Genomic DNA, 55641 nt, shown 5'->3' with positions numbered 1-55641 from the left:
GACCGATCCGGTGCTGGGCTGGTCGAGCCCGCCGATCAGGTTCAGCAGCGTGGTTTTGCCGGAGCCGGACGGCCCCATCAGCGCGACGAAATCGCCCTGTGCGATTTCCAGGTCGATACCGTGCAGCACTTCGACGGTCTGTTTGCCCCGCGTATAGCGCTTGGTGACGCCGCTCAGTGTAACGATTGCATTCATGATCCAGATCCCTCGTGGTTCTTAGCCCTTGTATCTGCGTAATCCGAGTAGGTTGGGGTGAGCGTAGCGAACCCCAACATTGCGCCAACGACCGTTGGGGTTCGCTGCGCTCACCCCAACCTACGGTTGTACTTGTACCTTGACTCCATCTTCGAATTTCGAGCTGTCGCCGATCGCGACACGCTCGCCGGCCGACAGGCCGGCCAATACGCTCAGCTGGTCGCCGTTCTTCGCGCCGAGTTTGACCCCGCGGCGCTCCAGCTTGTCGTCGCGGATCACCCAGGCCACGCCGGCATCGCCGTTGACCTGCACCGCATCGGCGGGCACCGTCACGCCGGGTTTCGCGGCGTTCCCGCTGCCTGGCGTTGGTGCTTCGCTGAGAAACGCCACGCGTGCGCCCATGTCGGGCAGCACGCGCGGATCGCCCTTCTGCTTGAAGCCGACGCGCACCTTGACTGTGGCCTTGGCGCGGTCGGCGGTGGGGATGATGGCGATCACTTCGGCCGGGATTTCCCAGTCCGGATACGCATTGAGCTTGATCGTCGCTGCCTGGCCGGCGCGCACGCGGTTGATGAAGTTTTCATTGACGTCGACTTCGACCTCCAGCGAATCCATGTCGACGATGGTGCCCATGCCGGTGCGGGTGAAGCCGCCGCCGGCCGACAGCGGCGACACGATCTCGCCGGTCTGCGCGGCCTTCACCGTGATCACGCCGGCGAACGGCGCGCGCACCACGGTGTCGTCGAGGCTTTTCTGCGAAACCTCGACGCCCTGTAACGACACGTCGACGCTGCGCGCCGCGGTGTTGAGCTGGGCTTTCAGATCGTCGAGCGCGGTCTGCGCATTGTCGACTTCGGACTGGCTGACGAAGTGCTGGGCCAGCAACTGCTGCTTGCGCTGGTAATCGCGCTGCGCATTGGCGAGCTGCACGCGCACCTGGTCATGAGCGGCACGCGCATAGGCCAGCTGCGCACTCGCCTGGCCGTAGCCGGCGCGGATGTTGGTGTCGTCTAGCCGGCCGACGATTTCGCCGGCGTCGACGTGCTGGCCTTCCTCGATCAGCACTTCGGTGACCTTGCCGGTGATCTTGGCCGACACCGTCGCGGTGCGCCGCGCTACCACGTAGCCGGAGGCGTCGAGCAGCGAGGCCGGGCCCGAGCTGCCGCCGCTGGCGGCCACGACCGAAGCGGCCTTGACCGGCAGGCCGCTGGGCTTCATCAGCCACCAGCCCAGGCCGCCAGCGATCAGCAGCAGGATGATCACGAGCAGGATCCATTTGCCTGTGCCGCCGCCGCCGTCAGAATGCTCGGGCTCGCGGTCGATCTTCAACTGGCCCAATAGCGCCGATTTGTCGTTCATTCCAGCCATATGCATCGAGCGCGGTCCCCGCCGCGAGGCGGCTAGCTTGGCAGGTTGGCGTTAGGCGTCAACTGCGCTGGTGGTTTCACCTCAGGCGATTGCGCCTGCAAGCTCACACGTCGGCAAGGGATTGCCGACGGTGATGCGCTAATTGAAGTCCTGGTCCTGCTCGTCGCCTTCGTCGAGGCTGACGTCGTGGGTGTCGTTGAGAAAGCCGATTTCGTCCTGGCTGGTCGAGGGGTTTTCCTGGTCGCCGTCGCAGGTCAGCGCCAGCGTGTAGTCGCCCGGCGGCAGCACGCCGATGTTGTATTGCCAGCTGCTGCTGCCGCTGCTGTGCACCGGCGTGCTGGCGACCGGGTCGGGCTCGCTGCCGTCGTAGTCGTCGGGTGCCACGCTGTCGCCGAGTTTCTTGAATGCGTAGATCGCGACACCGACTCCGGTGCTGCGGCCGTCCCGGCAGCTGCTGGTGCTGATCAGCGAGTCCTTGACGCTGCCGCTGACGCGCGCCGCCTTGGTGTCGCGCGCGGCGCGGAGCACCGGCGTCAGGCTGGGACTGCTGCTGTCGGCCGTCAGGGACAGGCGCAGGTCCAGACGTACCTGCACGGTGTAGGTCTTGCCTTTTTTCTTGACGGTCAGATTCAGCGGGGTGAACTCGTTGCTGGCGTTGATCGTCAGCGGCCGCCGCCCGTGGCTGGTATCGATCACGTAGTTGTCGCTGTCGTCGCTGCTGGAGTCGTGAAACTCCAGACGGATGCCGGTGTAGTCGCCCGCATCGAGGGCCTCGGCGTCCAGCAGCGGGAAGGTGACGTTGTCGAAGCGCATCAGGTTGACGCGCACGGTGTTATCGAAATCGATCCGGTCTTCGCTGCCGTCGTCGCGCTGCAGTGTGATGCCGTCGAGCGACACGTCGACTTCCTGGGTCGTGACCGCCGCCGGCGGATCGGCCGACAGCTCGACGCCGATGCGTCCGTCCTCGCAGGCGGCCAGCAGGCCGGCGAAGGCAAGGATCAGGCTGCAGCGTGCGAGTCTCGTCATGGCGTGCGCACCTCGGTTGTACTGAGAAGTCTAGCCGCGATCACGCGCCGAGGCGGCGTGTGCGTGCAGGCCTTCGGCGTCGGCGATGCGGCCGGCGATCGCCGCCAGCGGCCGGGCACCGTCGGCGCTGCATTCGATCAGGCTGCTGCGCTTCTGGAACTCGTAGACGCCGAGCGGATTGGAAAAGCGCGCGGCGCGCGAAGTCGGCAGCACGTGGTTCGGGCCGGCGCAGTAGTCGCCGAAGGCTTCCGGTGCGTGACGGCCGAGAAACACCGCACCGGCATGACGGATGTTCTCGAGCAGCGCACGCGGGTCGGCGACCGACAGTTCGAGGTGTTCGGGTGCGATGCGGTTGCTGATTTCGGCGGCCTGCTGCAGATCGCGGACCGCGATCAGCGCGCCGCGGCCGCGTAGCGCGGCGCGCACGATCTCGGCACGCGGCAGCTCGGCGATGCGCTGTTCCATCGCATCGGCAACGCGCTCGAGGTAGACGATGCTAGGGGCGATCAGGATCGCCTGCGCGTCCTCGTCGTGCTCGGCCTGGCTGAACAGGTCCATCGCGATCCAGCGCGGATCGGTCTCGCCGTCGCAGATCACGACGATCTCGGACGGCCCGGCGATCGAGTCGATGCCGACGCGGCCGAACACGGCGCGCTTGGCGGCGGCCACATAGGCGTTGCCGGGGCCGACGATCTTGTCGACCGCCGGGATCGTGGCCGTGCCCCAGGCCAGCGCGGCGATCGCCTGGGCGCCGCCGACCGTGAACACCCGATCGGCGCCCGCCAGGTACGCGGCGCCGAGCACCGCGTCGTTGGGCGCATCGCCGCCGGCGCCGCCCGGCGTCGGCACTGCCATGATCACTTCCGGCACGCCGGCGACCTTGGCCGGGATCACGTTCATCAGCACGCTGGACGGATACGCCGCCTTGCCGCCAGGGACGTAGACGCCGACCCGGTCCATGGCGGTGACGCGCTGGCCGAGGCGGTTGCCGAGCGCATCAGCGAACTCCCAGCTTTCTAGCTTCTGATGCAGCGCATAGGCGCGGATGCGCTCCGCGGCCTGTTCCAGCGCCGCTTGCAGATCGGCCGGCAGGCGATGCCAGGCCGCCTTCTGTTCGGGCTTGGAGACCTCCAGCGCGGCGGCGTCGGTCACCGTGCGCCGATCGTAGCGGTTGGTGTACTCGAGCAGCGCGACATCGCCGCGTTTGCGAATGTCGGCGACGATGGCGTCGACGGTCTGGGTCACCCGCGCGTTCTGCTCCGGCGCGCGGTCCAGCAGCTGTTCGAGCTGTGCGTCGAAGTCCGGTGCGGCGGCATCCAGGCGCAGGATCTCGATGCTCACGAGCGGTTCCTGCTCGCGTCGGCGGCGCGGAACGCATCGATCAGTGCCTGGATCGCGGCGTGCTTCATCTTCATCGACGCCTTGTTCACGACCAGGCGCGAGCTGATGTCGCAGATCTTCTCGATCTCGACCAGGCCGTTGGCGCGCAGCGTATTGCCGGTGGCGACCAGATCGACGATCTGGTCGGCGAGCCCGACCAGCGGCGCCAGTTCCATCGAGCCGTAGAGCTTGATGATCTCGACCTGCTCGCCGCGCGCGGCATAGAACCGTCGCGCGATCTCCGGGTACTTGGTGGCGATGCGCAGCCGCCGGCCCCTGGGCGCGACGTATCCGCGCACCGCGGCGACCGACATGCGGCACTGGGCGATGCCGATGTCCAGCGGTTCGTACAGCTCGCTGCCGCCCTGGTCGAACTGATGTTCCATCAGCACGTCCTTGCCGACGATGCCCAGGTCCGCGGCGCCGTGTTCGACATAGGTCGGCACGTCGGCCGGCCGGATCATCACCAGCGACACGTCGGCGCGCTGCGAGGGCACGCGCAGCAGCCGGTCGATGTCGCCGGCCGGCGCGATGCCGATGGCTTCGAGCATCGGCAGGCTTTCTTCAAGGATTCGGCCCTTGGACAGGGCGAGGGTGAGGCCGTTCATCAGGGGCATCGGTGATGCGAAAGGGCCGGGATTTTAACCGACAGGCGTTACCGGCATATTCCGGGGGCATCAGGCCAGCCCGGTCGCGGAACTGTAGGAGCGGCTCTTAGCCGCGATTGAGGCCTCACCGGCACAATCGCGGCTAAGAGCCGCTCCTACAGGCAGCGGATTGACTTTAGGCTCCGGACTGAACCCTGGTCCGTCCCTTGCTGCCCAAATCCCATGAGCTACCAGCACTCCATCGGCATCCGGTCCCATCGCTTCGACACGCTGCGCGAGCTGATGGCCAAGGCGACCCCGGCGCGCTCCGGCGACTACCTGGCCGGCGTCGCCGCCGCCACCGCCGAGGAGCGTATGGCGGCCAAGCTGGCGCTGGCCGAGGTGCCGCTGGCGCACTTCCTCGAGGACCTGCTGATCCCCTACGAGGCCGACGACGTGACCCGGCTGATCGTCGACGGCTTCGACCGCGCCGCTTTCGCCCCGGTCTCGGGCCTCAGCGTCGGCGGCTTCCGAGACTGGCTGCTGTCGGATGACGCCACCCCAGCGATGCTCACCGCGCTGGCCCCCGGCCTGATGCCCGAGATGGTCGCCGCGGTTTCCAAGCTGATGCGCAACCAGGATTTGATTTTGGCCGCGCGCAAATGCCGGGTGACGACGCGCTTCCGCAACACCATCGGCCTGCCGGGCCGGCTCGCGGTACGGCTGCAGCCCAATCACCCGACCGACGACCCCAAGGGCATCGCCGCCTCGACGCTGGACGGCCTGCTGTACGGCTCCGGCGACGCGGTGATCGGCATCAACCCGGTCAGCGACGAGCCCGGCAAGCTGATGGCGATGTGGCGGCTGCTGGACGAGTTGATCGCGCGCTTCGACATCCCCACGCAGAGCTGCGTGCTGACCCATGTGACGCGGCAGATCGAGGCGATCGAGCGCGGCGCGCCGATCGATCTGGTGTTCCAGTCGATCGCCGGCACCGAGGCTGCGAACAAGAGTTTCGGCATCAACCTGGCGATGCTGCAGGAGGCCTACGAAGCGGGCCTGTCGCTGAAGCGCGGCACCGTCGGCGACAACCTGATGTATTTCGAAACCGGGCAGGGCAGCGCGCTGTCGGCCAACGCGCATCACGGCGTCGACCAGCAGACCTGCGAGGTGCGCGCGTATGCCGTGGCAAGAAAATTCAAGCCGCTGCTGGTCAACACCGTGGTCGGCTTCATCGGTCCCGAATATCTGTACGACGGCAAGCAGATCATCCGCGCCGGCCTCGAGGATCATTTCTGCGGCAAGCTGCTCGGCCTGCCGATGGGCGTCGACGTCTGCTACACCAACCATGCCGAAGCCGATCAGGACGACATGGATAATCTGCTGATCCTGCTCGGCGCGGCCGGCGTCAGCTACATCATGGGCATCCCCGGCGCCGACGACATCATGCTCAATTACCAGAGCACCAGCTTTCACGATTCGCTGTTCGTGCGTGAAGCACTGGGCTTGAAACACGCACCGGAATTCGAAGCCTGGCTGGAACGCATGAAGCTGATCGACGCGCACGGCCGTCTGCAGGATGCGCGTCAGTCCGGCGCGCTGCCGGCGCTGACCGCGTTCACCGAGGCCGCTCAATGAGCGACGGCAAAATCGACACGCTGGCGGCAAACACGACGGACAGCGTGCTGCCGAATCCGTGGACGGCGCTGCGTCGTCACACGGCCGCGCGCATCGCGTTGGGCCGTACCGGCAGCAGCCTGCCCACCCGCGAAGTGCTGGCCTTCGGCCTCGCTCATGCGCAGGCACGCGACGCCGTGCATCTGCCGCTCGATGTGCCGGCCCTGCGCGCGCAGCTCGAAGCCGAGCAGTGGTCGGTGGTTGAAGTAGCGAGCCGCGCTGCTGATCGCGCGGCCTATCTGGCACGGCCCGACTGGGGCCGTCGTCTGCGGCCGGAAGCCGCGGAACATTTGAAGCAGCTGCCGCGCGACGCGGACCTGGTTTTCGTGATCAGCGACGGCCTATCGTCGACTGCGGTGCAGAGCAATGCGCTGCCCTTGTTGCAGGCGCTGAAGCCGTTGCTGGATGGCGTCAGTATCGCGCCGGTCGTTATCGCGACGCAGGCGCGCGTGGCGCTCGCCGATGAAGTCGGCGAGCTGCTGGGCGCGCGCATGGCGATCAGCCTGATCGGCGAGCGCCCGGGGCTGTCCTCACCCGACAGCCTCGGCGCCTATCTCACCTACGCGCCCAAGGTCGGCAACACCGACGAGGCGCGCAACTGCATCAGCAACATCCGGCCCGAAGGCTTCGCGATCGGTGCCGCCGCGCTGCTGATCGCCGCCAACATCCGCGCCGCGCTGCACGCACAGCTGTCCGGCGTCGCGCTGCGCTTCGATCCCTCAAAAGCGCTGACGTAGGTTGGGGGTAGGTTGGGGTGAGCGCAGCGAACCCCAACGATCACCGTCGCAATGTTGGGGTTCGCTGCGCTCACCCCAACCTACACGGCTCGCCTCGTAAATTGCGCGTGTCGAACCCGGGTGAAACCCGGGGTTTTCCCGGCCACGCTCAGAAGTCGTAACGCAGCGTCGCCATCGCACTGGCCGGCTCGCCGTAGTACAGATTCCCGTACTCGTCGACCACGTAGTACTTCTTGTCGAGCAGGTTGTTGCCGTTGAGCTGTGCCGACAGATGCGGCGTGATCTGGTACCGCGCCATCAGGCTGGCCTGGATGAACGAGCCCTGCTTGACTTGCGCGGTGTCGCCGGCCAGCGAACTTTCCACGGTCACGTAATTGTCCGACTGCCAGTTGAGGCCGCCGCCGATGCTCAGCTCGTGCAGCGCGCCGGGCAAAGTCCAGGTGGTGAACGCGCGTACCATCGTGCGCGGGATGTAGCCTTTCACGGTCGCGCCGTCGGTATCCTGCATCGTGTAGTGCGACCAGCCCAGTGACAGGTTCCAGTCCTTCAGCACTTCGCCGTTGGCTTCGAGCTCGAAGCCGCGCGTGCGCGTGCCGTCGGCTTCGAGATAGGCCTGGCGCATTGGATCGTCGTTGACGTCTTCGCCGAAGTCGGTCACCGCGACATTGTCCTGGCGCGTATCGAACAGGGTCAGCGCGGTGTTCAGTCGGCCGCCGAAGTGTTCGCCCTTGATGCCGATTTCGGTGCTGTATCCGTCCAGAGGATCGAGGTAGCTGCCATCCTGCCTCTGGTACTTCTGCGGATTGAAGATCTTGGTATAGCTGGCGAAGGCCGAATAGGTCTTGTTCAGATCGTAGATCAGACCGGCGTAGGGCGTGACGCGTCTGTAATCCTGCTCGGCCGCATCGGGGCCATCGTAGACGTAGTAGTCGCTGCTTTTCCACGTGCTGTAGCGCGCACCGGCGATCAGCTTCAGCGGGTCGGCCAGCGACAGCCGCAGCGCGGTGTACGCGGCGCTCTGACGGGTACGGACGCGCGCGATGTAGTCGCCTTCGCTTGCGAACTCGGGCTCGGGATACGAGCCGTCCCATTCGTAGAAGTTGCCGACATCGGCCAGGTCGCCGGGCTGGTACTCGTAGGAATCCACGTGCAGCCAGGACCCCATGCCGCCGACCACCAGTTCGTGCTTGCGGCCGAACAGCTCGAACGGCCCGCTCAGATACGCGTCAACCGAATTCTGGCGGCCGTGATCGTCGCTGCGATACGCATACGGATACAGCCCTTCACCGGTTTGCTTGTCCGGAAAACCGAAGACGTAGAACAGGTTCGCGTTGCCGTCGGTTGCACGCCTCGACACGGTCGAGCGCAGCGACCAGCCGTTGCCGAACTGGTGATTGAGTTCGGCGAACGCGGTCTGTGTTTTATTGTTCCAGTAGCTCCAGTCGGTGGCCGTGGTCACCGAGCGCGGCCAGTCGGTGCGAGTGCCGTCGCTGAAGAACAGCGGGAACGAGCCCCAGGTGTTGCCTTGCGGCAAGGTCTGCTGGTAGTCGTAGCCGACGCTGAGCCGCGTGTTCGGCGACAGGTCGGCGTCGACGATGCCATAGAACACCTGCTTTTCGTTTTTGTACAGATCCATGTACGAATCGCGGTTCTGATAAACGCCGACGACGCGTGCGCGGATCTTGCCGTCGCTGCTCAGCGGCGTGCTGATGTCGGCGGTGCTGCGAAAATCGTCCCAGGAGCCGTAGCTCAGCGAGGCCGAGCCGATGAAGATCTCGCTGTCGGCATGCTTGCGCACCAGGTTCACCGCGGCCGAGGGATTGCCGGCGCCGGTCATCAGGCCGGTAGCGCCGCGCACGATTTCGATGCGCTCATACAGCGCGGTGTCCAGCGTGGCGTCGGTGGAGCCGGCATTGAGTCCAGGCGCGACCGGCACGCCGTCGTACAGCGTGTTGTCGATGATGAAACCGCGCGAGGTGAACACCACGCGCTCGCTGTCGTAGGCGTAGGAATAGACGCCGGTGGTGTTGTCGAGCACGTCGCGCATCGACTGCAGGTTCTGGTCGTCCATGCGCTGGCGCGTGACGACGGTGACCGACTGCGGCGTGTCGCGCAGACTCAGCGGCAGCTTGGTGGCCGAGGCGCTGCCGTCGACGGTGTAGGCCTTGTCGGCGGCTTCAGTGACGGTCACTGTGTCGAGGACGACGGCCTTGTCGGCCGGGCTCTGGTCCTGGGCCTGGGCGCTGCAGGAAATGCACAGAACCAGCAGCGTACGGCAGAAAAAAACGGGAGGGCTGAGGGGGTGACGCAGAGCTGCGGCAGGCATCGCGAGATCCTTCGTGGTGGGCAGGGATGAGGTGTTGCCTGCCGGACGAGGACGCGATGTCGGTTGGTGAGCGTGATTGTAGGGGCGGCTTGGATTTCAGTCGAGAGTCAGCATCCGCGTCCACACTGGGACTTCGCTTGCAAGCACAGGAGTCCGTCATGCCCAGAGGAGACAAATCGGCCTATACGGCCGCCCAGAAACGCAAGGCCGAGCACATCGAAGACAGCTACGAGGCGCGCGGCACGCCGAAGAAGGAAGCGCAAGCCCGCGCCTGGGCCACCATCAATAAACAGACCGGCGGCGACGAGAAGTCGGGTTCGGGTAAATCGACGAAGAAGACCGCCAAGGAAGCTGCGCGCAAGGATTCGGCGCGGCGTGCGGTGGCGACGAAGCAGGGCCGGTCACCGAACCGGGGTCCTTCGGCCAAGCGCAGCGCATCCAAGAAGTAGAGCTGCTCGCTCCTGCAGCGGTAATCCGTCTCAGCTTTTTTTGGAGCCGCCGCCGCGCCGGGCGCGGATGTAGACGCCCTTGCTGCGCCCGTCCTCATGCCGGCGCTGCTCGACTTCGAACACGTCGATCGCGGCCGCCAGATCGCTGAGCTTCCTGTAGCCATAGTTACGCGGATCAAAATCGGCGGCCTGCTTGCCGATGATCTGGCCGACGCCGCCGAGCGCGGCCCAGCCCTCGTCGTCGGCGATCGCCTCGATGCCGTCACGGAACAGCGCGATCAGTTTTTTATCGGTCTTCAGCGCGGCGGATGGTTTGGCTCTGGGGGCCGAACCGACTTCGGCGCTCTCGGGTGCCGCGGGTTCGCGCAGCACGTCGAGATAGATGAAGCGATCGCAGGCCGACACCAGCGAAGTCGGCGTCTTGCGCTCGCCGAAACCAAATACCGACAGCCCCGACTCGCGCAGCCGCGACGCCAGCCGGGTGAAATCGCTGTCGCTGGACACCAGGCAGAAGCCGTCGAAGCGATTGGTGTACAGCAGATCCATCGCGTCGATAATCAGTGCGCTGTCGGTCGCGTTCTTGCCGGTGGTGTATCCGAACTGCTGGATCGGCTGGATCGCCAGCGTCACCAGCACGTCTTTCCAGCCCTTCAGATTCGGCTGGGTCCAGTCGCCGTAGATGCGCTTGACGCTGGCGACGCCGTATTTCGCGATTTCCGCCAGCAGCGCCGCGGCGATCGCCGGCGTGGTGTTGTCGGCGTCGATCAGTACCGCGAGCCGCGATTGTGCCTCGCTCATTCCGCGAACACCTCTTCGAAGTCCACCGACAGATCCTGCATCGTCAGCAGCTGTACGATGCCTTCTGCGGCCAGCACCTGTGGGCGGCCGTAGTGCGCTTCGCTGTCCTGGGTGTAGATGGTCAGAACCCGGTCCTCTGGGTGCAGCAGCCAATATTCCCGGACACCGGAGGATTCGTAGAGTGCGAGCTTGCGCGTCTGGTCCTTGCGGGCGGTGCTTGTCGATAGCACTTCGACAACTACGTCCGGCGTTCCGCGGACGAAGCGGCCGTCGAGTTTGCTCTTGTCGCAGACGATGAAGATATCGGGTTGCACTACGTCGCCGGTCTGGTCGTCGTGCTGGCCGGCGCGCGGCAACAGAACGTCGACGGGGGCGATGTATGGCCGGCAAGGTTTACCGCGCAAGGCCCGATGCCACTGGGAAAAGATCGCCCCTGCGACGCTTTGATGGCGCAATGCGGGCGCCGGGCTCATGTCGTAGAAAACGCCATCGATCAGCTCGCCGCGGACTTCGTCTGGCCAGGTCCGATAGTCGGCGTAGGTGTAACGCAATTCTGGGCGGGGCAGAGCGCTCATCGGTTCTCCGGTGGCCATGCGGCCAGTCTATCCCTTCAACTGCACTTTTTTACAACAGCTGTCTAACGCGCTTGATGCGCGCGCCGAGTGCCGACAGTTTGCCTTCGATGTCCTCATAGCCGCGATCCATGTGGTAGATGCGGTCGATCAGGGTTTCGCCGTCGGCGGCCAGCGCCGCCAGCACCAGCGAGGCCGAGGCGCGCAGATCGGTGGCCATGATGGGCGCGGCCTGCAGACGCTCGCGGCCGGTGACGATGGCGAGATTGCCTTCGATGCGGATGTCGGCGCCGAGGCGCATCAGCTCCTGTGCATGCATGAAGCGGTTTTCAAAAATGGTTTCGCGGATCGTGGCTACGCCTTCGGCGACGCAGTTCATCGCCATCATCTGCGCCTGCATGTCGGTCGGGAAACCCGGATGCGGCATTGTGTGGATGTTCACGGAAGTTGCGCGGCGGTTCTGCATGTCGACTTCGATGAAGTCGGTGCCGGTCTTCAGCTTGGCGCCGGCCTGCTGCAGTTTTACCAGCACCGCGTCGAGCAGACTCGGATCGGTGTGGGTGACGCGCACGCGGCCGCGAGTCACCGCGGCCGCCAACAGATAAGTACCGGTCTCGATGCGGTCGGGCAACACGCGATGCGTGGCCGCGTGCAGCTTTTCGACTCCCTGGATACGGATCGTGGTAGTGCCGTCGCCGCTGATCCTGGCGCCCATCGCGCGCAGGCAGCGCGCGGTGTCGACGACCTCGGGTTCGCGCGCCGCGTTCTCCAGGATCGTCTCGCCCTCGGCCAGCGTCGCCGCCATCATCAGGTTCTCGGTGCCGGTCACGGTCACCGTGTCGAAGACGATGTGCGCGCCTTTGAGTTTCTTGCACTGGGCGTGGATGAAGCCGCCGTCGAGCGTGATCTCGGCGCCCATCGCCTCCAGGCCCATCAGATGCAGATCGACCGGGCGCGCGCCGATCGCGCAGCCGCCGGGCAACGACACATGCGCCTCGCCGCGGCGCGCGACCAGCGGGCCGAGCACCAGGATCGAGGCGCGCATCGTGCGCACCAGCTCGTAAGGCGCGACGCAGGTGGTGATGGGTTTGGCGTCGAGCACGATGGTATGGGCTTCGGTCTGCTCGACCGCGACGCCCATCTGCGCCAGCAGCCTCGATGCGGTGCCGATGTCCCACAGCCTTGGCACGTTGGTGACGGTCAGCGGCTCGTCGGACAGCAGCGCCGCGCACAGGATCGGCAGCGCGGCGTTCTTGGCGCCGCTGGCGGCGATTTCGCCGTTGAGAGGGCCGTTGCCCTCGATGATGAACTTGTCCAAATCTCGACTCGGTCAGGCGGCGCGCGTGCGCAGCTGCAGGGCGTGGATGTCGCGGCCCATCTTGTCGCCGAGCGTGGCGTAGACCATGCGGTGCTGGGCCAGCGGCAGCTTGCCGGCGAACTCGGCGCAGATCACTTCGGCCTCGAAATGCTGGCCGTCGTCGCCGAATACTCGAACGGTAGCGCCGGGCAGGCCGGCTTCGATGAGCTGCTGGATTTCGGTTTTGGTCATACAGGAATACCCATTGTTAAGTTCCCTCCCCCGCGTGCGGGGGAGGGCGTTTGGCTTAGTGGAGAGTGACACAACGTCACTCTCCACACTGGGCCAACCGCGGGTGGGGGCGGACGACTCAGCGACGCTGTGACTTCTCGCCCCCATCCCGGCCTTCCCCCGCAAGCGGGGGAAGGAGACAAGCAAAAAACAAGCGCTACCGCTTCATCTTGTAGCCGGTGATCAGCATCCACAAGCACACCGCGGACGCGGTCACGAAGAAGCCGCCGGTCCAGGCGAGGCTGAGCCAGATCGACACGTCGCCGCGGCCGAAGAAGCCGTAGCGGAAGCCGTCGATCATGTAGAAGAACGGGTTCAGGTGCGAGACCATGTACCAGAACTTCGGCAGCGCGTGCACCGAGTAGAACACGCCCGACAGGAAGGCCAGCGGATTGATGAAGAAATTGGTGAACGCGGCGATGTGATCGAACTTCTGCGAGACGATGCCGGCGATCAGGCCGATCACCGCCAGGCAGCCGGCCGACAGCACGAACATCGCCAGCAGTGCCAGTGGCGCATGGATCGCCAGCGGCACGAAGAACAGCGTCGCCACGAACATCGTGACCGCCACCAGCAGGCTGCGCACCAGCGCCGCCAGCACGTAGGCGCCGAACCATTCCCAGGGCCCCAGCGGCGCCATCTGCAGGAACACCAGGTTGCCCATTATCTTCGACTGGATCAGGCTCGACGAGGTGTTGGCGAAGGCGTTCTGCATCACCGTCATCATGATCAGGCCGGGCACCAGGAATTCGGTGTAGCTGACGCCCTCGTAGGCCGAGGCGCGGCCCGACAAGGCCTGCGCGAATACCAGCAGGTAGAGCAGCGCGGTGATCACCGGCGCGGTCACGGTCTGCGCGAGCACCGACCAGAAGCGCATGACTTCTTTTTTCAGCAGCGTCAGAAAGCCGATCTGATCGGGGCTCACCGGGTCAGCTCCACGAAGATGTCTTCCAGGTCCGGGTCGCGGGTCTGCACGTCTTCGATCGCGACGCCGGCATCGCGCAGTGCGTCGAATACGCCGGCGATCGGGTGCTTGCCGGTTTCCAGCTTCAGTTCGATCGTGCCTTCGGACTCAGAGGCGACCAGCATCTGCAGCGCGTCCGGCAGCCTGCCGCCGTTGGCGAGTTTCAGGCGCAGGAATCGGAACGGATGGCGCTTCAGCAGCTGGCGCGTGCTCTCCAGCGCTTTGACCTCGCCATGATCGAGGATCGCGATGCGCGAACACATTTCCTGGGCTTCCTCCAGGTAATGCGTCGTCAGCACCACGGTCTGGCCCTGGGCGTGCAGCTCGGCCATGAACTGCCACAGCGTGCGGCGCAGCTCGACATCGACGCCGGCGGTGGGCTCGTCGAGGATCACCACCGGCGGTTTGTGCACCAGCGCCTGCGCGATCAGCACGCGGCGCTTCATGCCGCCGGACAGCGCGCGCATCGACACGTCGGCCTTGTCGCTCAGATCGAGCCGCTCGAGCATCTCGTCGATCCACGGCCAGACTTCGCGGCCCGAGCCATAGTAGCCGGCCTGGATGCGCAGCATCTCGCGGACCTTGAAGAAGGGGTCGAACACCAGTTCCTGCGGCACGACGCCGAGCAGGCGGCGGGCGGCGCGGAAGTCGCCGACGGTGTCGTGGCCGAGCACGGCAATGCGACCGGCGTCGGCCTGTACCAGGCCGGCGATGATGCTGATCAGCGTCGACTTGCCGGCGCCGTTGGGCCCGAGCAGGCCGAAGAACTCGCCGCGCGGGATCGAGAAGTCGATCCCCTTGAGTGCCTGCAGCGAGCCATAGGATTTGCGAACGCCGACGACGTCGATTGCGTTCGAGAGGGGATTCGTCATTTGGCCGCGATTATACCGAGGCGCTAGGGTGGGGGCCCGATTCAGGGATAAGAGCGGACACGCGATGAAGACGGCGTTGCTGTGGCTCCGGCGCGACCTGCGGCTGGCCGACAATCCGGCGCTGCATCATGCCCTGAGCCATGCCGAGCGCATCGTGCCGGTTTATATCGATTCCTTTGAGGCGCCGGGCACCGAGCCCGGAGCCGCCAGTCGCTGGTGGCTGCATTATTCGCTGACCGCGTTCGCGGCCGATCTGCAGCGACACCGCGCCGCGCTGGTGATCCGCCGCGGCGAGCCGGCCCGGGTCTTGAGCGAGCTGGCGAAACAGTTCGGAGCCGAAGCTGCGTTCTGGAACCGGCTGTATGAGCCGGCCCAGTATCAGGCGGATCGCAGGATCTGCGACGGCCTGATCGACGCCGGGCTGGAGGTCCGCACGTTCAACGGCGCCCTGCTGGCCGAGCCCTGGGAGATCGAAACCCAGACCGGTGGTCCGTACCGCGTCTACACACCGTTCTCGCGGAAGCTGCGGGCGAGGGGGACTCCGCGTTCGCCGCTGCCGGCGCCGCGCAGAATTCCGGGCGTCGCGGCCGAGAGTCTGACGATCGCCTCGCTGGGCCTGCTGCCGAAGATTGGATGGGACGCCGGAATAGCCAAGACCTGGAAGCCGGGCGAGGCGGGCGCGCAGCAGCGGCTGACGCGCTTCTGCGACGAGGCGCTGCAGGACTACAGCGCCGGGCGCGATCGGCCCGACCAGCTGCTGACCTCGCGGCTGTCGCCGCACCTGCATTTCGGCGAGATCGGGCCGGTGCAGTTGCTGGCGCGCGTGCAGCGCGAACTCGCCGAGAATCATGGCCCGGGCGTCGCAGGCGGTGCCGAAACCTATGAGCGCGAAATCCTGTGGCGGGAGTTCGCTCACCACGTGCTGTACCACTATCCGCGGACGCCGAGCGAGCCGATGGACCCGCGCTTCTCGGCTTTTGCCTGGCGCAAGCCGCGCGAATACGCCGAAGACCTGCGCCGCTGGCAGCAGGGCCGGACCGGTGTGCCGATCGTCGACGCCGGTATGCGCCAGCTGTGGACGACCGGATGGATGCACAACCGCGTGCGCATGATCGTCGCCAGCTTCCTGTCCAAGAACCTGCTGATTCCCTGGCAGGAGGGCGCGGCCTGGTTCTGGGACACGCTGGTCGATGCCGACCTGCCCGCCAATACGCTGGGCTGGCAGTGGGTCGCCGGCAGCGGTGCCGATGCGGCGCCTTATTTCCGCATCTTCAACCCGGTCACGCAGAGCCAGAAGTTCGACCCGGAAGGCCGCTACCTGCGCCACTGGGTGCCGGAGATCGCGGCCCTGCCTGCGAGCCTGCTGCACGCGCCCTGGCTGGCCGAGCCCTCGGTGCTGGCGCAGCTGAAGATCGACTACCCGGCGCCGAGCGTCGATCTGGGTGAGTCGCGCAGCCGCGCGCTGCAAGCTTTCGAGCGGATCAAGCGGGGCCGCAGCGGCGGTCCCGGCCGCCAGGTTCACGACCGCGCCGGCGTAAGCGCGTAAACTGCGTGACCCCAAAAGAGTCCCACCGTCTGTCGTGAATCCCGAAAACCTGCAAAGCATGGGTCGCCGCGTCCTCGAGATCGAGCGCGACAGCCTGGTAGGCCTGCTGCAGCGCATCGACGGCGATTTCGTGCGGGCCTGCGAGCTGATGCTCGCCTGCGGCGGCCGCGTCGTCGTCACCGGCATGGGCAAGTCCGGCCACGTCGGCGGCAAGATCGCGGCGACGCTGGCGTCCACCGGCACGCCCGCGTTCTTCGTCCACCCCGGCGAAGCCAGCCACGGCGACCTCGGCATGATCACGCGCCAGGACGTGGTGCTGGCGCTCAGCTATTCCGGCGAGACCGCCGAGATCCTGACGATCCTGCCGCTGATCAAGCGCATGGGCGCGCCGCTGATTGCGATGACCGGCAAGCCGGCGTCGACGCTGGCGCGCAATGCCGATGTGCATATCAACGTCTCGGTCGAGCAGGAAGCCTGCCCGCATAACCTGGCGCCGACCAGCTCGACCACCGCGACACTGGCGATGGGTGACGCGCTGGCCGTCGCGCTGCTCGATGCACGCGGCTTCACGCCGGAAGATTTTGCGATGTCGCATCCGGGCGGTTCGCTTGGACGCAAGCTGCTGCTGAAAATCGACGACGTGATGCAGAAGGCCGAGCGCATTCCCAAGGTCGCGCCGGGCACGCCGATGACGGTCGCGCTGCTGGAGATGACGCGCAAGGGTTTGGGCATGACCGCGATCGTCGATGAGCACGAGCACGTCATCGGCGTCTACACCGACGGCGATCTGCGCCGCTCGCTGGAAGCGCAGGTCGATCTGCGCACGGCGACGATCGATCAGGTGATGCGCCGCGGCGGATATCGCGCGCGGCCCGAATGGCTCGCCGCCGAAGCGGTGCGGCTGATGGAGCAGCACAAGATCACCGCGCTGCTGGTGGTCGACGCCGAAGACCGGCTGTGCGGCGTGATCCACATGCACGATCTGCTGCGTGCCGGAGTCGTCTGATGGCTCACCCAATGGCTCGTCTGATGATCGAGGAGGTCCACGCGCGCGCCGCGAAAATCCGCTGCGTGTTCCTGGACATCGACGGTGTGATGACCGACTGCAAGTTGTATCTCGGCCCCGACGGTTTCGAGATCAAGGCGGTCAGCGTGCGCGACGGCCTGGGTATCAAGAACCTGCTGCGCGCCGGAATCGAAGTTGCAGTGATTTCCGGCCGCCCTTCCGAGGCGATGCAGCGCCGCCTCGAGCAGCTCGGCGTGCCGCATATCGTGCTCGCCACCGAAGACAAGCTGCCGGCCTACGAAGCCTTGCTGACCCAGCTCGGCCTCAGTGACGAGCAGTGCGCGCACATGGGCGACGACACACCCGATCTGCCGTTGATGCGCCGCGTCGGCCTGGCCATGAGCGTCGCCGACGCGCATCGCTCGGCCTTGCAGGCGGCGCATTGGGTCAGCGATTTCCGCGGCGGTGAAGGCGCGATCCGCGAGGCTTCCGATCTGATACTCGAGGCGCAGGGCCTGGGCGCCGAGGCTGCGCGGATGGACGCCGCCGGATGATGCAGCGGATCAAGCCTTATCTGGTGTGGCTGACCGTGCCGCTGATGCTCGGCGCCTGGCTGCTGTTCGGCTCGCGCAGCCTGGACCCGGAGTCGCCCACCGCGCCGGATGCCGCGGTGGCGCCGCGCTACAGCCTGCGCGGCGTGCAATGGACGCGGCTCGACGTCAACGGCCAGCGTGAATTCACCGCCGAGGCGGAGAGCGCGGACTACTTCGACGACGAGTCCGCGCGCTACGAGCAGCTGAAAATGAACGTACCGAAAATCGGCTCGGTGCCGTGGCGGCTGACCTCGCCGAAAGGCTCGGCACCGGCGCATGAAAAAAGGATCCTGATGGACGGCCCGGTCGATATCACCGGTGCCTGGCCGGATGGCGAGGCGCTGGTGGCGAATACCCCGCAACTGTGGGTCGACCCGGTGAACCATCAGATCAACACCGATGCCGGCGTCACTTTCGACAGCGACAGCCGCAGCGGCCAGGCCAAGGGCCTGAAAGCCGACTGGGACAAGCAAACCGTGCAGCTGTTGGGCAACGTGAGGATGCAATATGTACCGCGCAAGCGCTGAGGTGACACGGGGGGGCGGCCGGGTGCTGGCGGCTTTGTCGATGCTGGCCGCCAGCACGGTGATGGCGGCGACCGCCGCCCCGGCGGCACCCACGACGAGCGTGCCGGTGGCCAAGCCGATAGCCAAGCCCCAGACCAAGCAGGGCATGTCCGACCGGATGCGCCCGACCGGGCCGATCACGGTGACCGCCACCAGCGTCGACTGGGCCAAGAACGGCCTGATGGTTTACACCGGCAACGTCAAGCTGAGCTCGGACACCCTGAATATGGATGGCGACCGCCTGGAGCTGGAGCAGCTGGGCGACGGCCAGTACCGCGCCAAGATCAACGGCGTGCCGGCGCATCTGCTGCATCAGGGCGTGGCCGACGACGAGGGTCAGCAGGACCCGCCGGTGACGGCCCGCGGCAAGCAGCTCAACTTCGATTCGCAGAGCGGCCTGGCCGATGTGATCGGCGATGCCCGGGTCACGCGCGGCGAAGACGAGATTACCGGCGAGACGATCCACTACAACGTCAACGAACGCCGCATCCAGGCCGCCGGCGGTACTGGCGGACAGGTGCGTATCGTGATTCAGCCGCCGGCCAAGGATAAGAACGAGGTGCCGGCGGCCGGCGCCAAGCCGGCCGCGCCTGCGCCGGCAAACAAGGCGCCTGCCGATACCCCGCCGAGCCCGGCTCCCGTCACCCCGCCAGCGCCTGCGACGGTCCCGAAAACATGACGTCGATACTGTCTGCGCGCGGCCTGTCCAAGCAGTACAAGAAGCGCATGGTCGTGCGTGATGTATCGCTGCGCGTCGAGGCCGGCGAGATCGTCGGCCTGCTCGGCCCCAACGGTGCCGGCAAGACCACGTCCTTTTATATGGTCGTCGGCCTGGTGCCGGCCGACGGCGGCGTGATCGAACTCGACGGCCGCGACATCACGCGGCTGCCGATGCATGCGCGGGCGCGGCTCGGCATCGGCTACTTGCCGCAGGAAGCCTCGGTATTCCGCAAGCTGTCGGTCGCCGACAACATCCTGGCGATCCTGGAAACGCGCTCCGAGCTGAGCAAGCCGCAGCGCAAGGAGCAGCTGGAGCAGCTGCTGCAGGACCTGCATATCGGCCACATTCGCGCAAGTGAAGGTCAGGCGCTGTCCGGCGGCGAGCGTCGCCGCGTCGAAATCGCGCGCGCCCTGGCGGCCAATCCGCGCTTCATTCTGCTGGACGAGCCCTTCGCCGGCGTCGATCCGCTGGCGGTGTCCGACATCCAGCACATCGTCGATCATCTGAAGAGCCGTGGCATCGGCGTGCTGATCACCGACCACAACGTGCGCGAGACGCTGGGCATCTGCAGCCGGGCCTACATCCTGGCCGAAGGGCGGGTGATTGCGGAAGGCTCGCCAGCGGAAGTGCTGGCAAACGAAACGGTGCGGAAGGTCTATCTGGGCGATCAGTTCAAGCTGTGATCGCGGCGGAAGTGGGGGGACCTCGCGGAGCCCTGCGGCGGCTGATCAGGTTTGATCAGAGGCAGGCCCCGAAACAGGCCCTGAGGCAGACCACTTAGCTTCGGAGTATGCGCTGGCATTGCAGAGCCGTCTAGCCTACTTGATGCAAGACTCATACCGCCGTATAGAATGGGGCCATGCGCTACAAATCACGTCCCCTCGCCGGTAAAGACGCCGGCCGAGTCCTGCAATGAAGCAATCGCTATCGCTACGGGCCGGCATGGCCCTGACGATGACGCCTGCGCTTCAGCAGGCCATTCGACTCCTTCAGCTGTCCAGCCTGGATCTGCAGCTGGAAATCCAGCAGGCGCTGGATTCCAACGTGATGCTCGAAACCGAGGCCGAGGAGCCCGACTGGGACAGTGTCTCGTCCGAACCGGTTTCCGCCGAAGCCGCTGCCGACAGCGCCGACGGCGGCCTGGTCGAAGTGACCGCCACCGAAACCATCCCGGAAGACATGCCGGTCGACGCCGACTGGCAGGACGTGTTCGACGACTACACGCCCACCGCCGCCGGCTCCGACGACGAGGGTCTGCAGGATTACCTGCAAGCCAACCTGCGCAGCAGCGGCACGCTGCAGGAGCATCTGGCTGCCCAGGCGCACCTGATGCCGGTCGACGCGGTCGAGGCCGAGATCGCCGCCAACCTGATCGACGCGATCAACGAGGACGGTTATCTGGAAGACTGGCCGGCGCTGTGCGTGCGCCTCGAGCAGGAATTCAACGTGACGCCGCAGCAGGTCGAAGCGGTGCTGAAGCTGGTGCAGGACTTCGATCCGCCCGGAGTTGGTGCACGCGACCTGGGCGAGTGCCTGCGCCTGCAGCTGCAGCAGATGGACCCGTCCATCGCCGGCTACGCGGCCGCGCTGCGCATCGTCGATGGCCATCTGCTGCTGCTGGCGCGCCGCGACGAGATCGGGCTGCGCCGTGCCACCGGCCTGGACGTCAACGCGCTGCGTGTCGGCGCGGCCCTGGTGCGCAACCTGCAGCCGCATCCGGGCAGGCCGTTCCAGGCGCATGAATCCGATTACCTGCGCCCCGACGTCATCGTCGCCAAGAAGACCGGTCGCTGGCGGGTGTCGCTGAACCCGGAGCACACCCCGCGGCTGCGCATCAACTCGCATTACCAGGGCTTCATCAAGCGCGCCGACCAGTCCCGCGACCAGTTGCAGCTGAAGCAGCATCTGCAGGAAGCTCGCTATTTCATCAATAGCCTGGAATCGCGGAACGAGACCATCCTGCGCGTGTCCCAATGCATAGTTGAAGAACAGCGCGCTTTTCTGGAATATGGCGAAGAGGCCATGCGGCCCCTGGTACTGCGAGACGTTGCCGAACAATTGGGGATTCACGAATCCACCGTGTCGAGAGCTACCGCAAACAAGTACATGCTGACCCCGAGAGGGCTCTTCGAGCTCAAGTATTTCTTCTCCAGCCATGTGCAGACCACCCAGGGCGGCGTCTGCTCGGCGACCGCGATCCAGGCGATGATCAAGCGCATGGTCGGTGGCGAAGATCCGTCCCGGCCGCTGTCCGATTCGACGCTCGCCGACCTGCTGTTGAAGGAAGGCATCCAGGTTGCACGCCGTACCGTCGCCAAGTACCGCGAGGCGCTCAACATCCCACCTTCACACGAGCGCAAAGCCATCGCATAAACGACTTTTGTCCCCGTTGGCGGCGGGGGCCGTCGGCGGGTTGTTCCTCCCGGACCCACTTCGGGTCCGCCCACCAGGAGTCACCCACGATGAACCTGAATATCTCCGGCCATCACGTCGATCTCACCCCGCCGCTGCGTGACTACGTCACCGCCAAGCTGAAGCGGATCGAACGACATTTCGACCATCTCATCAATGCCGAGGTGGTCCTGACGGTGGAGAAGCTGCGTCACAAGGCCGAAGCAACGGTTCACGCCAGCGGTGCCGATCTGCACGCCGAGGCCACGGTCGACGAGAACATGTACGCCGCGATCGATTGCCTGATCGACAAGCTCGACCAGCAGACGCGGCGCCATAAAGAGAAGCTGCGCGATCATCACGTCCGCGAAGCGGTCAAGCGCATGCCGCTGCAGTAAGCGCCGCGCCGTTTCACATCGGGCCCCGCTCCGGGACTATCGGAGCGGGGCTTCGTTTTTTGTGCACTGCAGTGCTGGCGATGCGGTATCAGACCCGGATATTGGGCCTGCCCGCAGTTCGGATAGAATCCCCCGCTTACGATGCTGCGTACGGAGACCGGTTCGATGAAATTGAGTGAGATTCTCGGGGCAGACCGGGTTTTGTCCGGCACGTCGGTGACGAGCAAGAAGAAGGCACTCGAAGAGTTGTCCGCTCTGCTGGCCAAGGGCGCGAGTTCGCTGGTTGCCGGGGACGTGTTCAACAGCCTCACCGGCCGCGAGAAGCTCGGCAGTACCGGCCTCGGCCACGGCGTCGCGATCCCGCATGGCCGCATGGCCGGTGTCGAGAGCAGCGTCGGCGCTTTCATGCGCCTGAAGCATCCGGTCGACTACGACTCGCATGACGGCAATCCGGTCGACCTGGTGTTCGGTCTTTTGGTGCCGCAGGCCGCGACTGAAGCGCATCTGAAGCATCTCGCCGCGATTGCCGAAATGTTCTCGGACGAGGTGTTCTGCGCCAAGCTGCGCGCCGCCGGCGACGAGCACGCGCTGTACTCGCTGCTGTCCGGCTATACCGCTGCCTGAGCGCGCGCGGCGCCATGAGCAGCCCTGATGCTGCCACGCCGCTGACGATGCATGGTGTCTTCATCCAGATATTCGATGTCGGCGTACTGATCGCCGGCGGCAGCGGTGTCGGCAAGAGCGAGCTGGCGCTGGAGCTGCTGGCGCGCGGTCATCGGCTGATCGCCGATGACGCAGCGGAATTCGTCGATGCGGACAATGGCCGCGTTCAAGGCCGCTGTCCGCCGCTGCTGCGCGGCTTCCTCGAAGTGCGTGGCCTGGGCATTCTCAACATCGAGCGCATGTTCGGCGCATCGGCGCTGCTGGCGAGCTGCCCGCTTGACCTGATCCTGAGACTGCTGCTGCCGACCGAAGTCACCGAGATGCCGGACCGTGTCTACGGCCAGCGCAATACACGCTCGGTGCTCGGTGCCGGCATACCGGAAATCGCATTGCCGATCCGGCTCGGTCACAATCTCGCGGCGCTGGCCGAGGCTGCATGCCGCGACCAGCAGCTCAAGCGCGGCGGCTACGATGCCGCGGCCGATTTCGTCGAGCGCCAGATGCGCGCGATCGAGGCAAACGCAACCTCAGTCGAGGAGCGCAGTGCATGAAGCTGCCCGCATGAAACTGCCAGTATGAAACTAGTAATCGTCAGTGGGCTCTCCGGCGCCGGCAAGACGGTCGCGCTGAAACAGTTCGAGGATCTGGGCTGGTACTGCATCGACAATATTCCGCTGGCGCTGATCGACCCGATGCTGCGTCGCGCGCTGTCGAAGAAATCCGGCAAGCGCTACGAGCGCCTTGCGATCGGCATTGACGCGCGCGAAACCGCCGCGCAGATCCGACGCTTCCCGAACTATCTGGCCAAGCTGCGCGACAAGGGCATCGATGTGCGCGTGCTGTTCCTGACCGCCGACGACGACGTGATCATGCGCCGCTACAGCGAGACGCGGCGCAAGCATCCGCTGTCGAGTGCCAAGCTGTCGCTGCTGGAAGCGATCCAGCAGGAGCGCAAGCTGATGCAGCCGATCGCCAACTTCGCCGAAGAGCCGCTCGACACCTCGCACCTGAATCTGCACGAGGCGCGCGAGGCGGTTTATCAGCGTTTGTCGGAGGCGGGCGGCAAGCTGTCGGTGCTGTTCCTGAGTTTCGGTTTCAAGAACGGCATTCCCAGCGGCTGCGACTACATCTTCGACGTGCGCTGCCTGCCCAACCCGCATTGGGAGCCGGGCTTGCGCCAGCTCACCGGGCGAGATGCCAAGGTCGAAACCTGGCTGAAGAGCCATACGCCGGTGACATCGATGATCGACGACATCGCCCGGTTTCTGGAAACCTGGCTGCCGGCGTTCCGCGCGCAGGATCGCGCGTATCTGACCATTGCCATCGGCTGCACCGGCGGGCAGCATCGCAGCGTCTACATCGTCGAGCGGCTCGCCGAGCGTTTCGGCGCGCATACCGACCAGGTCATGCACAAGCACCGGGAGCTGCAGTGAGCGTTGGCCTGCTGCTGGTCGCGCACGGCAAGCTCGGGCATCTGCTGCTCGAGACGATGACCGACATGCTCGGCCCGTTGCCGCTGGAAGCCGAGGTGCTCGAAGTGCGCCGCGTGCAGGCCACCGAAGTGCTGCTGCGTCAGGGCGCCCGCATGATAGAGCGGCTCGATCACGGCGACGGCGTGCTGCTGCTGACCGACGCCTATGGATCAACGCCGGCCAACATCGCCAACAAGCTGGCGGTCGGCACGCCGACCCTGGTCGTGGCCGGCGTCAATCTGCCGATGCTGGTTCGTGTATTCAATTACCCCGCGTTGAGCCTGGACGCGATCGCCCGCGCCGCCGTCGAAGGCGGCCAGAAGGGCATTACGTTGTGCCCGCGTCTACAGTCTTAAGGAGACCTCGTTGGAACGCACCGTCAGCATCGTCAACCGCCTCGGCCTGCATGCGCGCGCCGCGGCCAAGCTGGTCACTCTGGCATCCAAGTTCGCCGCGGAGATCCGCGTCCGCAAGGACCGGCGCGAAGTCAGCGGCAAAAGCATCATGGGCGTGATGATGCTGGCCGCCGCGCAGGGCAGCGAGATCACGCTGATCGCCGAAGGCGATGACGCGCAGACCGCGCTCGACGAACTCGCGGCGCTGGTTGCCGATCGTTTCGGCGAAGAAGCTTGAGAAACGGTGCGTCAATCGTAGGTCGGCAATCCTTTGCCGACGTGCACGGTGATTGCGCATCGAGCGCTCACGTCGGCAAAGGATTGCCGACCTACGAATCCGGGCGTTCGTTCGCATGAGTCTCTGGCTCCCCGGCATCGGTGTCTCCCGCGGCATCGCGATCGGCCGCGTGCAGAAGCTGCACGGCGGCGATCTGGAGATTCCCGAGTACACGCTGTCGCCGCCGGATATCGAGGGCGAGGTGGTGCGCTTCTATGGCGCACAGCGCCGCGCCAAAGAGCAGCTGCGCGAGGTCCGCAGCAAGATTCCGGTCGGTACACCGGGCGACATCGCCGCGTTCATCGACACCCATCTGCTGATGATGGACGACCGCTCGATCACCGAATCCACGGTCAGCCACATCCGCGCGCAGCGCTGCAATGCCGAGGCCGCGCTGCGCCGCGCGCGCGATGCGCTGGTCGAAGTGTTCGAGCAGATGGAAGATCCGTATCTGCGCACGCGCCGCGACGATGTCGAGCATGTCTGTACGCGCATCATGCGCGTGCTGATGAAGACCGACGGGCAGCTGGCACTGAAGTCCGAGAGCATCAGCGAGCCGACCGTGATCGTCTCCGACGACATCACGCCGGCCGACATCATCCTGCTGTCGCAGCAGTCGGTCGTCGCCTTCGTCACCGAATACGGCGGCCCGCTGAGTCACACCGCGATCCTCGCACGCAGCCTCGGCATCCCAGCCGTGGTCGGCCTGCACAATGCGCGGCGCCTGCTGCGCGAAGGCGAGCAGGCGATCATCGACGGCGAACTCGGCCACGTGCTGGCCGATCCGGAAGCGCAGTCGCTGGCGTTCTACCGGCGCAAGCAGCGTGCACAGGCGCAGGCGCGCAAGAAGCTGACCCTGCTGCGCGACGAGCCGGCCGAGTCGCGCGACGGCGAGCTGATCCGTCTGCTGGCGAACATCGAGCTGCCGGAGGACGCGGCGGTCGCGGCCGCCAACGGCGCCGAAGGCGTGGGCCTGTACCGCACCGAATTCCTGTTCATGAATCGCAAGGACCAGCCCAGCGAGGAAGAACAGTACGACGCCTATGCGCGCGTGGTGTCGGCGGTGAATGGCCCGATCACGATCCGCACGATGGACCTGGGCGCCGACAAGCAGGTCGACTCCGGCCGCAGCCCCGGCCCGACGCCGAACAACCCGGCGCTGGGCCTGCGCGCGATCCGGCTATGCCTGAAAGAGCCGGAGATGTTCCGCAGCCAGGTGCGCGCGCTGCTGCGCGCCTCAGCGCACGGCCAGATGCAGATCATGCTGCCGATGATCAGCAACCTCGCCGAGTTCCGTCAGGCGGCCGCGATCATCCAGGTGTCGCGCGACGAGCTGCGCGCCCAGGGCGTACCGATGGCCGAAAAAGTGCCGATCGGCGCGATGATCGAGGTGCCGGCCGCCGCGATCGCAGCCAGCATGATCGCGCGCCACGCACGCTTCTTCTCGATCGGCACCAACGATCTGATCCAGTACACGCTGGCGATCGACCGCGTCGACGACGAGGTCAACTATCTGTACGACCCGCTGCATCCGGCGGTGCTGCAGCTGATCCGGATGACGATCCAGGCTGGCGATGCGGCCGGCATCAGCGTTGCGATGTGCGGCGAGATGGCCGGCGACCCGCGCTACACGCGGCTGCTGCTCGGCCTGGGCCTGAGCGAGTTCTCGATGCACCCGAGCAGTGTGCTCGAGGTCAAGAGCGTGGTTCGCGAGTCGAGGATCGCCGAGCTGCGGGTTTCTGTCGGCGCCTTGCTGCAGCGGATGCTGCTGGGGGATGCGGGGGCCGACCAGCTCGAAGAACTGCTGCGCTCGGGCGGCTGAGGCCGCGCCCGCGGTGCCGCGCCGAACTTTATTGCGCAAAAACCCTGTGACGGCGGCCGCATCCGCCCCTTATAATCCTCAGGCTTCGGGGGGATTGCCCGCTAGCTGCAGGAGTGTGTCTTGCTCCGCGCGCCCGCCGCCACGATGTTTCTACCGAACTCCAGATCTATGGAAAATGCTGCTGCTAGCCCGAAAGGCATGGGCCCCGAAGGCGTGAGCCCGGGTACTGAGGTGGACAAGGGCCGTCGCCGGTTCCTGACCCTCGCCACCACCGGGGTGGGCGCGGTTGGCGCCGGCTTCGTGGTCTGGCCGTTCCTGGCTTCGATGAAGCCCAGCGAGCGCGCCAAGGCGCTCGGTGCTCCGGTGAAGGCCGACATCGCCGGCGTCGAAGACGGCCAGATGCTGACCCTGGCCTGGCGCGGCAAACCGGTGTGGATACTGAAGCGCACGCCCGAGATGATCGCCAGCCTCGACAAGGTCAAGAAGGATCTCGCCGATCCGGATTCCACCGTCGATCAGCAGCCCAAGTATGCGCAGAACGCCACCCGCTCGGTGAAGCCGGGGATCATGGTCCTGGTCGGTTCCTGCACGCATCTGGGTTGCTCGCCGACGTTCCGCCCGGACCATCCGGCGCCTGAGATTCTGCCGGACTGGCAGGGCGGCTATTACTGCCCCTGCCACGGCTCCAAGTTCGATCTCGCAGGCCGCGTCTACAAGGGCGTGCCGGCTCCGATCAATCTGAAAGTGCCTCCGTATCGCTTCGACGGTGAAACCACCCTCGTCATCGGCGAAGACCAGGCCGCGGCATAAGGGAAGACCACAACAACATGGCCATCGTACCCAATCCCTACAAGACCACCGGATTCCTCGGCTGGATCGACGACCGCTTTCCGCTGACCAAGCTGTATCGCGATCATCTGTCGGAGTACTACGCTCCGAAGAACTTCAACTTCTGGTACTACTTCGGCTCGCTGGCGCTGCTGGTGCTGGTCAACCAGCTGATCTCCGGCATCATCCTGGCGATGCATTACAAGCCGAGCTCGGCCGAGGCCTTCGGCAGCGTCGAATACATCATGCGCGACGTGCCCTGGGGCAACGTCATCCGCTACATGCATTCCACCGGCGCGTCGGCGTTCTTCATCGTCGTGTATCTGCACATGTACCGGGGCCTCATTTACGGCTCGTACAAGAAGCCGCGCGAACTGATCTGGGTATTCGGCTGCCTGATCTTCCTGGTGCTGATGGCCGAAGGCTTCTGCGGCTACGTGCTGCCCTGGGGCCAGATGTCGTACTGGGGCGCGCAGGTGATCATCTCGCTGTTCGGCACGATCCCGTTCATCGGCCCGGACATCGTCGTCTGGGTGCAGGGCGATTACATCCCCTCGGATGCGACGCTCAACCGCCTGTTCTCGCTGCACATCGTGGCGCTGCCGTTCGTGCTGGTCGGTCTGGTGGTTGCGCATCTGATCGCGCTGCATGAAGTCGGCTCCAACAACCCCGACGGCGTCGAGATCAAGAAGCACAAGGACCCGGTCACGCATATCCCGCTCGACGGCATCGGCTTCCATCCGTACTACACGGTCAAGGATCTGGTCGGCGTCGCGGTGTTCCTGATCATCTTCGTCGGCGTGATCTGCTTTGCGCCCGACGGCGGCGGTTATCTGCTGGAGAAGCCGAACTTCCAGGAGGCCAATCCGATGGTCACGCCGGAGCACATCACGCCGGCCTGGTACTTCGGCAGCTTCTACGCGATGTTGCGCGCCACGCCGTCGATGTTCGCCTCGGCGCTGCCGGGCGTGATCGTGATGTTCGGCGCAGTGCTGATCCTGTTCCTGCTGCCCTGGCTGGACCGCAATCCGGTCAAGTCGATCCGCTACAAGGGCAACCTGACCAAGCTGCTGACGCTGATCTTCGCGATCGACTTCGTGATGCTGAACTACCTCGGCATGCAGCCGACGAGCCCGACCTACACGCTGATGTCGCGTATCGGCACGGTCTACTACTTCGGCTTCTTCTTCAGCCTGCTGTTTATTCATAACTTCGAAACATCCAAGCCGGTTCCGGAAAGGGTGACGGGATGATGCGCGCACATAAACTCCTGCTCGCCATCGCGGGCCTGATGCTGTCGGGCAGTGCCGTGGCCGCAGGGCACCCGTTGCCTTACGAGTACCGGGCGGACACCTCCAACCTGGCGTCGATGCAGCGCGGCGCGCGTGATTTCATGGCGTACTGCTCCGGCTGCCATTCGATGAAGTACCTGCGCTACAACCGTATCGGCGCGGATCTGCAGATTCCGGAAGACCTGCTGAAGAGCAACCTGATGTTCACGTCGGCCAAGGTCGGCGATCAGATCCACTCGGCGATGCCGGCGGACGCATCCAAAGCCTGGTTCGGCCAGACGCCGCCCGACCTGACGCTGGAAACCCGCGCGCGTGGCCAGTCCTGGGTCTACAGCTATCTGCGCACGTTCTACGTCGACGGCACGCGGCCGATGGGCGTCAACAACCTGGTGCTGCCGGGTGCGTCGATGCCGCATGTGCTGTGGGAGTTGCAGGGCTGGCAGGTCAAGGAAGAAGCGCCCGAAGGCGCCGCCGAGCATGAGGGCGAGCATCACGGCGTTCCGCTGAAGCTGGTGCAACCGGGCAGCCTGTCGCCGGACGAGTACGAGAAGTTCGTCGGCGACATCGTCAACTTCATGAGCTACGCGGCCGAGCCCGGCAAGAGCGTGCGCATGGGGGTTGGTCCCAAGGCGATGGTGTATCTGCTGCTGCTGCTGGTGCTGTGCTACCTGCTGAAGAAAGAGTTCTGGCGCGATATCAAGCACTGATGGATAGCTGATCGATCGCTGATCGCTGCGCCGTTCTCGACGCCGCCCGGGCTCGCCCTGGCGGCGTTTTTTTTGTGGGCTTTGCATCGGCTGCAATGCGGGCCGCAATAGGCGCTGATCGACTTTTGACCGTCGGACGCCGTAGAGTCCTAGGTCTATGTCACTGCGCGCCAAAACCAAATACGTCCAGCCGACCAAGCCGGCGCCGAATGCCGGCATCACCTTGTACTGCAGCAGCGATGCGGTGACCTGCCTGTGGGTGCGCCTGGTACTGGCGGAGAAGGATGTCGAAGGTGCGCGCTTCGAACTGCAGAAGCCCGGCCGCATCAGCGAAGACCTGCTGCTGCTGAATCCTTCGCAGACGCTGCCGACCCTGGCCGACCGCGAAACCGTGATCTATCCGGCGCGAGTGATCGCCGAATATCTGGACGAGCGCTACCCGCATCCGCCGATGATGCCCTCGGAGCCCTCGCATCGCGCGCGGCTGCGCATGGCGCTGGACCGGCTCGAGCAGGACTACTTCACGCAACTGCAGTTGATCGAGACCGGCACGCCGGCGGTTGCCAGGGGCGCGCGCAAGCGGCTCGCGGACATGATCGCGTCGAGTTCGCCGCTGTTCCCGGCGCGCGGTGGCTGGTTCCTGGGGCTGGAGCATTCGATCGTCGACAGTGCCTGGACCGCGCTGTTCTGGCGCATCGCCGAGCTGAAACTAGATCTGCCGCCGGCCGCCGACCCGGTGCGCCGCTACGCGCAGCGCGCCTTCGCGCGGACCTCGTTCCAGCGCGTGGTGCCGGCCAGGCGCTAACGGTCTACACTGCAATAACCGCCGTTATCCGGCCGTTTCAGCCTATTTTGCTCATGCCGTCATCCCGTTCCCGCCGCCCCTATCTGATCCGCGCCATCTACGACTGGGCGACGGACAACGGCTATACGCCGCATCTGCTGGTCGCTGCCGACTACGAGGGCGTGGTGGTGCCGCGCGAGTTCGTGCAGGAGGGCCGGATCACGCTCAACGTCAGCGGCATGGCGGTTCAGGCGCTGGACATGAGCAGCGATCCGATCTGGTTCTCGGCGCGTTTCTCCGGCCGCTCCTTTGACGTGCAGGTTCCCAGCGGCGCGGTGCTCGCGGTGTTCGCGCGCGAGAACGGCGAGGGCATCGTATTCGGTGAAGTCGAGCCGCCGACGCCGCCGGACGGCAAGCCGAAAAGTGACGGCAACGACGGCGCGCCGAAGACGCCGCCGCCGCGGCCGAGCGGGCGGCCGAATCTGCGGGTGGTGAAGTAGCTGCGGGGCTTCAATCGCGGTCAAGGACCGCTCCTACAGGACTTTTACGAACCTGCAATCCGCGACTGTAGGAGCGGTCCTTGACCGCGATTGCGAACTGCAACGCGATCTCAACCCTCGGCGTCGAACGCCGCGCGTATCCACTCGATCTTGTCGTCGGCATCCAGCGTGACGACATCGAAACGCATCGCCAGCTTCGCCAGATCCGCGCGTTGTGCCAGCAGCCAGCGTGCCGCCAGAACGATGCGCGCGCGCTTGCGCGCATCCACCGATTCCGCCGCCGTGCCGTAGCGCGTGCTGCTGCGCTTGCGCACTTCGACGACGATCAGCGCCTTGGCGTCGCGCATCACCAGATCGATTTCGCCGCCGCGCGCGCGGTAATTGCGCAATACCAGTTTCAGACCCTGCTTCTGCAGGTAGGCCAGAGCCAGATCCTCGGCGTCAGCGCCTTTCACCGGCTTATCAGGGCTGCGCCGCCGGCGGCGGTGCGAGTGCCTGCGACAGCGCCGAGTTCGGCGCCGCGCAGCTCAGTTCGCGGCTGACGCGGCCGTCGTTGGCGACGCGCAGCTTGCCGCTGGCGCCATCGATCAGCACTTCGGTCTGCAGCCGGCGCTCGCGCAGCCTGCCGGCCAGGCGCCAGGCGTCTCCGCCGAGTGCGACCAGGCGCGGATAGCTGCGCATCACATCGGGAATCTGCGTGATCGCGGCATTGCGCGGCGCGATCCACACGCCGCTGGTGTCGAGCATCCACGGCATGTCGCAGACGCGCATGTTCGGCCAGTCGATGCCGCGGCCCTCGAAGATCAGCGACGTCGAATAGATCGGCAAACCACCGGCGCGGAAGAAGCGCAGCTGCGGCAGGATCACGCGCGCGTCGTTGGGCTTGGCCGCCAGGAACACGAAGTCGACATCGCCGCGGCGGCGGCCGTCGAACTCGGTGTCCTTGCCGAGCACCGCGGTCAGTGCCTTGTGCCGGTTCTCGCTGGCTTCCAGTCCGAGCAGGCGCTTGATCATTTTCGACGGATCGTTGGTGCCGGATTCGAACGTGTCGCTGCCGGCGACCTGGCCGCCGAGTTCGTGCAGGCGCGCGCCGAAGGCCGCGAACACGCGGCGTCCCCAGTCGCTCGCCGGCACCAGCGCAATCGCGCGGCGCTGATTCTGCGCGACGGCCTGTTCCGCCGCGGCGCGCGCCTCGTCTTCCGGCGCCAGGCCGAACTGCAGGAAATTACCCGGAGCGATCGCGTTCTCATCGAGCGCATTCAGTGCGATCACCGGTACCGGCGGCGTACCGAGCCGCGCGATCGCGGCGACGGCTTCGCGCTGCAGCGGGCCGACGACCACAGCGGCGCCGTCGGCCAGCGCGTTCTGATACGCAACCAGCGCCTGGTCGGCACTGGCGCCGGAGTCGTAGACCCGCACATCGGTGGCAGACGCACCGGCCGCGCCGAGAAAACCGGCGCGCACCGCTTCCCCGGTCGCCGCGAACGGACCGGTCAGCGGCAGCAGCAGCGCATAGCCGCGGCCACCACCGCTGCTGGCGAACGGCGCCGAAACGGCCGAAACCGTGGAAACCGCCGGCGCCGCGACGAAGCCCGGCACTGCCGGCATCGGCGACATCGAGGGCGACATCGTCATCGTGCTGCCGGGCCGGCCGATGGCCGGCGCGGTGGACTGCGCACGCGCCAGTGCCGCTTCGCGCGCGGCAGCCGGATGCTGCGGATACCGCGCCGCCCAGCTGTCGTAGCGCGCCGCTGCGCCGAGCTGGCGCTGCCAGGCCAGGTCCAGCCAGCCGCGGGTGATCTCGTCCTGCACCGCGATGCGCGGTGGATCGTCCTTGCTCAGCGGCGTGCGCAGCAGACCCTGCCAGATCATTTCACGGTTGTCGGTGAGCGCTTCGCTGTCGTCCTGCAGATAACGCTCGCGCAGCACCAGCGAGCGCGTCGCCGCAACCGGATCGCCGAGCTGGAACAGCGCGCTGCCTCGCAGCTCTTCGATGCGCTCGGCATACAGCGGCACGTGGTCCGATCCGCTGGGCAAGGCCTGCAGCGCCGCCATCGGCAGGCCGCGCTTCAGCGAGATCGACGAGCGCAGGATCTGCGCGCGCGCGATCTGCGGCAGCGCCAGTGAGGCCGGCGGGATGCGGCTCAGCAGATACTCGGCCCTGCGGTCGTCGCCGACATTCATCGCCGCTTCGGCTGCGGCCAGCGTCTGCTCGCCCGAGCGTTCGGGCTCGGCGGCGCGTGCGCCGGCGGCCAGCCAGAACGCGCAAAAAAGGGTGGCCCAGAAGCGGGGAAGGAGCAGGGTCGAGTGGATGCGCGGCGGCATCGTTAAAGTATGACATGCGACCCGCCCGCCTTCCCCCTTGACTGCAGACCGCGATCCCTATGAGCGAGACCTTCCGCAGCGACGAGCATCCGGACGCACAGTCCGCGGTCGCCGGGCATCTGTACGTGGTGGCCACGCCGATCGGCAATCTTGCCGACTTGTCGCCGCGCGGCCAGACGATATTGCGCAGCGTCGATCGGATCTGCGCCGAGGACACGCGCAACACCGGCATGCTGTTGTCGCATTTCGGTATCAGCAAGCCGCTGACCGCGCTGCACGAGCACAACGAAGCCGGCCTGGTGTCGAGCCTGATCGAGATGCTGCAGGCCGGCCGCAGTCTTGCGGTGGTGTCGGACGCCGGCACGCCGCTGATCTCGGATCCGGGCTTCGCGCTGGTGCGCGCCGCGCGCGCCGCGGATCTGCCGGTGATCACCGTGCCCGGGCCGTGCGCCGCCATTGCTGCGCTGTCGATCGCCGGCATTCCCAGCGATGCTTTCAGTTTCGTCGGGTTCCTGCCGTCCAAGGCCAGTCAGCGCCGCGAGCGCCTGCGCGAACTCGGCACGCAGTCCAATACGCTGATCGTCTATGAATCCAGCCATCGCATCGCCGATTGTCTCGACGATCTGGCGAGCGTGCTCGGCCCGACTCGGCGGGTATGCCTGGCGCGCGAGCTGACCAAGCGTTTCGAGCAGAGCGTGGTGATGCCGGCCGTCGAACTGGTGGCATGGCTTGCCGCCGACAGCAACCGCACGCGCGGCGAATTCGTGCTGGTGATCGAAGGCGCGCCTGCGGCCGGTGTCGGCCGGGCCGAGCACGAGCGCCTGCTGCGGGTGTTGCTCAAAGAGTTGTCGCCGAGCAAGGCCGCCAAGCTTGCCGCCGAACTCAGCGGTGGCCGCAAGAGCGAGTTGTATGCATTGGCGTTGGAAATCAACGGCGGTGACGGGGTGGCCGGCGTAGAATAGCCGCCGAGTCGGCCGAACAACCGCCGCCATGCTCGCATGGGGGAGGAAAGTCCGGGCTCCACAGGACAGAACGCCAGGTAACGCCTGGGAGGCGCGAGCCTACGGCCAGTGCAACAGAAAGCAAACCGCCGATGGCCTCAGCAATGAGGATCAGGTAAGGGTGAAACGGTGCGGTAAGAGCGCACCGCGAGTCCAGCAATGGACCGGCACGGTAAACCCCGTTCGGAGCAAGGCCAAATAGGGTGGGATGCGGCGAGCAATCGACCGCGACGCGTGGTCCGCGCGCTCACCGGGTAGGCTGCTGGAGCCCTGTGGTGACGCAGGGCCTAGAGGAATGGTTGTTGCGGGGTCGCAAGGCCCCAGACAGAACCCGGCTTACAGGCCGACTCGTTTTATTTGTTCCGCCCTGCGCCATGCCGCAGGGCACTTTCCCGCGTAGGTTGGGGTGAGCGAAGCGAACCCCAACACTCGTCGCGGCGTTGATGTTGGGGTTCGCTTCGCTCACCCCAACCTACACGGCGTCAATCCCCACTTTAAGAAGATCAGCTAAGTGGCTGTTTCTTCGTCAATATCTTACTGAATCCCCGCTGAAGCTTAACTCCTTGTTTCATTTACTGTTTCGGTTGCGCGGCTGAATCCCGTGGCATATAGTGGTGCGTAGTGGGGCGAAGTGGGGCATAGAACGGACTCTGTGTTCTCTGCGGTTCGTCTCTTCGGACGGGTGAGCCATCGAAGGCTCAAAGCGAGTGCGCGGGTGTTCTCAGGCTGGTATGCCGTTTCTCTGGACGACAAGGGCCGCATTGCGGTCCCGGCGTCGTTTCGGCATACCTTGGCCAAAACCGAGGGTGGACCGCTGTACCTGACGCCGTTTTCGCATGACGACAAACCGCATCTGGAAGTGTTCCCTGCCGCCGAATTCGCCAAGCTCGCCGAGCAGATCCAGGCGATCGAAGACACCGACCAGGCCGAGTTGCTAAAGCAGGAAATCTTCGGCCGCTCGGTTCAGGTGGAGCTCGACGGCCAGGGCCGCATCGTGCTGCCGCAGTGGCTGCGCGATGAGGCCGGGCTGGCCAATGGCCGCGTCGTCGTCGAGGGCCAGATCAGCCGTTTCGATATCTGGGACGAGTCGCGCTACCAGGCGCGTCGTGCCGAGCCTGAACGCCTGAAGCAGGCGCTCAAGCTGATCAAGCGTTAATGGTCGGGTGATCGTCCTTGCGCACCATCCACCATTCAGCCGCGCCGTCGCGCGGCGCCACCTCGCTGCATTCTGAAGACGCCGTGACCGACTCGCACCGCCCGGTGATGCTCGAAGAATCCCTGGCCGGGCTATCGGTGCGGGCCATGCCCGATGCGATTTATGTCGATGGCACCTTCGGCCGCGGTGGTCACAGCGCGGCGATCCTCGACGTGCTCGGCGCGCAGGGCTTTCTGCATGCGATGGATCAGGATCCGGACGCGGTCACGGCTGCGAAACTGCGCTTCGGCGAGCGCGGCAACTTTCGCATTCATCACCGCAATTTCGGCGAGCTCGGCGAGCTCGCGCGCGACTGCGGCATGGTCGGCCAGATCAGCGGCATCCTGCTCGATCTCGGCGTCTCATCGCCGCAGTTCGACGATGCCGAGCGCGGCTTTTCGTTCCTGCGCGACGGCCCGCTCGACATGCGCATGGACCCGAGTTCCGGCGAGCCGGCGTCGGCCTGGATCAACCGCGCCGACGCTGAGGAAATCGCCGATGTGCTGTATCAGTACGGCGAAGAGCGCCTGAGCCGGCGCATCGCGCGCCGCATTGTCGAGGCGCGCATTGAAACCCCGATCCTGCGCACCACGCAGCTCGCGGACATCATCTCGCGGGCGATGTCCGGCCCGCGCCAGAAAATCCATCCTGCAACGCGCAGCTTCCAGGCGATCCGCATCTTCATCAATCGCGAACTCGACGTGCTGCCGCGGGCTTTGCAGTCGGCCGCCGAAGTGCTGGCGCCGGGCGGGCGTCTGGCAGTGATCAGCTTCCATTCGCTGGAAGACCGCATCGTCAAGCGCTTCATGCGCGATGCGCGCGGCACCGGCCCGGACGACGCGAAAAAAGCCGAGCTGAAGCGGGTTTCGCGTGCATTCCCCAGCGATGCCGAGTGCGCGATCAATCCGCGTGCGCGCAGCGCGGTATTGCGCGTCGCCGAGCGCGTGTCCTGAACGCGATCCGCAAAACCAGCACGCGCATGCCGTCGCCGGTATCGGGCAACAGCCTGACCGTGCCACTGCTGCTGGCGCTCGCGAGCATCCTGCTGGCGCTGGGCGTGGTTTACGTTAAACATCAGAATCGTCTGCTGACCACCGAGGTCGAGCGCCTGCGCACCGAGCGCGACCGGCTCGACATGGAAGGCTCGCAGCTGCAGCTCGAAGAAGCGGCGCTGGCGCATCACGCCCGCATCGAGACCTTGGCGCGCGACCAGCTCGGCATGTCCGAGCCGCGCGACTACGTCGTCGTCGAGCAGCCGAAGAAAACGCTGGCCGCGCCGCTGGATGCATCGCCCGACAAGAGGCCGCGATGAGAAGCACGCGCCCGCAGGCTGCTGCTCGCTCGAACCTGCCGGCCAACAAGGTGCAGCCGGTTGCTGCTTGGCGCCGCTGGTTGGTGATCGGCATGCTCGGGCTCGGTGCGACTGCGGTGTTCGGCCGCGCCTTCCAGCTGCAGATCGTCGAGAACGATTTCCTGTCGAAAGAGGGCAGCAAGCGCCACGTGCGCACCGTCGTGCTCGAAGGCCATCGTGGCGCGATCCGCGATCGCCGCGGCGAGCCGCTGGCCTTGTCGGCGCCGGTGGATTCGCTGTGGACCGTGCCCAACGAATTGCTGGCCGCACCGGAATACCTGCCGGCGATCGCGCAGATGCTCGGGCTGAAGCCGCGCGATCTGACGAAATATCTGCAGGACCGCAGCAGCAAACAGTTCGTGTATCTGCAGCGGCAGATGAACCCGGACGACGCCAAGCGGGTGATGGCGATCAAGGCACCGGGTGTGTTCTCGCAGCGCGAATATCGCCGCTACTACCCGGCCGGCGAAGTCGCCGGCCAGCTGGTCGGCTTCACCAATATGGACGGCCGCGGCCAGGAAGGCATGGAGGCGGCGCGCGACACGCTGCTGACCGGCATACCCGGATCGCGCCGCGTGATTCGCGATGCGCGCGGCCGCATCGTCGAGGACACCGAGGATGCCAAGCCCGCGCAGCCCGGCCAGGATCTGAACCTGACCATCGATCTGCGGCTGCAGTATCTGGCGTATCGCGAGCTGAAGAATGCAGTCTCCAAGTTCAAGGCGAAAGGCGGGCTGGTGGTCATCGCCGACGCGCAGAGCGGCGAGATCCTGGCGATGGCCAGCCAGCCCGGTTTCAACCCGAACAACCCGGAAGAGCGCAAGCCCGGCGCGGTTCGCAACCGCGCGATCATCGATACCTTCGAGCCCGGCTCGACGGTCAAGCCGCTGCTGGTCGCGCAGGCGCTGGAGATGGGCGCGGTCACCGCGAACACGCATATCGACACCGGCCCGGGCTGGTGGAAAGTCGGTGCGCTGACGGTGCGCGACGTGCATCCGCACGGCGACATGGATCTGGGCATGATCCTGACCAAGTCGTCCAATGTCGGCGCGGCCAAGATCGGCCTGCAGATCGGGCCTGAAGCGGTGTGGTCGGGCTATCAGAAATTCGGCTTCGGCGAGGCGGTGCATTCCGGCTTCCCGGGCGAAGCCTCGTCGACGCTGCGCAACTGGAACGAATGGGGCCAGATCGCGACCGCGACCGCGTCGTATGGCTACGGCCTGTCGCTGACCGCGCTGCATCTGGTGCGCGCCTACGCCGGCCTGGCCAACGACGGCCTGATGCCGCAGCTGCGTCTGGTCAACGACGCCGCGCCGCAGCCGCCGCAGCGCACGGTGTCGGCGGCGACCGCGCAGGAAGTGCGCCGCCTGATGCAGGGCGTGGTGTCGCGTGAAGGCACCGCGATCCGCGCCGCGATTCCGGGTTATCGCATCGCCGGCAAGACCGGCACTGCGCACAAGGTCGCCGACACCGGCGGCTATGCGGCGAACCGCTATCAATCCCTGTTCATCGGTATGGTCCCGGCCGAGCATCCGCGCCTGGTTGGCCTGGTGCTGATCGACGAGCCCTCAGCCGACGAAGGCTATTACGGCGGCGTCGTTTCGGCGCCGGTGTTCTCGACGGTGATGCAGGGCGGTTTGCGCCTGCTGCAGATTGCGCCGGACGAACCTGGCCCGCTGATGCCGCAGCTGCCGCCGTCACCAACGCCGGTGGTGCCGCTGCCGTCGACGACGCAGCCGCAGCATACGGTTGCACTGGGCTCGGGCGGTTCAACGTCGAGCGCAACCGGTCCGAAAGTGCTGGCCCGTATCGGAGGTGCGCCGTGAGCGCGCGCCGTCCGGCTTCGCTGTCGCGGCTGTTCGCGGGCCTGGGCGCGGCGGCGCCCGATCTGGAAGTCACCGGCCTGGCGCTGGACTCGCGCCGTGTCGCGATCGGCGACCTGTTCCTCGCGGCGCGCGGCAGCGCCGCGCATGGCCTGAGCCATCTCGATCAGGCGATCGAACGCGGCGCCGCTGCGGTGGCCTGGGAGCCGGCGCCTGGCATCAGTGCGCCGCACAGCGCGATCCCGGAATTCGCGGTGCCGCGGTTGCTGCAGAACATCGGCATCGTCGCGTCGCGCTTCTATGGCGAGCCGTCGAAAAAAGCCTTCGTTTTCGGCGTCACCGGCACCGACGGCAAGACCTCGACCGCGCATCTGGTTGCGCAGGCTTTCGAGCGGATCTCGCGTCCCTGCGCCTATTTCGGCACGATCGGCTACGGCCGGATCTCGGCGCTGGCCGATGCCAGCCATACGACACCCGATCCGGTCTCGCTGCAGGCCTGGCTCGCCAGCAGCGTCGAGCAGGGCTGCACTGCGGTCTCGATGGAAGTGTCTTCGCATGCGCTCGATCAGAACCGGGTTGGCGGCGTGGAGTTCGATGCGGTCGCGCTGACCAATGTGCAGCGCGACCATCTCGACTACCACGGTACGCAGGAGCGCTACGCGGCGGCTAAGCGCCGGCTGTTCGAAGCGGACGATGCGCGCGCGCTGATTCTGAATCGCGACGACGGCTTCGGCCTGCAGTGGATCGCCGACCTCGATGCCACCGATGCGCGTGCGCGCGTCATCGCCTACGGTCTCGACGGCGAGGCCGCGAACACACCGCGCTGGGTCATCGGCCGCGAACTGCGGCTGCATGGCGCCGGTCTGTCGATGACGCTGGACACGCATCAGGGCCGCGCCCGGCTGGAAGCGAAATTGCTCGGACGTTTCAATGCCTACAACCTGATGGCCGCCGCCGCCGTGCTGCTGTCGGCCGGTGTTTCGCTGGCGGACACGGTGCAGGCTCTGGCCCAGACGCACACCGTGCCGGGCCGCATCGAAGGCTTCCGCGGACCCAAGGCCGCGCCGCTGGTGGTCGTCGACTACGCGCATACGCCGCAGGCACTGGAGCAGATTCTGAAAGCGCTGCGCGCGCATGCCGCGGGCAAGCTCTGGTGCGTGTTCGGCTGCGGCGGCGATCGCGATCGCGGCAAGCGTCCGCTGATGGGCGCGGCCGCGGCGGCGCAGGCGGATAGGCTGGTGGTGACCGACGACAATCCGCGCAGCGAATCGCCTGAAGCGATCACCGATGAGATCCTGCAGGGCATCCCGGCGCAAATCGAATATCGCGTGATTCACGATCGTGCCGCCGCGATTCGCGCGGCGATCTTTGAGGCGGCGGCCGACGATGTTGTCGTCATCGCCGGCAAGGGCCACGAGGACTATCAGATTGTCGGTGCCGAGCGCCGCTCGTTTTCCGATCGCGCCTTTGTGGCAGAACTGGTCGGCGACCAGGTGCGCGCATGAGTGCCCCGGTCATGGTCACGCCGATGGAAGCGCTGTCGCGCGCGGCGCAGCGCATCTCCGCCGAATTCGTCGGCACCGACGCCGTGTTCAACCGCGTGATCAGCGACACGCGCCAGCTGCAGCGCGGCGATCTGTTCGTCGCGCTGGTCGGCGAGCACCACGACGGCCACGACTTCCTGCGTCGCGCCGCCAGCCTGGGCGCGGCCGGCGCGCTGGTGTCCAGGCGCATCGACACCGAGCTGCCGCAGATCCTGGTGCCGGATACCTTGCGCGGCCTGCAGGACTACGCACGCGCCTGGCGCAGCACGTTCAGCGCGCCGCTGATCGGCGTGACCGGCAGCAATGGCAAGACCACGACCAAGCAGCTGCTGGCCGCGGTGCTCGCGGCGCGCGGGCCGGTGCTGGCGACCGAAGGCAATCTGAACAATCACATCGGCGTGCCGCTGACGCTAGCGCGGCTGCGCGCCGAGCATCGCAGCGCGGTGATCGAGATGGGCGCCAATCATCCGCACGAGATCGCGCAGCTGGCCTCGCTGGCGCGGCCGGATATCGGCATCGTGACGCAAGCCGGCGACGCGCACCTCGAAGGCTTCGGTACGCGCGAAGGTGTCGCGCGCAGCAAGGGCGAACTGTTCACCGCCCTGGGCGCACGCGGCACCGCGGTGATCAATGCCGACGATGCCTACGCTGCGCTGTGGCGCGATCTGGCCGGCCTTGCGCGCAAGCTGACGTTCGGTTTTGCTGCCGGTGCCGACGTGCGCGCCGAGAATGTTCAGAGCTTCACACTGGCCGGCGGCCGTAGCGGCTCGCGCTTCATGCTGATCACGCCTAGCGGCCGCGCCGAAGTCGAGCTGCCGCTGCCGGGCCGCCACAACATCGCCAATGCGCTCGCTGCTGCGGCTTGCGGTGTTGCGCTCGACATGGACGCGGCGGACATCGCCGCAGGCCTTGGGAAAGTGCAGGGTGCCGCTGGCCGAGTCGACTGGAAAACCACGCTGCAGGGCGCGCGCCTGATCGACGACAGCTACAACGCCAATCCGACTTCGCTGCGCGCCGGCCTGGAGCTGCTGGCCGCGCAAAAAGGCCGGCGCTGGGCCGTGCTCGGCGGCATGGCGGAACTCGGGCCGACGGCGCCGGAACTGCATGAAGCCGCCGGCCGCGCCGCGCGCGATCTCGGCATCGATCGCCTGTACGCACAGGGCGCGCTGGCGGCGCACTACGCGCGCGGCTACGGCAGCGGCGCGAAGATCTTCGACGACACCGCGGCGTTGATCGCGGCGATCGAGCATGACCTGAAGCATGAGCTCAAGCAGGACTTAAAAAAAGAGCCGGCGGCCGACGTCACGCTGCTGGTTAAGGGATCGCGCTCGGCGCGCATGGATGCCGTGGTTCAGGCGCTGGTCGGCACCGACCCGGCCAACAATAGGGAGCCGTACTAAAATGCTTTACCACCTGGCCGAATTTCTGAAACCGCATATCAGCGGTTTCAACGTGTTCGGCTACCTGACCGTGCGCGCGATCATGGGCATCCTGACTGCGCTGATTTTCTCGTTCACGTTCGGCCCGCTGATGATCCGCAAGCTGCACGACTTCAAGTTCGGCCAGGTGATCCGCGAAGTCGGCCCCAAGTCGCATCAGGCCAAGACGGGGACGCCGACGATGGGCGGCGTGCTGATACTCGCCGCGATCAGCATCGCGACCTTGCTGTGGGCCGATCTGACGAATCGCTTCGTCTGGTTCGCGCTGCTGGTGACGCTGGCGTTCGGCCTGGTCGGTTTCGCCGACGACTACATCAAGATCAGGCATCGCCGTAACCTTGGCCTGACCGCTCGGCAGAAATATTTCTGGCTGTCGCTGGCCGGCTTCGGCACCTCGCTGGCGATCTACCTGATGGCCAAGGGACCGGCCGAGACCACGCTGATCCTGCCGTTCATCAAGGACGTGACGATTCCGCTCGGCGCGTTTTTCGTGATCTGGGGTTACCTGGTCATCGTCGGCACCAGCAACGCCGTGAACCTGACCGATGGCCTCGACGGTCTGGCGATCATGCCCTGCGTGCTGGTGGCCTCGGCGCTGGCGATCTTTGCGTATTCCACCGGCAACGTGAAGTTCGCCACTTATCTCGGCATTCCCTATATCGCCGGTGTCGGTGAGCTGGCGATTTTCTGCACCGCGATCGCCGGTGCCGGTCTCGGCTTTCTGTGGTTCAACGCCTATCCGGCGCAGGTGTTCATGGGCGACGTCGGCGCGCTGGCACTCGGCGCTGCGCTCGGCGTGGTCGCGCTGCTGGTGCGCCAGGAGCTGGTGCTGGTGATCATGGGCGGCGTATTTGTCGCCGAGACGCTGTCGGTGATGCTGCAGGTCGGCTACTTCAAGTATTCCGGCGGCAAACGCATCTTCCGCATGGCGCCGCTGCATCACCACTACGAGCTCAAGGGCTGGCCCGAACCGAAGATCATCGTGCGCTTCTGGATCATCACCTTGATCCTGGTGTTGATCGGCCTTTCGACATTGAAGATCCGATAGGCCATGACCTCGATCCGCGCCTCTGCCGAGTGTTATCGCGACCAGACTATGCTGATCGTCGGCCTCGGCGCGTCCGGCGTGTCGGCACTGCGCTACCTGTCGCGGGCAGGCGCGCGCCTGGTCGTCACCGATTCGCGTCCGCATCTCGCCGGTATCGATGCGCTGCGCAGCGAGTTCGGCGGCGCGCAATTTCATCTTGGCGCTTTCGATGCGCCGCGTCCGCTGGCGCAGTTTGCCGAGGCCGTGGTGTCACCCGGCGTGTCGCTGGACGAGCCTTTTGTTCGCGAGTTGATGGACACCGGCGTCAGCGTGATTGGCGACGTCGAGCTGTTCGCACGCGCCGCCAATGCGCCGGTGATTGGCATCACCGGCTCCAACGGCAAGAGCACCGTCACCACCCTGCTTGGCCACATGGCGAACGCGGCCGGGCTGCGCGTCCGAGTCGGCGGCAACCTCGGTACGCCGGCGCTGGATCTGCTGGCCGACGACGCCCAGCTCTACGTGCTGGAATTGTCGAGCTTCCAGCTCGAAACCACACATACGCTGCAGCTGCGTGCCGCGGCCAATCTGAACCTGTCGCAGGATCATCTCGATCGTCACGGCAGCATGGATCACTACGCGGCGGTGAAGGCGCGGATTTTTGATCATGCTGAAATTTCGATAGTGAATCGCGACGACGAGCGTGTGATGCAGCACGCGCCGGCTGGTTCCGTGACGTTCGGCGTAGGGCGGGTCATGAACCGCCGTTCTGCCGCCGAACCAAAAGCGGCGGGTCTCGACCCGCCCTACGCATATGGCATCCGTGATGGCTGGCTGTGTGCCGATGAGCACAGGCTGATCGAGCGGAGTGCGCTGAAAATCCAGGGCCTGCACAATGCCGCCAATGCGCTCGCCGCGCTGGCGCTGGCCGATGCCGCCGGCATCCCGCGCGGCGCCAGCCTGCAGGCGCTGAGCGAATTCCGCGGCCTGCCGCATCGCTGCGCCTTCGTCGCCGAAGTCGATGGCGTGACCTATATCGACGATTCCAAGGGCACCAATGTCGGCGCGACGCTGGCCGCGCTGCAGGGCCTCGAAGGTCCGATCGTCTGGCTTGGCGGCGGGCAGGGCAAGGGGCAGGACTTTGCGCCGCTGGCAAAATCGCTGGCCGACAAGGGCCGCGCCGCAGTGCTGTTCGGTGCCGATGCCGCCGCGATCGAGCGCGCGATTCAGGGCGCCGTGCCTGTGTACCGCGAAGCCAACCTGGCTGCATCGGTCAGGCGTGCGCATCAGCTGGCCCGGGCCGGCGATCGCGTGCTGCTGTCGCCAGCCTGCGCCAGCCTCGACCAGTTCAAGAGCTACGTCGAGCGCGGACAGCGCTTTGTCCAGGCAGTCGGAGCACTGTCGTGAGTCTCGATACGATCAAATACTACGTCGAGCGCGGACAGCAATTGGTCCAGGCAGTCGGAGCGCTCGCATGAACCTGGGTTTTTCCGGCCTGAGCCAGTTATCGCTGCCGATGCCGCGCGCGCGCGTCGGCCTCGACGGTCCGATGTGCGCCGGCATCGCGCTGCTGCTGTCCTGGGGCCTGGTGATGGTGGCGTCGGCCTCGGTCGCGCAGGCCGAGAAGATGACCGGCGCGCCGTTCTATTATTTCTGGCGCCAGCTGTTGTTTGTCGGCGTCGGCGGCGTGGCGGCATTCGGCGCCTACCTGGTGCCGATGCATGTCTGGGAGCGCAGGAGCGCGCTGATCGCGTTCATTGCGGTCGGTCTGCTGATCCTGGTGTTGATTCCGGGCATCGGCATCAAGGTCAACGCGGCGCGGCGCTGGATCGACATCAAGGTCATTCGCATCCAGCCTTCGGAATTCGCGCGCCTGGCGCTGATCGTCTATCTCGCCGGCTACATCGTGCGCCGGCAGGCGCGCCTGCAGAATCAGTGGGCCGGCCTGCTGATGCCGTTCCTGCCGCTGCTGTTCGCCGGCGCGCTGATGATTCTGGAACCGGATTTCGGCTCCACCGTGATTCTGATGGCGGTCGCCTTCGTGATGCTGTTCCTCGGCGGCGCGCGGCTCTGGCATCTGCTGGTGCTGATGGTGGTCGGCGGCGGCGGCCTCGGCCTGCTCGCATTCGCCGAGGCCTACCGCGTGCGACGGATGATGAGCTTCACCGACCCGTTTGCCGACATCAACAACGGCGGCTGGCAGCTGGCGAATTCGCTGATCGCGGTCGGCCGCGGCGAATGGACCGGCGTCGGTCTCGGCAACAGTATCCAGAAACTGCTGTACCTGCCGGAGATGCATACCGACTTCATCTTCGCGATCCTGGCCGAGGAATTCGGTCTGATCGGTGTGCTGGTTCTGATGTCGCTGTTCGGCCTGGTGGTCTGGCGCGGCTTCGTCATCGGCGGTGTTGCGGAAGCTGCCAACGAGCGCTTCAAGGCCTACGTCTGCTATGGACTGTCGAGCTGGCTGGGCCTGCAGGCGCTGATCAACATGGCGGTGGACATGGGCGCGCTGCCGACCAAGGGTCTGACCCTGCCGTTGATCAGCTACGGCGGCGCCTCGCTGGTCTGCGTGCTGGTGATGCTCGCACTGATTCTGCGTGTCGATTACGAGAACCGGCTGACGGCGAGCGGCGCGCAGCCCCGGTTGCGGGGTTCCGGCACATGAAGATCATGATCATGGCCGGCGGTACCGGTGGGCATGTGTTTCCGGCGCTGGCCGTCGCGCAGGAACTGCGCACGCGCGGCCACGAAGTCGTGTGGATGGGCGCGCCCGATTCTTTCGAGGCGCGCACCGTCGTGCCGCAAGGCTTCGAGATCGAAACGATTCCAGTGCGGGGTCTGCGCGGCAAGAGCTGGCGCTCGCTGCTCGACGCGCCGGTGCTGCTGTGGCGCTCGCTGCGCGCCGCGATGGCGATCCTCGCGCGCCGCCAGCCGCAGGTGGTGCTCGGCATGGGCGGTTTCGCTGCCGGCCCGGGCGGGCTTGCTGCGCGGCTGATGCGGATTCCGCTGGTCGTGCACGAGCAGAACGCGGCGCCAGGCCTGACCAATCGCGTGCTGTCGCTGCTGGCGAGCAAGGTTCTGGAGGCTTTCCCGAAGACCTTCCGCCACGCGACCACGGTCGGCAATCCGGTGCGTGCGGCGATTGCCGAACTGCCGGCTCCGGCCGAGCGTTGCGCCGCTCGCGAAGACAGCGGTCGCGGCCCGGCGCGCCTGCTGATTCTCGGCGGCAGCCAGGGCGCGAAGGCGCTCAACGAGCGGGTGCCGGCCGCACTCGCGCTGCTGCCGGAAACCGCGCGCCCGCAGATCCGCCATCAGGCCGGCCGCACCTACGATGTCGCGCGCGCGGCCTATGCGAACGCCGGTGTGATGGCGCGCATCGAGACTTTCATCGACGACATGCCGGCGGCCTATGCCTGGGCCGATCTGGTGGTGTGCCGTTCCGGCGCCTCGACGATCGCCGAACTCTGTGCGGCCGGCTGTGCATCGGTGTTGGTGCCGTTCCCGTTTGCGGTCGACGATCACCAGACCGCGAACGCGCGGCACCTGTCCGACGACGGCGCGGCGGTGCTGATCCAGGAGCGCGAGCTGAATCCCGAGCGCCTCGCCGCTCTGCTGCGCAGCCTGCTCGGTGATCGCGCCAAGCTGCTGCAGATGGCCGAGATCGCGCGGACCAAGGCCTGGCCGCGGGCGACGCGCGAGATCGCGGCCGAAGTGCTGACGGCCGGAGGCGAGTCATGGTGACCGGAGCGTCTCTGGACACGCGGCCGTCGATGCCGGCGCGGATGCGCCGCGTGCGCCGCGTGCACATGCTCGGCATCGGCGGCTCCGGCATGGCCGGTATCGCCGAGGTGCTGATCAATCTCGGCTACACCGTGTCCGGTACCGACCTGAAGCGCAGCGCGGCGACGCAGCGGCTGCAAGACCTGGGTGCGCACGTGTTCTTCGGCCACGCGGCCAGCAATACCGAGGGCGCGGACGTGGTCGTCTGCTCGACCGCGGTCAAGGCGAGCAATCCGGAAGTCGAATACGCGCACGCCAACCGCATCCCGGTGGTGCGGCGCGCCGAGATGCTGGCCGAGCTGATGCGCTTCCGCTACGGCATCGCCATCGCCGGCACCCATGGCAAGACCACGACGACCAGCCTGGTCGCGGCGGTGCTGGCCGAAGGCGGGCTCGACCCGACGTTCGTGATCGGCGGCCGGGTCAAAAGTGCCGGCACCAATGCGCGCCTGGGCGCCGGCCACTATCTGGTCGCGGAGGCGGATGAGAGCGACGCCTCGTTCCTGCATCTGTCGCCGGTTATCGCGGCGGTGACCAACATCGACGCCGATCACCTGGAAACCTACGGCGGCGATTTCTCGAAGCTGAAATCGACTTTCGTCGAGTTCCTGCACCGGCTGCCGTTTTACGGGCTCGCGGTGCTATGCGTCGATGACCCGGTGATCAATGAACTGATCGCGGACATCGGCCGTCCGGCGCGGACTTATGGTCTGAATCCGCAAGCCGACGTGCGCGCCGAGAATGTGCGGGCGCTCGGCAGCGGCAGCGATTTCACGCTGATCGCACTCGACGCGACGGGTGCCGAAATCAAAGCCGAGCTGCACCTGAATCTGCCGGGCCTGCACAACGTGCAGAACGCGCTGGCCGCTGTCGCGATAGGCCTGGAACTCGGCGTCAATGTCGAATCGATCCGCAAGGCCTTCCTGGAGTTCCAGGGTATCGGCCGCCGCTGCGAGCCGCATGGCTTTATCGCACTGCCGCGCGGTGGTAAAGCCTGGCTCGTCGACGACTACGGCCATCATCCGCGCGAGATCGCGGCGACGTTCCAGGCGATGCGCGCCGCGCATCCGCAGCGCCGTCTGGTGGTCGCGTTCCAGCCGCACCGCTACACGCGCACGCGCGATCTGTTCGACGACTTCTGCAAGATCCTGTCGGACGCCGACGCGCTGTTGCTGACCGAGGTTTATGCGGCCGGCGAAGAGCCGATCGCCAATGCCGACAGCCGCAGCCTGGCGCGCTGCATCCGCTCGCGCGGCAAGGTCGAGCCGCTGCTGACCGGCAGCGTCGGCGAGCTGCCCGACGCGCTGGTCAACGTGCTGCAGGACGGCGATCTGCTGTTGAGCCTGGGCGCCGGCGACATCGGTACGCTGCCGGCCTTGCTGGCCAAAAATTTCGGGGCGACGGCATGAGCGCCACGATCAAGCGCAACGGTGTGCGCGGCCGCCTGCTCAGCAAAGAGCCGCTGGCGGCACACACCAGCTGGCGTGTCGGCGGCCCGGCGGATCGCTATTTCGAGCCGGCGGACCGTGAGGATCTGCTGGCTTTCATCGCGAGCCTGCCGGCGCGCGAACCGATCACCTGGCTGGGCCTGGGCAGCAACCTGCTAGTGCGTGATGGCGGCGTGCGCGGCACCGTGATCTGCCTGCACGGCGCGCTCGATGGCCTGGCCTCGGCCGGCGATCACGAGATCTATGCGGAAGCCGGCGTGCACTGCGCGCGGCTCGCCAAGTACGCGCAGGCCCGGCGTCGCGCCGGGCTGGGCTTCATGGCCGGCATTCCCGGCACCGTCGGCGGTGCGCTGGCGATGAACGCCGGTGCCTGGGGCGGCGAGACCTGGCCTCAAGTGCTTGCGGTCGAAGCCGTGTATCGCGACGGCCGCTCGGAATGGTTGTCGCCGGGCGATTTCCAAACGGCATATCGCCATGTCAAAACGCCTTCCGGCGTGCTCGGCTTCCTCGGTGCGCGCTTCCGTGTCGGCGCGGACCCGAGTGGCGAACACGAGCGCGTCACGCGCGAATGGCTGGCGCGGCGCAAGGCGACGCAGCCGGTCGGCAAGCCCACGGCGGGCAGCACGTTCCGCAATCCGCCCGGCGATCACGCCGCGCGCCTGATCGAAAGCTGCGGGCTGAAAGGCGAGCGCATCGGCGGTGCCGAAATCTCCACGCTGCACGCCAATTTCATCGTCACCGAAGCCGGTGCAATCGCCGCCGATGTCGAGGCGCTGATTCAGCGTGTGCGCGATGTCGTTCGCGAAAAAGCCGGTGTCGATCTGCAGCCTGAGGTCAGAATCGTGGGAGTTGCGGCATGAACCGCTGCGTGAGCCGTGTTACCGATCCGCGCGCATTTGGGAAAGTGGCCGTGCTGCTCGGCGGTTGGTCGGCCGAGCGCCAGGTCTCGATCTGGAGCGGCGAAGCGGTGCTGGCAGCGCTGCGCGCGCGCGGTGTCGATGCGCATGGCGTCGATCTGACGCGAGAACGGCTGTTCCAGCTGAAAGCCGAAGGTTTCGATCGCGCCTTCAACCTGCTGCACGGCACCGGCGGCGAAGACGGCCGCGTGCAGGCGGTGCTGGAATTGCTGGATCTGCCGGTGACCGGCAGCGGCGTGCTCGCGTCTGCGCTGGCGATGGACAAGCTGCGCAGCAAGCGCATCTGGCAGACCGAGAATCTACCGACTCCGGCCTGGAGCCTGCTGCGCAGCGAAGCCGATTCGCTCGCCGCCGCGGATGCGCTCGGACTGCCGCTGATCATCAAGCCTTCGGAAGAAGGATCGAGCGTCGGCATCACCAAGGTCAAGCACGCCGATCAGCTGGTTCCCGCGTATCAGCTGGCGCGCGGCGATACGCAGCGCGTGGTGATGGCCGAGCAGTTCATCGGCGGCGGCAGCCTCGGCCAGGAATTCACCTGCGCGATTCTGGATGGCGCTGCGCTGCCGACGATCCGCATTGTGCCGCCCGGCGAGTTCTACGACTACGACGCCAAATATCTGTCGAACGACACGCGCTATCACTGCCCCAGCGGCCTGCCGCTGGCGCTGGAAAGCGAAGTTCAGGCGCTGTGTCTGCGCGCTTTCGAGGCGCTCGGTGCCGGCGGCTGGGGCCGGGTCGATTTTCTGCTCGACGGCGACGATCGTCCCTGGCTGCTCGAAGCCAACCTGGTTCCCGGCATGACCTCGCATTCGCTGGTGCCGATGGCGGCCGCCGCGATCGGCCTGTCGTTCGAGGACCTGTGCTGGCGGATTCTCGAAACCACGCTCAAACCCACTCTCGAACCCACCCCCAAACCCACCCCCAAACCCTCTACTTCGGAGGCAGACGATGCCGGCCACCCCATTTGACCGCAGCCTGCGCGCGCTGCCTTTGCCGGCAGCGCCGTCATTTACCGTGCGCGTGCCGCGCTGGATGCCCGGTGTCGGCCTGGCGGTGCTCGCGATCGGCCTGCTGATCATGGCGCTGCAGTGGCAACAGCCGATGCTGAGCCGCTTGCAGATCGAAGGGCATTTCGACCGCGTCACGCCGGAGTCGGTGCGCCAGGTCACGGCCGCGCACCTGGCACAGGGTTTCTTCAGCGTCGATCTGGAAGCGATCCGCAACGACGTCGCCGCGCTGCCCTGGGTTGCGCGCGCGCGCGTCGAGCGTGTATGGCCGACCGGTGTGCGCGTTCGTGTCTGGGAGCGCGAGGCCTATGCGCGCTGGAATGCGGCATCGTTGCTGGACACCGGCTCGGTCGCGTTCACGCCGGCTACCGGCGATCTGCCCGATGCTGTCGTCGCCAAGCTGCCGCGCCTGGCCGGCACCGCTGGCAATGAGAAGTTGGTGATCGAGACTTATCGCCGGCTATCGCAGGCGCTGGCTGAAACCCCGTTGGCATTGAGCGGTCTGCAACTGGATGCGCGCGGTGAATGGACCGCACAGACGTGCCGCGGCATCGAGTTGAGGCTGGGCCCTGGCGCGGCGGCCGACAAGTTGCCGGTGCTGCTCGGCGCCCTGCCGGCGTCGCTGGGCGAGCGGCTCGCCGACGTCGCTTATGTCGACCTGCGCTACACCAACGGTTTCGCGATCGGCTGGATCAGCCGCATCGCCGCGAGCGGCAAGCAGAATGCCACTGACGGCAAGGCGGGCGCAAAAGCAGACCTGAAAGCAGCCGCACCCGCAACTCAAGGAGTACGCAAGGATGGTTAAGCGCGAAGCGCGCAATTTGCTGGTCGGGCTCGACATCGGTACGTCGAAGATCGTCTGCGTGGTCGGCGAGGTGATGCCCGAAGGCCATATCGAGATCGTCGGCCTCGGCACCCATCCGTCGCGCGGCCTGAAGCGCGGCGTCGTCGTCAATATCGACGCCACCACGCAGTCGATCCGGCGCGCGGTCGAAGAGGCCGAACTGATGGCCGGCTGCCGCGCGCAGTCGGTCTACGTCGGCATTTCCGGCAGCCACATCAAGAGCCACAACTCGGTCGGCGTGGTGCCGGTGCGCAATCGCGAAGTCACCGAGAAGGACGTCGAGACCGTGATCGAAGGCGGCCGCGCGATGGCGATCCCGGCCGACCAGAAAGTGCTGCACGTGGTGCCGCAGGAGTTCGTCGTCGACGGCCAGGAAGGCATCCAGGAGCCGGTTGGTATGTTTGGCGTGCGGCTGGAGGCGCGTGTGCACATCGTCACCGGCTCGGTGTCGGCCGCGCAGAACCTGCAGAAATGCGTCGAGAGCTGCGGCCTGCATGTCGACAAGCTGTGCCTGAATCACCTCGCCAGCGCCTACGCGGTGCTGCAGCAGGACGAGCGCGAACTGGGCATCGCGATGATCGACATCGGCGGCGGCACCAGCGACATCGCGGTGTTCAAGGGCGGCTCGGTGCGACACACCGCGGTGCTGCCGGTCGCTGGCGACCAGGTCACCAACGACATCAGCGTGGCCTTCCGTACGCCGACCCAGGCGGCCGAGGACATCAAGCTGAAGTTCGGCTGCGCCTTGCCGCAGCTGATCGCGTTCGACGAAGAGATCGAGGTGCCATCGGTCGGCGACAACCCGCCGCGCCGGCTGTCGCGGCTGACCCTGTCGGAAGTGATACGTCCGCGCTACGAGGAGCTGTTCCGGCTGATCCGCAAGGAGCTGCACCGCTCGGACTGGTATGACCAGATCGCCGGCGGTGTGGTGCTCACCGGCGGCGGCTGCTATCTGCCGGGCGTGCAGGAACTGGCCGAAGAAGTGTTCGAACTGCCGGTTCGCCTGGGCCTGCCGCATAACGTCACCGGCGTTCGCGACGTGACGCGTAACCCGGCTTTCGCAAGCGCTGTTGGACTGTTGTTGTACGGGCGCCAGTTCCAGACCCCGCGCGAGCTCCGCAGCGAGGGCGGCGCAAGCTACTGGATCGAGCGCGTAAGTCAGTGGTTTAAAGGAAATTTTTAAGCATGCACGGAAAATTTCCCAAGTAATTCAGGAGGGTTGGGGCGGTTCCGGTGAAGCAGCGTGAAGTGTTATTAAGTGTTGCATTTAGTTGTTCATGTGTGCAGACTAAATAACATCAAACTCTGCATAAAAGCCGAGAAATCATCACAGCCTGCGTAGGTCTTTTTTAGGGATTTGTTGCAGAGCGATGGAGGTTCACCATGGCAGGAAGAATGAACGAGCTGTACGAGATCGTTGACGGCCAGCCGATGGATGCGGTGATTCGCGTCATTGGCGTCGGCGGCGGCGGCTGCAACTCGGTTAACGAGATGGTCGACGCGAAGATCGACGGCATCGAGCTGTTCGCCGCGAACACCGACCGCAAGCATCTCGAGAAATGCCGGACGACGAACATCGTCCAGCTCGGCGCCAGCCTGACCCGCGGCCTGGGCGCCGGCTCCAACCCCGAGAAAGGCCGCGCCGCGGCGCTCGAGAGCAAGGACATCATCCGCGAACTGCTGGAGGGTACGGACCTGCTGTTCCTGTGCGCCGGCATGGGCGGCGGCACCGGCACCGGCGCGGCGCCGGTGATCGCCGAGATCGCCAAGGAGATGGGCATTCTGACCGTCGCGGTCGTGACCAAACCCTACAGCTTCGAGTCCGGCAAGCGCATGGAAGTGGCGCGCCGCGGCATCGAGGAGCTGCAGAAGCACGTCGACTCGCTGATCGTGATTCCGAACGAGAAGCTGCAGCTGGTGATGCCGGAAGACATGACCGTCACCGAGTGCCACAAGAAGGCCGACGAAGTGCTGATGAACGCGGTCCAGGGCATCAGCGGCCTGATCACCAACCCGGGCGAAATCAACGTCGACTTCGCCGACGTGCAGACCGTGATGAGCAATCGCGGCATGGCGATGATGGGCCTGGGTTCGGCCAGCGGCGAAGGCCGCGCCGAACGTGCCGTCGAGGCCGCGCTGGCCTGCCCGCTGCTCGATGACATCGAGCTCAACGGCGCGCGCGGCATCCTGGTGACGCTGACCCATGGCGGCTCGCTGACCCGCAAGGAACTGCAGCTGGTCAACGAGCGCGTCAGCAAGATCGGCAGCGACGACGCCGACATGAAGTTCGGCGTGTCGATCGACGCGTCCATGGGCGACGAGCTGCGCGTGACGGTGGTCGCGACCGGTTTGGCGATGCGTCCGGCAGCCCATGTGCAGCCGGTTATGCACGCATCGCCGAAAGTCTCGCCTTTCGTGCGGCCTGAGAGCATGGTGCCGACCCTGACTGGCGTACCGCAGCGCACTCGCGCCGAGCCCTCGGTTTCGTCCGGCGGCGCGGCCGCGGCGGCCAAGCCAATGCCGTCGTATATGCACGCGCTCGAGCTCAACGAAGATCTGCTCGACATCCCGACCTTCCTGCGTCAGCAGGCGGATTAGGCCGCATCGTCGGTTGGGGGTAGGTTGGGGTGAGCGCAGCGAACCCCAACGACCACCGTCGCAAATGTTGGGGTTCGCTGCGCTCACCCCAACCTACGGGCCTATGTTAGGCTGTCCGGCTACAAAAACCCTTATCGGTCGTGCCCGTAGCTCCATCTCGTGTGCCTTCCGCCTGGTTGGGAAGCATGAAAAGAATGGTCAAGCAACGCACCCTGCAGAAGGCGGTCCGAGCCACCGGCATCGGCCTGCATTCCGGGCAGAAAGTCTATATGTCGATGCTGCCGGCAGGGCCGGACACCGGCATCCTGTTCCGCCGCATCGATCTGTCGCCACCGGTAGAAGTCCCGGCCCGCGCCGACCTGATCCGCGAAACCACGCTGTCGAGCACCCTGGTCATGGGCGAGGTGCGCGTCGCCACGGTCGAGCACCTGATGTCGGCACTGGCGGGTATGGGCATCGACAACTGCGTGATCGAGTTGTCTTCGCCGGAGGTGCCGATCATGGACGGCAGCTCCAGCCCGTTCGTCTACCTGATCCAGTCGGCCGGCATTCACGAGCAGGACGCGGCCAAGCGTTTCATCCGCATCAAACAGCCGGTGCAGGTGCAGGAAGACGACAAGTTCGCACGCTTCGAGCCGTTCGACGGCTTCCGCCTGAGCTTCTCGATCGAGTTCAAGCATCCGGTGTTCAAGACCGCGCGCCAGAGCGCCGTCGTCGATTTCTCCAGCACCTCGTATGTGCGCGAAGTGTCGCGTGCCCGCACCTTCGGCTTCATGCGCGAACTCGACCAGCTGCGCGCTCACAACCTGGGCCTGGGTGCGAGTCTCGACAACGTCGTCGCGCTCGACGAGTACCGCGTGATGAACCAGGAAGGCCTGCGTTTCGAGGACGAATTCGTCCGCCACAAGATTCTCGACGCGGTGGGCGATCTGTATTTGTGCGGCCACAGCCTGATCGGCGCCTACACTGCCTACAAGTCCGGCCACGCGCTCAACAACAAGCTGTTGCGTGCGGTACTGGCGGACGCAGCCGCCTGGGAATACGTCAGCTTCGACAGCGATCGCGCCGCGCCGCCGATCGCGTATGTGCGGGGCGCACTGGCCCACGCATAGTGCCGAATGCTGCACCTTTGCAGCATTGTTTAGTGGTTTGACACGAATCGGCTCCCGACTCCGGGAATAGCTACCGCTGGTCAATATCAGGGTCTTTGCGGGCCTGAGCCTATTGCCTAGTGTCTAAGGCAAAACGTATATTCCCTTAACCCGCCGTGAATCATTTGTGAACGGCTGGCTTGACTTTCGTTTCCAGACGTGCACATGGAATCCGAAGGTGTTCACGCAGATAATTCAATAAAGCCTGCTGGCGATAACGCAAGGGAACCAGAGCCGCCGCATTAGTGGCGAACAGGACAACGGTGTCGCCGCGGATATTGGCGAGCCGGATGGCCTGAAACCAGGGCTCGGAGCTCCATTGCCGCAATGCCTGGTCGAGAGCGGAGATCCGCTCGGCGTGATTGATCAGATCACGCAGAGGGGTCGCTTGCGTTCGCAGTTGATTGAGTAGGGGCGGGACATCGTTTTGCATAAGGATCAAAGCGTTTAATGGATATTATCGTCGTCAGCCATACGCGAGGCCGGACCTGGCGCGTAAAGCTCGCACCGGGGAACATCCTCGCATGGCTGCCGCTCGCCATGGGCGTGTTAGGCGTGTGCTCGGTGTCTTTCCTGATTGGCTACGTCAGCCGCGGCGAAGCCTCGGTGATGCCCGAGAAGCTGATCGGTGCCTGGTCCAAGGAAGTGCAGGCGCAGCGTGCCGAGCTGGCCAAGACCCGTGAGTCCGCCGAAGAAAATACCCAGGCGTTCTCGCGCCGCATCGCGCAGTTGCAATCCCACATCATGCGGCTCGACGCCGCCGGCCAGCGGCTCACTGAAATCGCCGGCCTGGAAGCCGGTGAATTCGACTTTAGCGCGCCGCCGCCGGTCGGTGGCCCGGATGTGCCGGTCGCAGCAAGTGAAAACCTCGCCGGCGACCCGGTGCTGATGTCGCTGGATGCGTTCGAACGCAAGCTGTCGGATCGCGAGCGCCAGATGCGTGTGCTCGAGGACCTGCTGCTGGCCGGCCGTCTGCAGAAACAGGTGCGGCCCTCGGGCTGGCCGATCGAGAACGGCTATATATCGTCGCTGTTCGGCTATCGCAGCGACCCGTTCAACGGCCGCATGGCGATGCACGAAGGCATGGACTTCGCCGGCCCGGTCGGCTCCGAAGTCATGGCGGTGGCGGCCGGTATCGTCACCGATGCCGGCGACCGCGAGCACGAAGGCTATGGCAAGCTGGTCGAGATCAATCACGGCAATGGTTATGTCACGCGCTACGGCCATAATTCGAGCTTGGCGGTGAAGCTTGGCGACCGCGTGATCAAGGGGCAGACCATCGCCCGCATCGGCAACACCGGCCGTTCTACCGGTCCGCACGTGCACTTTGAAGTGCTGCTCAACGGCCGCGTCGTCAATCCGGAACGTTATATCGAAGCGGCGCGCTGATCCGAGCCCTGCGAGCGTAGCCCGGGTGAAACCCGGGTTGCACCCGGGCTACGCGGAACCAGAAGCAAGCCGGGCAGCTCCGCCACCCTTGAACGACGGCGCGAGCGTCCCCATAGCCAGTGCATAATAAGCGGCTGGAGCGTCCGGGCCCTCGTCGATCGGGGTCCGGCTCAAGCATTCTCGCTGCGCTAGCCGCGGCCACACGGACCTTAGAAACCCTATGCTGAATACCTGGCTTGCTCGCGTTTTCGGGAGCCGGAATCAACGCATCATCAGCGGCTTGCAGTCGGTGGTGAAGT

The 55641-nt window shown here is 65.9% G+C and carries 57 protein-coding genes and 1 other RNA gene (2 of these 58 running past the window's edge); 43 read left to right on the top strand and 15 right to left on the bottom strand.

Features of this window, described 5'->3' with window-relative positions; translation table 11 throughout:
- From JWQ90_RS10520 to hisG, 5 genes are all read right to left on the bottom strand, one after another.
- Positions 1-195 carry the 5' portion of an ABC transporter ATP-binding protein gene (locus JWQ90_RS10520; protein WP_299693238.1) on the bottom strand. It extends 495 nt beyond the left edge of the window, so the window shows 195 of its 690 coding nt (coding positions 1-195); the start codon lies at positions 193-195; the stop codon falls past the left edge of the window.
- Between the two features lie 120 nt (positions 196-315).
- Positions 316-1554 (bottom strand): efflux RND transporter periplasmic adaptor subunit, encoded by a 1239-nt coding sequence (locus JWQ90_RS10515; RefSeq protein WP_299693235.1) that lies wholly within the window; start codon positions 1552-1554, stop codon positions 316-318.
- A 147-nt stretch (positions 1555-1701) separates the two neighbouring features.
- Entirely contained in the window at positions 1702-2589 is an 888-nt protein-coding gene (locus tag JWQ90_RS10510) for a DUF4382 domain-containing protein (RefSeq protein WP_299693232.1), read from the bottom strand.
- 30 nt (positions 2590-2619) lie between these two features.
- Positions 2620-3930 (bottom strand): histidinol dehydrogenase, encoded by a 1311-nt coding sequence (gene hisD, locus JWQ90_RS10505; RefSeq protein ID WP_299693229.1) that lies wholly within the window; start codon positions 3928-3930, stop codon positions 2620-2622.
- Complete coding sequence (gene hisG, locus JWQ90_RS10500; protein ID WP_299693226.1) at positions 3927-4577, bottom strand: ATP phosphoribosyltransferase; 651 nt, start codon at positions 4575-4577, stop codon at positions 3927-3929. The genes hisD and hisG overlap by 4 nt, the downstream gene beginning before the upstream one ends.
- Before the next feature lie 222 nt (positions 4578-4799).
- Here hisG and JWQ90_RS10495 point away from each other — a divergent pair, with 222 nt between their 5' ends.
- Both JWQ90_RS10495 and eutC read left to right on the top strand, forming a co-directional pair.
- The gene (locus tag JWQ90_RS10495) at positions 4800-6194 is read left to right on the top strand and encodes an ethanolamine ammonia-lyase subunit EutB (RefSeq protein ID WP_299693224.1); all 1395 of its coding nucleotides are present in this window, start codon (positions 4800-4802) and stop codon (positions 6192-6194) included.
- Positions 6191-6970, top strand: a complete 780-nt coding sequence (gene eutC / locus JWQ90_RS10490) for an ethanolamine ammonia-lyase subunit EutC (protein WP_299693222.1) — start codon at positions 6191-6193, stop codon at positions 6968-6970. Before JWQ90_RS10495 ends, eutC begins: the two co-directional genes overlap by 4 nt.
- 148 nt (positions 6971-7118) lie before the next feature.
- On the opposite strand, the gene JWQ90_RS10485 is transcribed toward eutC, so the two are convergent.
- On the bottom strand, positions 7119-9296 hold the full coding sequence (locus tag JWQ90_RS10485) for a TonB-dependent siderophore receptor (RefSeq protein WP_299693219.1): 2178 nt from the start codon (positions 9294-9296) through the stop codon (positions 7119-7121).
- A gap of 158 nt (positions 9297-9454) precedes the next feature.
- On the opposite strand from JWQ90_RS10485, the gene JWQ90_RS10480 reads away from it, so the two are divergent.
- Entirely contained in the window at positions 9455-9745 is a 291-nt protein-coding gene (locus JWQ90_RS10480; protein WP_299693216.1) for a termination factor Rho, read from the top strand.
- A gap of 30 nt (positions 9746-9775) precedes the next feature.
- Here JWQ90_RS10480 and JWQ90_RS10475 read toward each other — a convergent pair whose 3' ends face one another.
- The 6 genes from JWQ90_RS10475 to JWQ90_RS10450 form a co-directional block, all read right to left on the bottom strand.
- A complete protein-coding gene (locus tag JWQ90_RS10475; protein WP_299693213.1) occupies positions 9776-10543 on the bottom strand; it encodes an NYN domain-containing protein in 768 nt (255 codons plus the stop codon).
- Positions 10540-11136 (bottom strand): Uma2 family endonuclease, encoded by a 597-nt coding sequence (locus tag JWQ90_RS10470; RefSeq protein ID WP_299693211.1) that lies wholly within the window; start codon positions 11134-11136, stop codon positions 10540-10542. Before JWQ90_RS10470 ends, JWQ90_RS10475 begins: the two co-directional genes overlap by 4 nt.
- 31 nt (positions 11137-11167) lie before the next feature.
- The gene (murA, locus tag JWQ90_RS10465; protein WP_299693209.1) at positions 11168-12433 is read right to left on the bottom strand and encodes a UDP-N-acetylglucosamine 1-carboxyvinyltransferase; all 1266 of its coding nucleotides are present in this window, start codon (positions 12431-12433) and stop codon (positions 11168-11170) included.
- A 12-nt stretch (positions 12434-12445) separates the two neighbouring features.
- Entirely contained in the window at positions 12446-12664 is a 219-nt protein-coding gene (locus JWQ90_RS10460; protein WP_299693207.1) for a BolA/IbaG family iron-sulfur metabolism protein, read from the bottom strand.
- Between the two features lie 196 nt (positions 12665-12860).
- On the bottom strand, positions 12861-13628 hold the full coding sequence (locus JWQ90_RS10455) for an ABC transporter permease (RefSeq protein WP_299693204.1): 768 nt from the start codon (positions 13626-13628) through the stop codon (positions 12861-12863).
- The gene (locus JWQ90_RS10450; protein ID WP_299693201.1) at positions 13625-14539 is read right to left on the bottom strand and encodes an ABC transporter ATP-binding protein; all 915 of its coding nucleotides are present in this window, start codon (positions 14537-14539) and stop codon (positions 13625-13627) included. Before JWQ90_RS10450 ends, JWQ90_RS10455 begins: the two co-directional genes overlap by 4 nt.
- A 64-nt stretch (positions 14540-14603) precedes the next feature.
- Between JWQ90_RS10450 and JWQ90_RS10445 the strand changes: the two genes are divergently transcribed.
- From JWQ90_RS10445 to JWQ90_RS10355, 19 genes are all read left to right on the top strand, one after another.
- Positions 14604-16085 carry a deoxyribodipyrimidine photo-lyase gene (locus JWQ90_RS10445; RefSeq protein WP_299693198.1) on the top strand — a complete coding sequence of 494 codons (1482 nt, stop codon included), beginning with the start codon at positions 14604-14606 and terminating at the stop codon, positions 16083-16085.
- A gap of 58 nt (positions 16086-16143) precedes the next feature.
- Positions 16144-17091: a KpsF/GutQ family sugar-phosphate isomerase gene (locus tag JWQ90_RS10440; protein ID WP_299693194.1), complete on the top strand. Its 948-nt coding sequence runs from the start codon at positions 16144-16146 to the stop codon at positions 17089-17091.
- The gene (locus tag JWQ90_RS10435) at positions 17091-17645 is read left to right on the top strand and encodes an HAD-IIIA family hydrolase (RefSeq protein WP_299693191.1); all 555 of its coding nucleotides are present in this window, start codon (positions 17091-17093) and stop codon (positions 17643-17645) included. The genes JWQ90_RS10440 and JWQ90_RS10435 overlap by 1 nt, the downstream gene beginning before the upstream one ends.
- Complete coding sequence (lptC, locus tag JWQ90_RS10430; RefSeq protein WP_299693188.1) at positions 17642-18211, top strand: LPS export ABC transporter periplasmic protein LptC; 570 nt, start codon at positions 17642-17644, stop codon at positions 18209-18211. The genes JWQ90_RS10435 and lptC overlap by 4 nt, the downstream gene beginning before the upstream one ends.
- Positions 18192-18929 (top strand): lipopolysaccharide transport periplasmic protein LptA, encoded by a 738-nt coding sequence (gene lptA / locus JWQ90_RS10425; RefSeq protein ID WP_299693185.1) that lies wholly within the window; start codon positions 18192-18194, stop codon positions 18927-18929. Before lptC ends, lptA begins: the two co-directional genes overlap by 20 nt.
- Complete coding sequence (gene lptB / locus JWQ90_RS10420) at positions 18926-19654, top strand: LPS export ABC transporter ATP-binding protein (protein ID WP_299693182.1); 729 nt, start codon at positions 18926-18928, stop codon at positions 19652-19654. Before lptA ends, lptB begins: the two co-directional genes overlap by 4 nt.
- 229 nt (positions 19655-19883) lie before the next feature.
- Positions 19884-21344, top strand: coding sequence for an RNA polymerase factor sigma-54 (locus tag JWQ90_RS10415; protein WP_299693179.1), 1461 nt, complete (start codon positions 19884-19886; stop codon positions 21342-21344).
- Positions 21345-21433: 89 nt separating this feature from the next.
- Positions 21434-21760 (top strand): ribosome-associated translation inhibitor RaiA, encoded by a 327-nt coding sequence (gene raiA / locus JWQ90_RS10410; RefSeq protein ID WP_299693177.1) that lies wholly within the window; start codon positions 21434-21436, stop codon positions 21758-21760.
- A 165-nt stretch (positions 21761-21925) separates the two neighbouring features.
- Positions 21926-22384, top strand: a complete 459-nt coding sequence (locus JWQ90_RS10405) for a PTS sugar transporter subunit IIA (RefSeq protein WP_299693175.1) — start codon at positions 21926-21928, stop codon at positions 22382-22384.
- A 14-nt stretch (positions 22385-22398) separates the two neighbouring features.
- Positions 22399-22974 carry a hypothetical protein gene (locus JWQ90_RS10400; RefSeq protein ID WP_299693172.1) on the top strand — a complete coding sequence of 192 codons (576 nt, stop codon included), beginning with the start codon at positions 22399-22401 and terminating at the stop codon, positions 22972-22974.
- Between the two features lie 24 nt (positions 22975-22998).
- Positions 22999-23856 carry an RNase adapter RapZ gene (rapZ, locus tag JWQ90_RS10395; RefSeq protein WP_299693169.1) on the top strand — a complete coding sequence of 286 codons (858 nt, stop codon included), beginning with the start codon at positions 22999-23001 and terminating at the stop codon, positions 23854-23856.
- Entirely contained in the window at positions 23853-24251 is a 399-nt protein-coding gene (locus tag JWQ90_RS10390; protein ID WP_299693166.1) for a PTS fructose transporter subunit IIA, read from the top strand. The genes rapZ and JWQ90_RS10390 overlap by 4 nt, the downstream gene beginning before the upstream one ends.
- Before the next feature lie 10 nt (positions 24252-24261).
- Positions 24262-24528: an HPr family phosphocarrier protein gene (locus JWQ90_RS10385; RefSeq protein WP_299693163.1), complete on the top strand. Its 267-nt coding sequence runs from the start codon at positions 24262-24264 to the stop codon at positions 24526-24528.
- Positions 24529-24643: 115 nt separating this feature from the next.
- Positions 24644-26389, top strand: coding sequence for a phosphoenolpyruvate--protein phosphotransferase (gene ptsP / locus JWQ90_RS10380; protein ID WP_299693160.1), 1746 nt, complete (start codon positions 24644-24646; stop codon positions 26387-26389).
- 198 nt (positions 26390-26587) lie between these two features.
- Complete coding sequence (gene petA / locus JWQ90_RS10375; RefSeq protein ID WP_366919492.1) at positions 26588-27199, top strand: ubiquinol-cytochrome c reductase iron-sulfur subunit; 612 nt, start codon at positions 26588-26590, stop codon at positions 27197-27199.
- Positions 27200-27216: 17 nt separating this feature from the next.
- Positions 27217-28470, top strand: coding sequence for a cytochrome bc complex cytochrome b subunit (locus JWQ90_RS10370; protein WP_299693155.1), 1254 nt, complete (start codon positions 27217-27219; stop codon positions 28468-28470).
- Complete coding sequence (locus JWQ90_RS10365) at positions 28467-29216, top strand: cytochrome c1 (protein ID WP_299693152.1); 750 nt, start codon at positions 28467-28469, stop codon at positions 29214-29216. The genes JWQ90_RS10370 and JWQ90_RS10365 overlap by 4 nt, the downstream gene beginning before the upstream one ends.
- Before the next feature lie 157 nt (positions 29217-29373).
- On the top strand, positions 29374-30021 hold the full coding sequence (locus JWQ90_RS10360; RefSeq protein WP_299693149.1) for a glutathione S-transferase N-terminal domain-containing protein: 648 nt from the start codon (positions 29374-29376) through the stop codon (positions 30019-30021).
- Positions 30022-30074: 53 nt separating this feature from the next.
- A complete protein-coding gene (locus tag JWQ90_RS10355; protein ID WP_299693146.1) occupies positions 30075-30500 on the top strand; it encodes a ClpXP protease specificity-enhancing factor in 426 nt (141 codons plus the stop codon).
- A gap of 110 nt (positions 30501-30610) precedes the next feature.
- Here JWQ90_RS10355 and JWQ90_RS10350 read toward each other — a convergent pair whose 3' ends face one another.
- On the bottom strand, positions 30611-30955 hold the full coding sequence (locus JWQ90_RS10350) for a YraN family protein (RefSeq protein ID WP_299693143.1): 345 nt from the start codon (positions 30953-30955) through the stop codon (positions 30611-30613).
- Positions 30956-30962: 7 nt separating this feature from the next.
- Entirely contained in the window at positions 30963-32825 is a 1863-nt protein-coding gene (locus JWQ90_RS10345; protein WP_299693141.1) for a penicillin-binding protein activator, read from the bottom strand.
- Between the two features lie 59 nt (positions 32826-32884).
- Here JWQ90_RS10345 and rsmI point away from each other — a divergent pair, with 59 nt between their 5' ends.
- The 19 genes from rsmI (at position 32885) to lpxC (ending at position 53914) form a co-directional block, all read left to right on the top strand.
- Positions 32885-33787, top strand: coding sequence for a 16S rRNA (cytidine(1402)-2'-O)-methyltransferase (rsmI, locus tag JWQ90_RS10340; protein ID WP_299693139.1), 903 nt, complete (start codon positions 32885-32887; stop codon positions 33785-33787).
- Positions 33788-33791: 4 nt separating this feature from the next.
- Positions 33792-34181, top strand: an RNA gene (rnpB, locus tag JWQ90_RS10335) — RNase P RNA component class A.
- Positions 34182-34541: 360 nt separating this feature from the next.
- Positions 34542-34982, top strand: a complete 441-nt coding sequence (locus tag JWQ90_RS10330) for a division/cell wall cluster transcriptional repressor MraZ (RefSeq protein WP_299693137.1) — start codon at positions 34542-34544, stop codon at positions 34980-34982.
- An 83-nt stretch (positions 34983-35065) separates the two neighbouring features.
- A complete protein-coding gene (rsmH, locus tag JWQ90_RS10325; protein WP_299693135.1) occupies positions 35066-35974 on the top strand; it encodes a 16S rRNA (cytosine(1402)-N(4))-methyltransferase RsmH in 909 nt (302 codons plus the stop codon).
- A 26-nt stretch (positions 35975-36000) separates the two neighbouring features.
- Positions 36001-36333 carry a cell division protein FtsL gene (gene ftsL, locus JWQ90_RS10320; protein ID WP_299693132.1) on the top strand — a complete coding sequence of 111 codons (333 nt, stop codon included), beginning with the start codon at positions 36001-36003 and terminating at the stop codon, positions 36331-36333.
- A complete protein-coding gene (locus JWQ90_RS10315) occupies positions 36330-38198 on the top strand; it encodes a penicillin-binding protein 2 (protein ID WP_299693129.1) in 1869 nt (622 codons plus the stop codon). Before ftsL ends, JWQ90_RS10315 begins: the two co-directional genes overlap by 4 nt.
- The gene (locus JWQ90_RS10310) at positions 38195-39700 is read left to right on the top strand and encodes a UDP-N-acetylmuramoyl-L-alanyl-D-glutamate--2,6-diaminopimelate ligase (protein ID WP_299693126.1); all 1506 of its coding nucleotides are present in this window, start codon (positions 38195-38197) and stop codon (positions 39698-39700) included. The genes JWQ90_RS10315 and JWQ90_RS10310 overlap by 4 nt, the downstream gene beginning before the upstream one ends.
- Complete coding sequence (gene murF / locus JWQ90_RS10305) at positions 39697-41139, top strand: UDP-N-acetylmuramoyl-tripeptide--D-alanyl-D-alanine ligase (RefSeq protein ID WP_299693124.1); 1443 nt, start codon at positions 39697-39699, stop codon at positions 41137-41139. Before JWQ90_RS10310 ends, murF begins: the two co-directional genes overlap by 4 nt.
- Before the next feature lies 1 nt (position 41140).
- Positions 41141-42226, top strand: coding sequence for a phospho-N-acetylmuramoyl-pentapeptide-transferase (gene mraY / locus JWQ90_RS10300; RefSeq protein ID WP_299693121.1), 1086 nt, complete (start codon positions 41141-41143; stop codon positions 42224-42226).
- 3 nt (positions 42227-42229) lie between these two features.
- Positions 42230-43612, top strand: a complete 1383-nt coding sequence (gene murD, locus JWQ90_RS10295) for a UDP-N-acetylmuramoyl-L-alanine--D-glutamate ligase (RefSeq protein WP_299693118.1) — start codon at positions 42230-42232, stop codon at positions 43610-43612.
- 67 nt (positions 43613-43679) lie between these two features.
- Positions 43680-44873: a putative lipid II flippase FtsW gene (ftsW, locus tag JWQ90_RS10290; RefSeq protein WP_299693115.1), complete on the top strand. Its 1194-nt coding sequence runs from the start codon at positions 43680-43682 to the stop codon at positions 44871-44873.
- On the top strand, positions 44870-45949 hold the full coding sequence (gene murG, locus JWQ90_RS10285) for an undecaprenyldiphospho-muramoylpentapeptide beta-N-acetylglucosaminyltransferase (RefSeq protein ID WP_299693112.1): 1080 nt from the start codon (positions 44870-44872) through the stop codon (positions 45947-45949). The genes ftsW and murG overlap by 4 nt, the downstream gene beginning before the upstream one ends.
- Entirely contained in the window at positions 45943-47397 is a 1455-nt protein-coding gene (gene murC / locus JWQ90_RS10280; RefSeq protein WP_299693109.1) for a UDP-N-acetylmuramate--L-alanine ligase, read from the top strand. Before murG ends, murC begins: the two co-directional genes overlap by 7 nt.
- Positions 47394-48296: a UDP-N-acetylmuramate dehydrogenase gene (murB, locus tag JWQ90_RS10275; protein ID WP_299693106.1), complete on the top strand. Its 903-nt coding sequence runs from the start codon at positions 47394-47396 to the stop codon at positions 48294-48296. Before murC ends, murB begins: the two co-directional genes overlap by 4 nt.
- A complete protein-coding gene (locus tag JWQ90_RS10270) occupies positions 48293-49321 on the top strand; it encodes a D-alanine--D-alanine ligase (RefSeq protein ID WP_299693103.1) in 1029 nt (342 codons plus the stop codon). Before murB ends, JWQ90_RS10270 begins: the two co-directional genes overlap by 4 nt.
- The gene (locus JWQ90_RS10265; RefSeq protein WP_299693100.1) at positions 49302-50165 is read left to right on the top strand and encodes an FtsQ-type POTRA domain-containing protein; all 864 of its coding nucleotides are present in this window, start codon (positions 49302-49304) and stop codon (positions 50163-50165) included. The genes JWQ90_RS10270 and JWQ90_RS10265 overlap by 20 nt, the downstream gene beginning before the upstream one ends.
- Positions 50158-51387 carry a cell division protein FtsA gene (gene ftsA, locus JWQ90_RS10260; RefSeq protein WP_299693097.1) on the top strand — a complete coding sequence of 410 codons (1230 nt, stop codon included), beginning with the start codon at positions 50158-50160 and terminating at the stop codon, positions 51385-51387. The genes JWQ90_RS10265 and ftsA overlap by 8 nt, the downstream gene beginning before the upstream one ends.
- A gap of 200 nt (positions 51388-51587) precedes the next feature.
- Positions 51588-52802, top strand: a complete 1215-nt coding sequence (gene ftsZ / locus JWQ90_RS10255) for a cell division protein FtsZ (protein WP_299693094.1) — start codon at positions 51588-51590, stop codon at positions 52800-52802.
- Positions 52803-52996: 194 nt separating this feature from the next.
- The gene (gene lpxC / locus JWQ90_RS10250) at positions 52997-53914 is read left to right on the top strand and encodes a UDP-3-O-acyl-N-acetylglucosamine deacetylase (protein ID WP_299693091.1); all 918 of its coding nucleotides are present in this window, start codon (positions 52997-52999) and stop codon (positions 53912-53914) included.
- A 160-nt stretch (positions 53915-54074) separates the two neighbouring features.
- Here the strand turns inward: lpxC and JWQ90_RS10245 are convergent, their stop codons facing one another.
- Entirely contained in the window at positions 54075-54386 is a 312-nt protein-coding gene (locus JWQ90_RS10245) for a hypothetical protein (RefSeq protein WP_299693089.1), read from the bottom strand.
- Between the two features lie 17 nt (positions 54387-54403).
- Here JWQ90_RS10245 and JWQ90_RS10240 point away from each other — a divergent pair, with 17 nt between their 5' ends.
- Positions 54404-55342 carry a M23 family metallopeptidase gene (locus JWQ90_RS10240; RefSeq protein ID WP_299693085.1) on the top strand — a complete coding sequence of 313 codons (939 nt, stop codon included), beginning with the start codon at positions 54404-54406 and terminating at the stop codon, positions 55340-55342.
- Between the two features lie 220 nt (positions 55343-55562).
- Positions 55563-55641: the 5' end (the start) of a preprotein translocase subunit SecA gene (gene secA, locus JWQ90_RS10235; protein WP_299693083.1), read on the top strand. Its footprint extends 2672 nt past the window's final position; 79 of the gene's 2751 nt are visible here — the first part of the coding sequence; it begins with the start codon at positions 55563-55565; its stop codon lies off the right edge, out of view.

The organism is Hydrocarboniphaga sp. (assembly GCF_028291725.1).
Taxonomy (GTDB): Bacteria; Pseudomonadota; Gammaproteobacteria; order Nevskiales; family Nevskiaceae; genus Hydrocarboniphaga.
The sequence above is the reverse complement of the archived record's forward strand: the minus strand, read 5'-3'. Positions and strand labels throughout refer to the sequence as shown.

Coding starts and splice junctions, on each gene's coding strand:
- murD (WP_299693118.1), top strand. CDS start 42,230: ATGACCTCGATCCGCGCCTCTGCCGAGTGTTATCGCGACCAGACTATG.
- JWQ90_RS10355 (WP_299693146.1), top strand. CDS start 30,075: ATGCCGTCATCCCGTTCCCGCCGCCCCTATCTGATCCGCGCCATCTAC.
- lpxC (WP_299693091.1), top strand. CDS start 52,997: ATGGTCAAGCAACGCACCCTGCAGAAGGCGGTCCGAGCCACCGGCATC.
- JWQ90_RS10510 (WP_299693232.1), bottom strand. CDS start 2,589: ATGACGAGACTCGCACGCTGCAGCCTGATCCTTGCCTTCGCCGGCCTG.
- raiA (WP_299693177.1), top strand. CDS start 21,434: ATGAACCTGAATATCTCCGGCCATCACGTCGATCTCACCCCGCCGCTG.
- ptsP (WP_299693160.1), top strand. CDS start 24,644: ATGAGTCTCTGGCTCCCCGGCATCGGTGTCTCCCGCGGCATCGCGATC.
- JWQ90_RS10435 (WP_299693191.1), top strand. CDS start 17,091: ATGGCTCACCCAATGGCTCGTCTGATGATCGAGGAGGTCCACGCGCGC.
- petA (WP_366919492.1), top strand. CDS start 26,588: ATGGGCCCCGAAGGCGTGAGCCCGGGTACTGAGGTGGACAAGGGCCGT.
- JWQ90_RS10460 (WP_299693207.1), bottom strand. CDS start 12,664: ATGACCAAAACCGAAATCCAGCAGCTCATCGAAGCCGGCCTGCCCGGC.
- lptA (WP_299693185.1), top strand. CDS start 18,192: ATGTACCGCGCAAGCGCTGAGGTGACACGGGGGGGCGGCCGGGTGCTG.
- murF (WP_299693124.1), top strand. CDS start 39,697: ATGAGTGCCCCGGTCATGGTCACGCCGATGGAAGCGCTGTCGCGCGCG.
- JWQ90_RS10265 (WP_299693100.1), top strand. CDS start 49,302: ATGCCGGCCACCCCATTTGACCGCAGCCTGCGCGCGCTGCCTTTGCCG.
- ftsZ (WP_299693094.1), top strand. CDS start 51,588: ATGGCAGGAAGAATGAACGAGCTGTACGAGATCGTTGACGGCCAGCCG.
- JWQ90_RS10495 (WP_299693224.1), top strand. CDS start 4,800: ATGAGCTACCAGCACTCCATCGGCATCCGGTCCCATCGCTTCGACACG.
- JWQ90_RS10450 (WP_299693201.1), bottom strand. CDS start 14,539: ATGACGAATCCCCTCTCGAACGCAATCGACGTCGTCGGCGTTCGCAAA.
- murB (WP_299693106.1), top strand. CDS start 47,394: ATGAGCGCCACGATCAAGCGCAACGGTGTGCGCGGCCGCCTGCTCAGC.
- JWQ90_RS10470 (WP_299693211.1), bottom strand. CDS start 11,136: ATGGCCACCGGAGAACCGATGAGCGCTCTGCCCCGCCCAGAATTGCGT.
- JWQ90_RS10315 (WP_299693129.1), top strand. CDS start 36,330: ATGAGAAGCACGCGCCCGCAGGCTGCTGCTCGCTCGAACCTGCCGGCC.
- JWQ90_RS10345 (WP_299693141.1), bottom strand. CDS start 32,825: ATGCCGCCGCGCATCCACTCGACCCTGCTCCTTCCCCGCTTCTGGGCC.
- JWQ90_RS10405 (WP_299693175.1), top strand. CDS start 21,926: ATGAAATTGAGTGAGATTCTCGGGGCAGACCGGGTTTTGTCCGGCACG.
- ftsA (WP_299693097.1), top strand. CDS start 50,158: ATGGTTAAGCGCGAAGCGCGCAATTTGCTGGTCGGGCTCGACATCGGT.
- JWQ90_RS10360 (WP_299693149.1), top strand. CDS start 29,374: ATGTCACTGCGCGCCAAAACCAAATACGTCCAGCCGACCAAGCCGGCG.
- murG (WP_299693112.1), top strand. CDS start 44,870: ATGAAGATCATGATCATGGCCGGCGGTACCGGTGGGCATGTGTTTCCG.
- JWQ90_RS10485 (WP_299693219.1), bottom strand. CDS start 9,296: ATGCCTGCCGCAGCTCTGCGTCACCCCCTCAGCCCTCCCGTTTTTTTC.
- eutC (WP_299693222.1), top strand. CDS start 6,191: ATGAGCGACGGCAAAATCGACACGCTGGCGGCAAACACGACGGACAGC.
- lptB (WP_299693182.1), top strand. CDS start 18,926: ATGACGTCGATACTGTCTGCGCGCGGCCTGTCCAAGCAGTACAAGAAG.
- rapZ (WP_299693169.1), top strand. CDS start 22,999: ATGAAACTAGTAATCGTCAGTGGGCTCTCCGGCGCCGGCAAGACGGTC.
- JWQ90_RS10245 (WP_299693089.1), bottom strand. CDS start 54,386: ATGCAAAACGATGTCCCGCCCCTACTCAATCAACTGCGAACGCAAGCG.
- JWQ90_RS10480 (WP_299693216.1), top strand. CDS start 9,455: ATGCCCAGAGGAGACAAATCGGCCTATACGGCCGCCCAGAAACGCAAG.
- ftsL (WP_299693132.1), top strand. CDS start 36,001: ATGCCGTCGCCGGTATCGGGCAACAGCCTGACCGTGCCACTGCTGCTG.
- JWQ90_RS10240 (WP_299693085.1), top strand. CDS start 54,404: ATGGATATTATCGTCGTCAGCCATACGCGAGGCCGGACCTGGCGCGTA.
- lptC (WP_299693188.1), top strand. CDS start 17,642: ATGATGCAGCGGATCAAGCCTTATCTGGTGTGGCTGACCGTGCCGCTG.
- JWQ90_RS10415 (WP_299693179.1), top strand. CDS start 19,884: ATGAAGCAATCGCTATCGCTACGGGCCGGCATGGCCCTGACGATGACG.
- mraY (WP_299693121.1), top strand. CDS start 41,141: ATGCTTTACCACCTGGCCGAATTTCTGAAACCGCATATCAGCGGTTTC.
- JWQ90_RS10370 (WP_299693155.1), top strand. CDS start 27,217: ATGGCCATCGTACCCAATCCCTACAAGACCACCGGATTCCTCGGCTGG.
- JWQ90_RS10440 (WP_299693194.1), top strand. CDS start 16,144: ATGGGTCGCCGCGTCCTCGAGATCGAGCGCGACAGCCTGGTAGGCCTG.
- rsmI (WP_299693139.1), top strand. CDS start 32,885: ATGAGCGAGACCTTCCGCAGCGACGAGCATCCGGACGCACAGTCCGCG.
- ftsW (WP_299693115.1), top strand. CDS start 43,680: ATGAACCTGGGTTTTTCCGGCCTGAGCCAGTTATCGCTGCCGATGCCG.
- hisG (WP_299693226.1), bottom strand. CDS start 4,577: ATGAACGGCCTCACCCTCGCCCTGTCCAAGGGCCGAATCCTTGAAGAA.
- JWQ90_RS10365 (WP_299693152.1), top strand. CDS start 28,467: ATGATGCGCGCACATAAACTCCTGCTCGCCATCGCGGGCCTGATGCTG.
- JWQ90_RS10270 (WP_299693103.1), top strand. CDS start 48,293: ATGAACCGCTGCGTGAGCCGTGTTACCGATCCGCGCGCATTTGGGAAA.
- JWQ90_RS10475 (WP_299693213.1), bottom strand. CDS start 10,543: ATGAGCGAGGCACAATCGCGGCTCGCGGTACTGATCGACGCCGACAAC.
- JWQ90_RS10445 (WP_299693198.1), top strand. CDS start 14,604: ATGAAGACGGCGTTGCTGTGGCTCCGGCGCGACCTGCGGCTGGCCGAC.
- murC (WP_299693109.1), top strand. CDS start 45,943: ATGGTGACCGGAGCGTCTCTGGACACGCGGCCGTCGATGCCGGCGCGG.
- JWQ90_RS10400 (WP_299693172.1), top strand. CDS start 22,399: ATGAGCAGCCCTGATGCTGCCACGCCGCTGACGATGCATGGTGTCTTC.
- JWQ90_RS10515 (WP_299693235.1), bottom strand. CDS start 1,554: ATGAACGACAAATCGGCGCTATTGGGCCAGTTGAAGATCGACCGCGAG.